Origin of the sequence: Xenorhabdus sp. BG5 (assembly GCF_015163665.1) — a bacterium.
In the GTDB taxonomy this organism is placed as follows: domain Bacteria; phylum Pseudomonadota; class Gammaproteobacteria; order Enterobacterales; family Enterobacteriaceae; genus Xenorhabdus.
On the sequence record NZ_JADEUG010000004.1, the window covers coordinates 57,672 to 115,342 of the forward strand.

Consider the following 57,671-nt stretch of genomic DNA (forward strand, 5'->3'; position numbering starts at 1 on the left):
CATCAATAACAACGACAAGATTATAGGCAAATAAACCGTCTTTGCGATAAATAATGAAATCTTCCTCAGCCATTTTCGTAGGCACAGTGATATAGCCTTGCAATTTATCGTAGAAACCATAAATCGGATGGTGCTGTTTTAGACGAATTGCAGCGTTGTGAGCTGGCAGAGGTACATGTCGGCAGTGGCCATTATAAAAGCCGCCCAGTTGTTGGATGCGTTGGCGGGTGCAGGTGCAGTAATAGCTGTCTCCTTGCTGTTTTAATTGATCGAGGATGGCACGGTAAGCGTCATGACGCTGGGATTGATAGAGAACTTCACCATCCCAGTAAAGCCCATAATGCTCAAGAGCTTGCAATATCCGCTTATCTGCTCCGGGAATTTCCCGTGGGGGATCAATATCATCAATACGCATTAGCCATTTTCCGTGACAGGCACGGGCTTGCAGATAACTCCCTAGTGCAGTGACCAGAGAGCCAAAATGGAGATCGCCGGAAGGAGATGGAGCAAAACGCCCAATATATAACGAGGAATGTCTGGATTGAGTCATAATCGATTCAACATAGGGGCATACGGCGCATTTAGCGCCGTACTTAACCCTATTGGTTAGCCAGCCATTTGTTTTTCACGAATTTCGGCCAACGTCTTGCAGTCAATACATAAATCGGCTGTTGGACGAGCCTCCAAACGACGGATGCCGATTTCAATCCCACAGGCTTCACAATAGCCAAAGTCTTCTTCTTCGACCTTTTTCAGCGTTTTTTCGATCTTTTTGATCAACTTACGCTCACGATCCCGATTACGTAATTCAAGACTGAACTCTTCTTCTTGCGCCGCACGGTCAACTGGATCAGGGAAGTTTGCTGCCTCATCTTGCATATGAGATACAGTACGGTCTACTTCATCCCTGAGTTGATTGCGCCATGCTTCCAGAATCAGCTTGAAATGCTTTAACTGGGCATCGTTCATGTATTCTTCGCCTGGCTTTTCCTGGTAAGGTTCTACCCCAGCGATGGCGAGAATGCTCAAGGACGAGGTTTTACGTTTTTGCCCTTCTTGCATAATGCTTCTCCTTACACACGCACTATCAAACGACCCCCCGACAAGAGGGGGAAAAAAATAGGCCGCTATAAATAGCAGATGACTGCGAGGTTGGCAATTGTTCCTGCCATTAGTTTTGCAATGGTGTGAAGGCAGGCATGTTTACTGCCTAAATATGTTGCAAAACCCCTCTCGTCAGTATGATTTGTTTACAAATTATCCCATTGATACGAAAGGTAATTTGTCACTTATAACCATCCCGTTTTCTGTCATGCTGGCCTTATAACAGATTACTTCGACTCCTGATTGGCATGCTTGTTCCAAAAGAAAAGCATAATCATGGTCAATATGTTTTGCTGCTGCAACCTGACTGATCCCAGAATGTAAAACAGCAAATAACAAAACAGCCCGCTGGCCTTGTTGTGCTATCAATGATAGCTCACGTAAATGTTTTTGCCCTCGAATTGTGACCGCATCAGGAAAATACCCATAATTTTCTTGTAACAATGTGACTGACTTGACTTCAATATAGCAGTTAACCTTTTGTTTTGACTGTAACAATAAATCTATACGACTTTTCTCTTTGCCATAGCTAATTTCACGACCCATGTGCTCATATCCAGATAATTCTGGAATGATATTTTTCTCAATAGCTTGGAAAGCTAAGTCATTGGCTCTATGGGTATTGACACAAATCCAGTGACCATCCTGGGTTTGTGTGAGTTCCCAGCTATTGGGGTACTTGCGTTTGGGATTATCGGATGTGGAATACCACACGGTATCCCCTGGTGTGGCACATCCTGTCATGGCCCCCGTATTGGCACAGTGTATAGTGAGTATTTCACCTTCTGGTGTGAGGACATCCGCAAGAAAGCGTTTATAGCGGCGGATTAAGGTAGCAGGTTTCAGGGGAGGTGAAAATTCCATAAACTTTCCTTCATAACCAGTGGGCGAATGAAATCAAAGGCGCTAATGCTACAATGGCATCCATTGAAAGTTAATCCATTATGGTGATCCTTTGTCATTGCCCATTTGTGACTTATTACCCATTTATGACGTCGTGGGCTCCGTTATTGCGGCACTGCAAACGTCACAGCAAGTGTTATTACATGCGCCAACGGGAGCTGGAAAATCGACTGGATTGCCATTGGCAATTTTACAGCAGACACAGTTGTCGGGGCGCATTATTATGCTGGAACCGCGGCGTATTGCTGCACGGAGTGTGGCTGAGCGTCTTGCCGAACAACTCAATGAGCCTGTTGGTATGACCATCGGCTACCGGATGCGTTCGGAAACCAAAGTCAGTGGTGCAACACGACTTGAGGTTGTGACCGAAGGGATCCTGACGCGTATGCTGCAACAAGATCCTGAATTAAACGGTGTCTCTCTTGTCATCCTTGATGAATTTCATGAACGTAGTTTACAGGCCGATCTCGCATTGGCACTGCTACTGGACGTACAAGAAGGGTTGCGCGATGACCTGCGTATTCTGGTGATGTCGGCAACATTGGATAATCAGCGCCTTTCTGCTTTATTGCCCGATGCCCCTGTGATTGTGTCAGAAGGACGCAGTTATCCGGTAACGAGGTCATATCATCCACTTCCTTCTCATCAACCTTTTGAACAATCAGTTGCATCGGCGGTATTGCGGTTATTGCAGCAAGAAACGGGATCGTTGTTGCTGTTTCTGCCCGGCGCCGGGGAAATTCAGCGGGTAATGTTGCAATTGGAAGATAAGATCAATGGCGATACGCTGTTGTGTCCATTGTATGGGGCATTGTCGTTGGCAGAACAACGCAAAGCAATAACACCAGCACCAGTGGGAATGCGCAAAGTCGTGCTTGCCACCAATATTGCAGAAACCAGTCTGACGATTGAAGGTATTCGGCTAGTGGTAGACAGCGGACTAGAGCGTTCTGGTCGATTTGAACCGAAGAGTGGCCTGACCCGCTTAATTACCCAACGCATCAGCCAGGCATCGATGGTGCAGCGGGCAGGGCGGGCTGGACGATTAGAGGCCGGTGTTTGTTGGCATTTATTTAGTCAGGAGCAGGCAGAAAGAGCCAGAGAACACAACGAGCCGGAGATCTTGCATTCAGATTTAAGCGGCCTACTGCTCTCTTTATTGCAGTGGGGATGTCGTGACAGTTCCCAGCTTCATTGGTTGGACAATCCACCACAACCTGCATTGGCGGTTGCAGAATCCCTGTTGCTGCGTCTTAAGGCATTGGATGACAACCAGCAATTGACTTCCCGTGGTTGGCAAATGGCGGAATTCGGCAGCGAACCGCGTTTGGCGGCGATACTGTGTTCAGCTCAGGAAGGCGATGATAAAGAAGACAAAAGCCGTGCAGCATTGGTAACGGCAGCGAAATTGGTTGCCATTTTGGAAGAGCCGCCGCGCCGTGGACAACCTGACTTGCTCTATTGGATGACAGCGAATCAGCGTCACTGGCAGCAACGCGCTAATCAGCTCGTCAGAAATTTTACAAATCAACTAGTGGATAAAACAAGCCATGCTGGAAACCTCAGATTGGATCTTGTGCCTGAACTCTTGGTACAGGGTTTTCCAGATCGGATCGCTAAAAACCGCGATAATCTTGGCCGTTTTCAGTTAGCCAATGGTTTGGGGGTAGCGCTGGAACGTGAAGAGCCGCTGTCGGGAGAGGCTTGGTTAGTGACTCCCACATTACATCAAGGAAACAGCCATCCTGATGCACAGGTTTTGCTTGCCTGTCCGTTGGCGATTGAACAGACCATAAAGCAATACCCTCATCTGTTTACTGAGCATACAACCGTAGAGTGGGATGATAATAAAGGCTCATTACGGGCGTGGAAGCGTTTGCAATGTGGGCGATTAATTGTCAAAGCCCAGCCATTGGCAAAACCTTCGGCAGTGGAATTACAGGAAGCCTTGTTGAATTGGGTCAGGCAGGAAGGATTGTCGGCATTAAATTGGTCACAGGAGGCGTTGCAGTTGCGTATTCGCCTGCAAAGAGCAACAGAATGGCTACCGGAAGTGAACTGGCCTGGGGTTGATGACGAAGCATTATTGAACTCACTTGAACAGTGGTTGCTGCCTGCCCTGGATGGTGTTGATAATTTAAAAGGCTTGCGCCAGATTGAGCTGTCCTCCTGCCTGATGGAATTGCTTGATTGGCAACAACGGCGAATACTGGATAATGAATTGCCTACTAATTACACTGTGCCAACGGGGAGCAGGATCACCATCCAGTATTTCCATGATAAACCTCCGGTATTGTCAGTGAGGATGCAGGAAATGTACGGGGAGCAGCAAAATCCAGTATTGGCGAAAGGACGAGTTCCGGTTGTCATTGAGTTGCTATCTCCTGCCCATCGTCCATTACAGATCACACAAGATCTTGCTGCGTTTTGGCAGGGAACTTATCGTGAGGTGCAAAAAGAGATGAAAGGGCGTTATCCCAAACACTTATGGCCAGATGATCCTGCTAACACAGCACCGACCAGGCGCGTGAAAAAGCAGATGTAATGGTTTCAGTTAATTAATACACATTTGGAGAATTCGGTATGTCTGATGATGATCGTCAGCCAATCGGACGCAAGGGTAAAAAATCAGGACTTCGTCGTGGGCGAACATCTAACAAACGCAATCGGCGGGATGATTATGATGATGATGAAAATGATAATTTTGACGACAACGATGAGGATAAAGTCATGACTAAAAAAGGGAAGAACGCCCGCGGTGCGAATTCCCGCCCGCCTAAAAAAGGCGGGCACTGGTTTTTGTGGTTGCTGCTAAAAATCTTTATTGTGCTGGCGGTCCTCATTGTTATTTATGGCTTCTATCTGGATAACAAAATTCGCGAGCGTATTGACGGAAAAGTTTGGGATTTACCGTCAGCGGTGTACGGACGGATGGTCAATCTTGAACCCGGCATGAATTACAGCAAGGACGAAATGATCCATCTGCTGGAGGGGATGCAATATCGAAGAGTAACAAAAATCACCCGTGCAGGTGAATTTGTCGTCAGGGGGAATAACATAGAGATGTTACGCCGCCCATTTGATTTCCCTGATGGTAAAGAAGAGCAAATTCAGGCACGGTTGTCCTTTGATAATAATCATCTTACCAGCATTGAAAACATGGAAAACTATCGTCAGTTTGGTTTTTTCCGTCTTGATCCCAAATTGATCACCATGATGCAATCCCCCAATGGTGAACAGCGTCTGTTTGTCCCGCGCTCCGGCTTTCCTGATTTGTTGGTTCAGACTTTGCTGGAAACGGAAGATCGTTACTTTTATGAACATGATGGCGTCAGGCCGCTTTCCATTGCCCGTGCATTTTTAGCTAATTTGATCGCGGGACGTACAATTCAGGGTGGCAGTACCCTGACGCAGCAATTGGTGAAAAATTTGTTTCTCTCCAATGAACGTACTTTGATCCGTAAAGCGAATGAAGCGTACATGGCGTTGCTGTTAGAGGCTCGTTATGGCAAGGATCGTATTCTGGAATTGTACTTGAACGAAGTTTTTTTAGGACAAAGTGGTAATGAGCAGATCCATGGTTTTCCATTGGCAAGTCTGTACTATTTTGGTCGCCCGGTTGATGAACTGAGTTTGGATCAGCAGGCGCTGCTGGTGGGAATGGTCAAAGGGGCTTCGTGGTATAACCCATGGCGTCATCCTAAAACTGCGCTAGAGCGACGCAATGTTGTTTTGAAAATCCTCCAGAACCGAAAAATCATCGATCAGGAGCTGTATGATCTACTCAGTGCTCGTCCGTTAGGGGTAAAACCGAAAAGCGGGGTGATTACGCCACAGCCCGCCTTTATGCAATTGGTTCGTCAGGAATTGCAAGAAAAGCTGGGCGATAAAGTCAAGGATTTGTCAGGGGTGAAGATCTTTACTACCCTCGATCCGGTTTCGCAGGATGCGGCAGAAAAATCCGTTGAAGAAGGTGTTGCTGCCCTGCGAAAAGCCCGCAAGGTTGATGATCTGGAAGGGGCAATGGTTGTTGTTGACCGTTTCAGCGGTGAGGTTAGAGCCATGGTTGGCGGTTCCCAGCCGCAATATGCCGGGTTTAACCGGGCGTTAAACGCCCGTCGTTTGATTGGTTCCCTTGCTAAACCCGCCACGTATCTGACGGCACTGAGCCAGCCGGATAAATATCGTCTGAATACCTGGCTGGCGGATGAACCTCTCTCTATTCCTCAAGCGGGCGGAAAGCCCTGGCAACCGAAGAACTTTAGCCGTACTTTCAGTGGGCGTGTCATGCTCATTGACGCGTTAGCGCGTTCGATGAATGTGCCGACCGTGAATTTAGGGCTGGATGTTGGGTTAGACCGCATTTCCAGCACGTTAGTTGCGCTTGGTATTCCTGCGAAAGAGATCCAACAAATCCCTGCGATGTTATTAGGCGCGATTAACCTAACGCCAATGGAAATGGCACAAGAATTCCAGACGATAGCCAGCGGGGGGAATCGGGCGAAACTTTCTGCGTTACGCTCCATCATTGCTGAAGATGGTACGGTGATTTACCAGAGCTACCCACAGGCAGAGCGTGTTGTGCCGCCACAGGCCGCTTATCTGACGTTATACGGTATGCAGCAGGTAGTGGAGAGAGGTACAGGGCGCTCCCTGACAGGGAAATATGGCAAATATCACCTGGCAGGCAAGACCGGAACAACCAATGATCTGCGTGACAGTTGGTTTACCGGCATTGATGGCAAAGAAGTCGCGATTGTCTGGACTGGACGTGATAATAACGGCCCAACTAACCTAACCGGAGCGACGGGCGCACTGACGATTTATCGTCGTTATCTGGATAATGAAACGCCACTGGAACTGAATAACCGTCCACCGGAAGGTATTGTGGATATGTCAGTCAATGAAGATGGCAGTTTCAACTGCGAAGGAAGCGGTATCAGAGTATTACCGGTTTGGACTGATGATCCACAGAAGCTGTGCCAGCAATCGGTACAACAGCCTATCGAGGAGAATGAAGAAGAAGCCCCTGGCTGGCTACGTGAGATGTTTGGTCAGTGATAATTTATTGGTAAATCATCCACCAAAACCACGGATGAAGCCTGTGACGATTATCTCTGTAAATCATCAATATTCTTCTGAGTGCCCGCTAAACACGTAGCGGGCAATTCTTGTAGTCGTAACGACCAACAATGAATGCAAGCGATAGAGCAGTGTGAGTGCACTAGCAGAGTATGGTCAACTGCGTAAAAAAAGCGAACACGGCATTCGCAGAAATCTGAGCCTGAACATTGAAACCACTATCGAATGGATATTGAAGTAGCAAGGGATAACCGGCCAGAAGAGTAATTTTCTCCAATCACGAATATTTTTTAAAGAAATATATGCATTAAACTTCAAGTTGCCATTTACAACACTGTATGAAGCCTGATTTCTCCCCGCGAAGCGGGGGGAGAAATCACACGCATCTTGAAGTTAAATTGGTATATAAAAAAGTGTTCACCACTGTTCACTCTATAATTTAAATGATATATATCAATATATTATAGGGATAATGAACTTGTAGCGATTCAAAATGATTAGAGCGTCTTTACTCGTTATAATACCGGCCTGATTATAGGCCGAATGGCTATTTAAACGTATTGATAGTGGAGTTTCACAATGACAAGTACCCAACAACGCGCAGAACTACAGCGTCAAATCTGGCAAATCGCCAACGATGTGAGAGGTTCAGTTGATGGCTGGGATTTCAAACAGTATGTACTAGGTACGCTGTTTTATCGCTTTATAAGTGAAAACTTTGCAAACTACATTGAAGGCGGTGATGCGAATATCAACTATGCCGAGCTTTCAGATGAAATCATCACTGACGATATTAAAGATGATGCTATTAAAACTAAAGGTTATTTTATTTACCCAAGTCAGCTGTTTGCTAATATCGCTGCGAATGCCAATAGAAATGATAATTTAAACAAGGACTTAAATAGCATCTTCGTCGCTATTGAAAGCTCAGCCAGCGGCTACCCATCTGAAGCCGAGATTAAAGGGCTTTTTGCCGATTTCGACACTACCAGTAATCGTTTAGGAAATACCGTTAAAGATAAAAACGCCCGTTTAGCTGCTGTATTAAAAGGCGTAGCAGGACTCAAATTTGGCCAGTTTGAAAATAATCAAATCGACCTGTTTGGTGATGCTTACGAGTTTTTAATCTCTAACTACGCGGCTAATGCTGGTAAATCAGGCGGTGAATTTTTCACTCCACAACACGTTTCTAGGCTAATCGCTCAGCTTGCCATGCATGGGCAGACAAGCGTGAATAAAATATATGATCCCGCCGCAGGTTCTGGCTCATTGCTATTACAAGCCAAAAAACACTTCGATGACCACATTATTGAAGAAGGTTTCTTTGGTCAGGAGATTAACCATACCACCTATAACCTTGCGCGTATGAATATGTTTTTACACAATATTAACTACGACAAGTTCAATATCGCACTAGGTAACACCCTGCTAGATCCGCATTTCGGTGATGACAAGCCCTTCGATGCTATCGTTTCTAATCCACCGTATTCGGTAAAATGGATTGGCAGTGATGATCCAACACTGATCAACGATGACCGCTTTGCTCCCGCTGGTGTATTAGCACCGAAGTCCAAAGCCGACTTTGCCTTTGTACTGCACGCATTGAGTTATTTATCCAGCAAAGGCCGCGCGGCAATTGTTTGCTTCCCAGGTATTTTTTACCGTGGTGGAGCTGAGCAAAAGATCCGCCAATATCTGGTAGATAACAACTATGTTGAAACCGTGATCTCATTAGCGCCTAACCTGTTTTTTGGCACGACCATTGCTGTCAACATTCTTGTGCTGTCTAAACACAAAACAGACACCACCACTCAATTTATTGATGCAAGCTCTCTATTTAAAAAAGAAACTAATAACAACATACTCACCGATAATCATATCGAACAAATTATGCAGGTCTTCGACAGTAAAGATGATGTTGAACACTTTGCAAAATCAGTCAGTTTTGAAGCCATCGCTGCTAACGATTACAACCTGTCGGTGAGTAGTTATGTTGAAGTTAAAGATAACCGCGAAGTAATTGATATTACAAAACTCAATGCCGAATTAAAGACCACTGTTAAAAAAATCGATCAACTGCGGGCGGATATTGATGCCATTATTGCTGAGATTGAAGGCACGGAGAATAAGGCATGAGCAATATGAGTTTTATGGAAAAATTGCTTCAAGGGGTTGAGGTGGAATGGATGGCCTTGGGAGAAATTGGTGAGTTAGTTCGTGGTAATGGATTACAAAAAAAAGATTTTACCGAAACCGGTGTGCCTGCAATTCACTATGGACAAATTTATACTTATTACGGTTTGTCTACGACAAAAACTAAATCATTTGTTTCGCCTGAGCTAGCCAAAAAATTAAGGAAGGTTAATACAGGTGATGTTGTAATCACAAACACAAGTGAAAACCTCGAAGACGTTGGTAAGGCTCTGGTTTATCTGGGCGAGCAACAAGCAGTTACAGGTGGACACGCCACAATTTTCAAACCAAGCCCAATTATCTTAGGGAAATATTTTGCTTATTTCACTCAAACAACCGAATTTGCAAATGAAAAAAGGAAATATGCAAAAGGAGCAAAAGTTATTGATGTTTCTGCATCTGACATAGCAAAAATCCAAATCCCTATTCCATATCCTGAAAAACTAGAAAAATCGCTTGCATTCCAAACCGAAATCGTCCGCATTTTGGACAACTTTACTGAGCTTACAGCTGAGCTTACAGCTGAGCTTACCGCACGCAAAAAACAATACAACTACTATCGCAACCAATTGTTAAGTTTTGAAGAAGATGAGGTGGAGTGGAAGACATTGGGGGGGCTTGCGGAGAATTTTGATTCTATGCGTAAACCGATAACCAGTGGTTTAAGAGAGCCAGGTGAAATTCCATACTACGGAGCGTCGGGTGTTGTCGATTATGTCAAAGACTATATTTTTGATGGTGATTATTTACTAGTTTCCGAAGACGGGGCAAATTTGGTTGCAAGAAATACTCCAATAGCATTCAGTATTAGTGGGAAAAGCTGGGTAAACAATCACGCACATGTACTCAAGTTTGAGACATATGCTGAGAGAAGATATGTTGAATATTATCTAAATAATATTGATTTAACAGCGTATATCTCAGGCGCCGCACAGCCTAAACTAAATAAAAAGAATTTAAATAATATTAGCATTCCCAATCCTTCTCTAGAAGAAAAAGAGCGTATAGTTTCCATCCTAGACAAATTCGACGCTTTAACTAGCTCCATTAGTGAAGGTCTACCACGAGAAATTGAACTACGTCAAAAACAATATGAATATTATCGCGATCTGTTATTGAGTTTTCCTAAACCAGAGGTAGAGGCGTAATATGAGTAAAACGCTAACGGAAATAGCACAGCAGCTAAAAGATGCCAACAAGAAAGTGCAGTTGATCTATGCTTTTAATGGCACGGGTAAGACCCGACTTTCGCAGGAATTTAAACAACTCGTTGCTCCTAAAAATGATAATGATGAAGATGGCAACAATGAAGAACTATCATTGACGCGTACTAATTTTTTGTATTACAACGCCTTTACCGAAGACTTGTTTTACTGGGATAACGACTTATCTGAGAATACCGAGCCTAAACTCAAAATCCAGCCGAATTCATTTACAGATTGGGTGCTAAAAGATCAGGGGCAAGACCGAAATATCATTGCTAACTTTCAACGCTATACGGATGACAAATTAACTCCACATTTTAGTGAAAATGGTTCGGAGGTCATGTTTTCTTTCGAACGTGGCAATGAAGCACGAACTGAAAATGTCAAAATATCAAAAGGCGAAGAAAGCAACTTTATCTGGAGCATGTTTTACACACTGATTGAACAAGTAATAAGCGTGTTGAATGTTGCTGAACCCAGTGAGCGAGAAACAGATCAGTTTAATCAATTGCAATACATCTTTATTGATGATCCTGTGAGCTCTTTAGATGAAAACCATTTGATTGAGTTGGCAGTACATCTTGCTCAACTTATTAAATCTAACGAGTCTAGCGTTAAATTCATCATCACGACGCATAACCCTCTTTTCTATAATGTGCTACACAATGAGCTAAATAGTGATGATAAAAGTTATAAAAAGAAATGGTTTGAGAAATACAGGCTGACAAAGCATGAAGATGGCACATATCAGCTGGTAATCCAACCCAATGATTCACCATTTTCATATCATCTTTATCTGAAGTCAGAACTCGAAAAAGCCATTGAAAACGGTCAGTTGAGCAAGTATCACTTCAACTTTTTAAGAAATATATTAGAAAAAACCTCTACTTTTCTTGGCTATAAAAAGTGGGGTGATTTATTGCCAAAAACTGATGATGGCAGGCCCAATCCTTATGAAGCCAGGATTATTAATATCTCTAGTCATTCAAAACATGCAGGTGAAGAGGTTGCTGAGCTTACGGAAGATGACAAGCGTGTTTTGCGCTATTTGGTTAATGAAATTAACACTATGTACCGCTTCCAACAGGCAGAAGACTAGAGTGAATCGAATTTATAGGTGAAGTATGCACGAATACAAAACTGTTGCTGAATCAAATAACTTTATCGTACTGGATAAATACACTAAAGAATTGCAGCTAAATGAAACTTACCAAAGCGAAGGTGATTTAGAACGGGAATTGATCAACGATTTAATCAGCCAAGGCTATGAATATGTTACTGGCTTAAACACGCCCCAAAACATGCTGGCTAATGTGCGGGAGCAATTACAAGTACTGAATAATGTTAATTTTTCAGAAAGTGAGTGGCAACGCTTTGTTGAGCAGTACCTCGATAATCCTAACGATAACAGCATAGATAAAACCCGTAAGATTCATAACGATTATATCTACGACTTTGTTTTTGACGATGGGCATATCGAGAACATCTATCTCGTGGATAAGAAAAACATTGCCCATAATAAAGTACAAGTTATTAAGCAATTCAAGCAAACAGGGGCGCAAGCGAATCGATACGATGTAACAATTTTGGTTAATGGCCTGCCATTGGTACAAATTGAGCTTAAAAAGCGCGGAGTTGCTATCCGTGAAGCCTTTAACCAAGTGCACCGTTATAGTAAAGAAAGCTTTAATACAGAAAACTCACTGTTTAAATACTTACAGCTTTTTGTGATTTCAAACGGTACAGACACGCGCTATTTTGCCAATACTACCAAGCGTGATAAAAACAGTTTTGATTTCACCATGAATTGGGCCAAATCTGATAATACGCTGATTAAAGACCTAAAAGATTTCACGGCCACATTTTTTCAGAAAAATACCTTGTTGAATGTGTTAATCCATTTTTCCGTATTTGATGTTAGCAATACTTTGTTAGTGATGCGCCCCTATCAAATAGCGGCTACTGAACGTATTTTGTGGAAAATTAAAAGTGCGTATCAGGCTAAAAATTGGAGTAATACTGAAAGTGGTGGCTATATTTGGCATACCACGGGGTCGGGAAAGACCTTAACCAGTTTCAAAGCAGCGCGTTTGGCCACTGAGCTGGATTTTATCGATAAGGTATTTTTTGTGGTCGATCGTAAGGATCTGGATTACCAGACTATGAAAGAATATCAACGTTTTTCGCCTGACAGCGTTAATGGTTCGGAAAGTACTGCAGGGTTAAAACGGAATCTTGAAAAAGATGACAATAAAATTATTGTGACGACCATACAAAAACTGAATAACTTAATAAAAAGTGAAAGTGATTTACCTATTTACACTAAACAAGTGGTGTTTATTTTTGATGAAGCACACCGTAGCCAGTTTGGTGAAGCACAAAAAAACTTAAAGAAAAAATTTAAAAAATATTATCAATTTGGTTTTACGGGCACACCAATTTTCCCACAAAACGCTTTAGGTGCAGACACCACCAGTAGTGTATTTGGCCGAGAATTACATTCGTATGTGATTACCGATGCCATTCGTGATGAAAAAGTATTGAAGTTTAAAGTTGATTATAACGATGTAAGACCACAATTTAAGTCGATTGAAACCGAACAAGACGAGAAAAAGTTAACAGCAGCAGAAAACAAGCAAGCTTTTTTACATCCTGTTCGTATCCGTGAAATTTCTCGGTATGTTTTAAATAACTTCAGACAAAAAACGCATCGTCTCCAAGCTGGTGGCAAAGGCTTTAATGCCATGTTTGCGGTCAGCAGTGTGGATGCTGCCAAAGCTTATTATGAAGCGTTCAAGCAGCTACAAAAAGAGACTGAAGAGAATAAAGCAAATAAAAAACCGCTTAATATCGCCACTATCTTTTCTTTCGCTGCTAATGAAGAGCAAGATGCTATTGGTGAGATTATTGATGAAAGTTTTGAACTCACCGCAATGGATAGCAGTGCCAAAGAATTTTTAAGCGCGGCTATTGATGATTATAATGCAGCGTTCAAAATGAATTTTGGTGTAGATAGTAAAAGTTTCCAAAACTACTATAAAGACCTCGCTCAGCGAGTGAAAAATCAAGAAGTAGATTTACTGATTGTTGTTGGCATGTTCTTAACAGGATTTGATGCGCCGACATTGAATACTTTATTTGTCGATAAAAATCTGCGTTACCACGGTCTAATGCAAGCTTTTTCACGCACTAACCGTATTTATGACGCCACGAAGACCTTTGGCAATATCGTCACCTTCCGTGATTTAGAACAGGCTACAGTTGAAGCCATCACTTTGTTTGGTGATAAGAACACCAAAAACGTGGTGCTAGAAAAAAGCTACAAAGAATACATGGAAGGTTTTACTGATTTAGTCACTGGCGAAGCACGTCGTGGTTTTTTGGATGTAGTGATTGAACTACAAAAACGCTTCCCCAACCCTGATGATATTGTTAAGGAGCAAGATAAAAAGGACTTTGTCAAACTATTTGGTGAATATTTGCGTGCGGAGAATGTGCTGCAAAACTATGATGAATTTGCAGGATTAAGGGCTCTACAGCATGTAGATATGAGTAATCCGGAAGTTGTTGAGGCATTTAAAGCTAAATATTACCTGGACGATGAAGATATCGCAGCTATGCAAGCGATTGAGATGCCGACTGAGCGTGCTATTCAAGATTATCGCTCAACCTATAATGATACGCGTGATTGGTTACGCCGTGAAAAATCATCTAATGAGAAAGATAAATCGACTATTGACTGGGATGATGTCGTTTTTGAAATAGATTTGCTCAAATCACAGGAAATTAATCTGGATTATATTCTTGAATTGATTTTTGAAAACAATAAAAAGAATAAAAATAAGGCGGAATTAATTGATGAAGTTCGCCGTTTAATTCGTTCCAGCCTTGGCAATCGAGCAAAAGAAAGTCTAATTGTTGATTTCATTAATCAAACTAATTTGGACGAAATTATCGACAAAGCCAGTATTATTGATGAGTTTTTCAAATTTGCTCAAGCTGAACAAAAGCGTGAAGCAGAGGAGTTAATCAGCTCTGAGAAATTAAATGAAGAGGCGGCTAAGCGCTATATCACAGCATCATTAAAACGAGAATATGCAAGTGAAAACGGTACAGAGCTAAATTCAACGCTACCAAAGTTAAGTCCACTTAACCCAGAATATAGAACGAAAAAGCAGATCGTTTTCCAGAAAATTGCTGCCTTTGTTGAGAAGTTTAAAGGTGTAGGTGGGCAAATATAGATGTAAGCTAATATACCAATCTAACTTCAAGATGCGTGTGATTTCTCCCCGCAAAGCGAGGAGAAATCAGGCTTCATACAGTGTTGTAAATGGCAACTTGAAGTTTAATGCGTATATAACCCGATATATGGATACCCACTTGAATTAAGTCGGTATCCATATATCGGGTTAAATTAAGTTAATCTGTTTTTTCTTTTACGATACACTAAACGCAAAAATTCAATGAAACATCTTGCATCAGGGAACGTAACACCTTGAATATCCTTATCTTATCCTTACTCTTTATTACTGCTGCATTATTGCATGGTATCAGCGGGATTGGTTTTCCAATAGCTAGTACGACAGCGTTAAGCCTATTTATGCCATTAAAAGAGGCGGTGGTATTAGCTTTATGGCCGACTTTATTGGTGAATATTTTAAGCGTTATTTCAGGTGGAAAGATAGGTGAAATATTCTATAAATATGGCTTACTGGCACTTTTCTCATTAACTGGTAGTGTTATTGGCGCGAAACTTTTATTCTTAATTAATCCTGCCTACTTGCAATTATTGTTGAGTGGTGTCATTGCATTTTATATTGTCAGCAGCACTCGTAGCCGTCATTTTCATTTACCGGAAAATCCAGTCATTTTGTCGCTGTTTGGTTTAGCCGCTGGGATTATTGGCGGAGCAACCAATGCGATGTCTCCTATCCTGATTATGTGCCTATTAGCAATGAGCAGCGATCGCCATGAAATTGCACGGGCAGCCAATTTGTGCTTTTTACTTGGTAAGATCAGTCAATTAGTGGTGTTACGCAAGGAAGCGTTCGAATTGTTTTCTTCGGCGTATTTATGGCCGATACTCATATTAACGGCCTTATCTCTGCTTTCTCTCTTTATTGGTACACGCCTAAGATCGCGTATCAGCCAACACCATTTTCGTTGGTTAATGCTGATATTACTTGGCGTGTTGGCGGTAATGTCAGCGATTCAGGCAATACGGGCTTTGGTGTGAAGACGCCACTGATAATAGAGAATAGTGACGTCTGAGGTTTGGAAAAACAGACTATTTTATTGCAGTTTTGCAAAACAACGTGCTGCTGCATCAACAGTGCGTTGAATATCTTCATCTGAATGAGCGATAGACATAAAGCCGGCTTCAAACGCTGAAGGAGCCAGATAGATACCTTCATCCAGCATCAAGTGGAAGAATTGCTTGAAACGTTCCACATCGCACTTCATGACATCCTGATAACAGGTAACGCTTTCCGCATCGGTAAAGAAAATACCGAACATACCGTCAACGTGGTTAACAACCAGAGGGATGCCGGCTGCTGATGCTGCATGTTTTAAACCCGCCGCCAGTTTGTCGGTCAGTTCCCCTAAACGCTGATGAACACCAACCTGGGCCACTTCTTTCAGGCAAGCAAGACCGGCAGCCATTGCGATTGGATTACCAGAAAGGGTGCCCGCCTGATAAACAGGGCCAGTTGGTGCTAATTTTTCCATGATTTCCAGACGGCCACCAAAAGCACCCACAGGCATACCGCCACCGATGATTTTTCCAAGGGATGTCAAATCTGGCTTAACATCGTAATATTCTTGTGCGCCACCCAGTGCGACACGAAAACCTGTCATCACTTCGTCAATAATGAGCAGGGCACCAAATTCATCACACAGCTTACGCAGACCTGGCAGGAATTCTGGTAGCGGTGGAATGCAGTTCATATTGCCCGCGACGGGTTCGACGATAATACAGGCGATTTCTGCTGGATATTTTTCGAAGGCTTCACGGACAGAATTTAGGTCATTGTAAACACAAGTCAGGGTGTGTTTAGCGAAATCAGCGGGCACACCGGGAGAGTTGGGTTGACCAATCGTCAGAGCACCTGAGCCGGCTTTTACCAGCAAGCAATCAGCATGGCCGTGGTAGCAACCTTCGAATTTGATGATTTTGTCACGTTGGGTATAACCACGAGCCAGACGAATGGCACTCATAGTGGCTTCAGTCCCGGAGTTCACCATACGCACCATATCCATAGAAGGCACCAGTTCAGTGACTCGTTTTGCCATTTCCACTTCGGCAGCGGTTGGAGCACCAAAACTCAAACCACGTTCTGCGGCCTCAATGACGGCATTGCGGATAGCCGGGTGGTTATGCCCGAGAACCATCGGCCCCCATGAGCCGACATAATCGATATAGGCATTACCATCAACATCATAAAGGTAAGCCCCATTCGCACGTTGAATAAAGACGGGTGTCCCACCAACACCGTTAAAAGCACGTACAGGTGAATTGACCCCACCGGGGATCACCTGTTTTGCTTGAGAGTAAAGCGTTTCGGACTGGCTCATTAATAAAAGCTCCTGAAAGATAACGGAATATGAGAAAGTCATTTTAAAGTACCCCAATAGGGAAGCCAAATCATCATATGCCCTTCATCGTTCGGTTTATTGCATTCACATGGCAAAACTTGAACGAATCAGTCAGGTATTGGATAATCTCGACAACTGATCAGAAAGCATAAAATAACTTTCCGACAATTTTTACCGGAAAACCGGACTGGAGTAAAAATATGAGCGATGATGCTGCATTGCCTTTGCAGTTTACTGATGCCGCAGCCAATAAAGTCAAAGTACTGGTTGCTGATGAAGATAACCCGAACCTGCGCCTGCGGGTTTACATTACAGGTGGTGGTTGTAGCGGTTTCCAGTATGGGTTCACTTTCGATGACCAAATGAACGAAGGTGATATGACGATTCAGAAGCAAGGAGTTGAATTGGTTGTTGACCCAATGAGTCTGCAATATCTGATAGGCGCTTGTGTGGATTATACCGAAGGGTTGGAAGGTTCCCGTTTTATTGTTGCCAATCCGAATGCAAAAACCACGTGTGGTTGCGGCTCTTCTTTCAGTGTCTAATTGGAAAATTCACTATTGCAATAAATGGCCTCTTATTTAGAAGGCCATTTTGCAAAATACTTTCATTTTTCCGCTATATACCAATCCAACTTCAAGATGCGTGTTATATTTCCCCGCCTCGTCTTGCGGATTGTAACTTGAAGTTTATTGAGTATATGGGGTTATTTTTTAATTAATTATGGGAATAGTGAATATAACGTCCGGTTAGGTAATGTCTATGTCTAAGTTATCATTTTTCAGGGATTTTTCACCAGCAACACTTGTCACAGGGTTTGTTGCGGTGTTAGTGGGTTATGCTAGTTCAGTGGCAATAATTCTCCAGGCGGTGACGGCAATCGGCGTCGAGCCATCACAAATAGGTGCCTGGCTCAGTATGCTCGGCGTGGGAATGGGGATCACGACAATGGGGTTATCCCTCTATTATCGTACTCCCATTTTAACGGCCTGGTCGACACCGGGAATTGCATTACTGGCAACAAATTTGCCGGACACGTCTGTTAACGAAGCCATCGGTATTTTTATCTTCGCTTCGGCATTAATGTTGATATGCGGTATTACCGGACTATTTGCCAAATTAATGACCTACATCCCGCATACCATCGCGGCAGCAATGCTTGCCGGCATATTGCTTCGCTTCGGTTTAGAGGCGTTTGCAATGTTACAAGTCAACGTTTGGCTTTGTGGCGCTATGTTACTTGTTTACTTAATTGCCCGCCGCTATTTTCCGTTATATGCAATAATTTCGACACTGGCAGCTGGATTGATTATTTCTATTTTCAGCGGTGAGTTAACGTTGGCGGGTGAAAGCGTGATGTTTTCCATGCCTGAATTTGTTATGCCACAATTTAACGTAACTACGCTTATTGGCGTGGGTATTCCATTTTTTATCGTTACGATGGCTTCACAAAATGCACCCGGAATCGCTACCCTACAGGCGGCGGGATATCCTCCCCGTGCATCCAGGTTACTTAGCTGGACATCATTGGTGGCAATTATTCTGGCCCCTTTTGGGGGATTTAGTATTTGTATTGCTGCCATTACGGCTGCCATTTGTATGGGAAGCGATGTCCATCCCGATCCAAAGAAACGGTATGTTGCCGCGGTCAGTGCCGGTTTTTTCTATTTGTTGGCTGGCCTTTTTGGTGGGGCAATTTTTTATCTGTTTAGCGCGTTTCCAGCCCCATTAATAAAAATTCTGGCTGGATTGGCACTGCTTGGCACCTTTACAAATAGCCTGAATCAAGCGATCAAGGACGATTACACAAGAGATGCTGCCATTATCTGCTTCCTTGTCACTGCATCAGGCGCCAATTTGCTGGGTATCAGTTCAGCATTTTGGGGATTAATTGGCGGCATCATTGCTCACAGCGTGCTAAAAAAACGCACCAAGATAAAAAAATAGGTGATTCAATTGGGGCGATTTAACTGCTGACAAAGTTGTTCTGTTGCCCAAATAATCCTTGGTCCCGCACGGCTAAACCAGTCATCATTCAGGGCGATAATAGTCACGTTCATGTGTGGTCGCCAAAAATTGGCCACCTGCTGTTTTTGCCCTTCCATTCCGCCGATGACAATGACTTCCGGTTTGCGGGTAAGCACTTGCTCACGGTTAACCTGTGGCCACGGAACGGGGCTATCAGCGAAAATATTTTTACCACCACATACGGAAACAATTTCGCTTTGGATAGTATGGCTGGAGGACGTAAAAATCGGGTGCATACCAAACTGCAAGAACACGGGTTTAGGGTTCAGGCGGGTGTACTTTTGTGTTAATTGGCTGAACTGATCGCGAATATCGGTGGCTGATTTCTTAGCCATATCGGGATGTGGGCTATAAGCAGCCAGTCGTTCCAGCTCTGACGCAATATCTTCTACTTTTTTCACATCTGAATAAAAAATGGGGATACCTAAAGCAGCGAGTTGTTCCAGAGGACGTTGGGGATTACCGCCACGCCATGCCAGAATCAGGTCAGGTTTCAGGGCGATGATCCGTTCAACATTGATGCCTTGCCAATCAGCAACTTGTTCTAATTTTTTAGCCGCTTCGGGATAATCGGAGTAAGCGCTAACTGCGACAAGCTGGTCGCCCAGTCCCGCAGCATATGCCAGCTCTGTCGTTGATGGGGCAAGGCTAATCACACGGGATGCTGCCGCATAAAGTGGAGCACTGAAACCACACCAAAAGCTATACAAAAGGAATAAGAATGCCAGCCAAAGGGATCGATGGGGAATCAATGAATTCATTATTTATGCTCCACTGTAAATGACGATTTACTGTTTGCTGAGTTCGGTCAGCATGGCATTGATCATCCGTGTTGATTCACGCGCCGCGACAACTAAAAACTCTTCAAAACTGATATGGGACTCTTGATCGGCAACGTCAGAAATAGCCCGAACGACAACAAAAGGAATGTGATATTGATGGCAAACATGACCAATGGCCGCCGCTTCCATTTCAACCGCAGCCACTTTCGGGAAGGTGGCACGAATGCGTGCTAATGGCTCTGAACCATTGATAAAGGCATCACCACTGCAAACCAGGCCGCGAACGGCGTTCAGGTTGAGGGACTGAATACATTTTTCTGCCAAGGCGATCAACTTATCGTCAGCGATAAATGCCGCCGGGCATTGCGCCATTTGTCCTGGTTCATAGCCGAAAGCGGTAAGATCGGCGTCATGATAGCGAACTTCTTCGGAAACCACGATATCACCCACTTTCAGGTTAGAATCAAGGCCACCGGCGGAACCCGTGTTAATCACGATATCTGGCTGACAATGCTCAATCAACACGGTAGTTCCAAGTGCGGAGGAAACTTTACCAATACCAGACTTCAACAAGGCGATATCAACGCCGTTCAGTTTGCCGGTATAAATTTCGCATCCACCTCGTGACAATGTTTGCAGACCTTCAATCTGGTCACGCAATAAAGTCACTTCTTGTTCCATTGCCCCTATTACACCTATTTTCATTGTGTCATACTCGCTTGTTATTAATGGATTGATGCCTATATTCACAGGCCGATTTAACCGGCAAGTGTATCATTGAATAACTATTTACCGCAGATTCCAATTCTAAATAATCGTTACATTTGGCATGGGGGGATTAATGTCTAAGATTGATTTCAAGCAGAAGTTGAATTATCAACGTAAGTTCAGTAAATCTTCCATTCATCCCGATGATGAAGAGCAAGTGATTCGCCAATTTGAAAGTGATCGTGGGCGGATCATCAACTCAGCCGCTATTCGGCGGTTGCAACAGAAAACACAGGTATTTCCACTGGAACGTAATGCGGCGGTACGCAGTCGGTTGACGCATTCGCTCGAAGTGCAGCAAATAGGGCGCTATATCTCAAAAACAATTATTGCTGAGCTGTCAAAGCAGGACTTATTGGAAAAATATGGGCTGAGTGATCGCTTGCTTGCTTTTGAAAGTCTGGTTGAGATGGCTTGTCTGATGCACGATATTGGCAATCCCCCGTTTGGGCATTTTGGCGAGGCAGCCATTAAAGATTGGTTCTCCCGCCGATTAGATCCTGACTATTCGTCTTATTCGCCGAAAACGGAGAATCGGCAGGATGCCTGTAAGGTCACGGCATTGCGTCTGACAGGAGAAGAAAAAAAAGATCTATTCCGTCGGCAATTGCGCAGAGATTTATGCCAGTTTGAAGGTAATGCCCAGGCTATCCGTCTGGCACATAATCTGTTGCGTTTAAATCTCACTTATGCCCAGATTGGCTGCATATTGAAATATACCTGTCCGGCCTATCGTCTGGAAGAGACGCCCGCTGAATTCAGTTACCTGATGAAGAAAATAGGTTACTACTGGTCAGAAGAGCGCTTTATCCGTGAATTGAGAAAAGAACTGCAAATGGGGGAGTTTTGTCGCTTTCCGCTGACATACATTATGGAAGCCGCAGATGATATCTCATATTGCATCGCAGATTTGGATGATGCGGTTGAAAAAGGCATTTTTAACGTCGAACAATTGGTGGAATATCTGAAAAACGAGTGGGAAGAAAACGGCGGACACAGGAAAGGGGATTTGTTCGAATCTACGGTAAAACAAGCCTATCAGAAAACCACCAATAACGAAGCCCGTCGTAATATCCACGAACAATTTTTCATGTATTTACGGGTATTTATCACCGGAAAATTGGTGCCTTATACCGCCAAATTGTTTATTGAACATCTGCCTGAAATCTATGCAGGTACATTTAATCACGCCCTGTTGGAAGGAAATGGGGAAGAACATCGTTTATTGAAGACGTTGAAAAATGTCACCCGCAAACGGGTTTTCAATCATCCTGAAGTGGAAGAACTCGAATTGCAGGGATACCAAATTATTACCGGATTGCTGGATGTATATAGCCCTTTGCTGGCATTACCTCGTCAGGATTTTATAGAACTGAACCAAAATAATTTCCACAAAAAATATTTTATTGAAACGCGCTTGCTGCACAAACTTTCGACCAAGCATCGTTTGGCTTATGGTGAAGCCGTGGAGGGAATGGTTGCCACTGATGAGGCTGAAAAAGATGTGATCGAGTTTTATTATCGGGCACGTCTTATTCAGGACTATATCAGCGGCATGACGGATAATTACGCTTACGAAGAATATCGTAAGTTTATGGTCACAAAGTAACGGGTTCGAGTGGCATGGTCGCCTCAAGTATATCAGGAGCGGCTGCCATGACATGATTGATCTCGTCCATGAATTCCAGCAATTCTGGCTCCAGATCAGTGAGGGCAACCCCTTGTTGCAATTGTTTTTCAACCAATTCGCAAATTGCTTTCAGTTTAGGGACGCCGTTATAGCAGCAACTGCCGTGTAATTGGTGGACATGATGCTGAAAGTGTTTGCGAATGACTTTATCATCGGCGGTTAAAGCCTGTTCAATCATTCCCTTCATGTCAGGCAATGATTTTACCAGCATTTCTAGCATCTCCCGCGCCAATGATTCTTTGCCGGCGGTCTTCTGCAACGCCATCCCCCAATCAATGGCTTGTGGTTTTTTCTGCCGGCAGTATTGGTTCAGCAATGTTCTCAGGCACTTTTCATCCAGTGGCTTGGAAAGACAGTCAATAAACGGTGGATTCTTAGCCTCGTGGCAGGCAAAGGCCGTAACAGCCACAATCGGTGTCTCTTTATGTTGGGGGAATTGTTGGATTTGATCAGACGTTTGGATGCCATCCATTTCCGCCATTTGGATATCCATCAGAATCAGATCCAGCGCATGTTGTTTCGCTATTTCCAGCGCCTCTATACCATTACTGCACAGAAAGGTATTTTCAACCAGTTCATGCAGCAGTGTGCCGATCAATTTCAGGTTAGCGGGATTATCGTCCACTGCCATAACGGTCATGGGTAAACGCGATGATGCCGAACCGGTTGGCAGATATTCTGGCAGTGATCCGAATGGATATTCCTCTTTTTCCAGCCAGATATCAAAGTAAAATACCGTCCCTTTAGCGACTTCACTGGTAAAGTCAATGTCTCCTTTCATTTCACTCACCAGTCGTTTAGTGATACTTAATCCCAGTCCGGTTCCCCCGTAATGGCGGGTGATACTGGCATCTGCTTGATTGAAGGCCTGGAACAGAATCGGACGGTATTCGGGTTTGATACCAATACCAGTGTCAGCCACGGTAAAGTCGATCTGGACAAGGTGGTGGTGTTGCTGGCGTAATTTGATATCCAGCGTCACATGGCCTCTATCTGTGAATTTAATGGCATTACCAATCAAGTTAGTCAGTATTTGCTGTAAGCGAATAGGATCGCCAATCATCAAATTGGGTAACTTCTCATCAATATGGTGATGCAAGGGAAGATTTTTCGCGTTGGCGGCCGGCGTTAGCAGTTCAATAACTTCATTGACGGTGTCCCTTAGCAGAAAAGGCACTTGATCCAATACCAGTTTATTGGATTCCAGCCGTGAGAAGTCCAGAATATCATTGATGATTTTCAGCAGGTTATTGGCCGATCTGTCAATGACATACAGATACTCCATCTGCTGTGGCGTAATGGGGGTTTTTAACATCTGGCGGGTAAAACCAATGACCCCATTAAGCGGCGTGCGTAATTCGTGGGACATATTGGCCAGAAATTCAGTTTTGATTCTGACCGCCTCTTGGGCGCGTTTTTTAGCGATAGTCAGTTCAACATTCTGAATTTCTAACTGCTCCATCGTAATTTGCAGGTCAGAAGTGGCTTGATCGATATGAAGCTGCATCTCATCTTTGTATTTCGAGAGCGATTCTGCCACGGTGTTGATACCATTCTGGAGCGCGGATAATTCCCCTGGCATGGCACCTGTCACGCGGCTGTTCAGTTGCCCCTGACGGATACGATCAACGGCTTCAACCATGCAGTTCAGAGGCTGGGTGACTTTGCGTACCAGCACATGGGCAAACAGGGCTGTTCCGCCAAGGCACAAAATCAGCAGAACGATGGAGGTGGCAATCTCCTTGTATTGCTGAAGCTGGGCAGCGCGTAAGTCCAAATCAATTGCGATATAGCCAATCGGCGGCGTATCGCTGGTGGACGTGTTCCAGGGATTAGGCGATGAGTTTTCTGAGATAATTGGCATCTTCAGGATGATACTGTTGCCGTATTCCGTTTTCGACAAGGTTGTAGGCATGGCTTCGTTGGCCGTGAGCCTCAAGCGATTGACATCATACTTGTCATTCGAAATATCGAATAACTTGTTATGCTTATCAAAGATCGCAATTGCCCTGACAATCTCTGAGTTTCGGCGATGTAAGCTGTTTATTAATGAGTCAACTTGCTGGCAATTGTCCAGATTAATGCCAACCTCGCTGGCGATGGATAAGGGTTCAATAATGCTGATCCCACTGCGGACTATCAGGCTCTTCAACTCGTAATAGCGGTATGAGATAAATGATATACTCACAAGCGTTCCGACCAGTAAAACAGGAACCAATATCAGGCTCATCATACGGGTGCGTAGGCTATATTTGGTCATAGGCGTCCATTGTGGGAAAATCAGAACTCAATTTTTCAAAGTCAGTCAGAATCATGGTGCAATTTTACTCCCCAAATCGTCGTTCCGTAAACCGAGGCATTATTTCCGTCACCGCAGATAACCTTGATGCACAAGGGCAAGGCATTGCTCGTCATCAGGGAAAAACGATCTTTATTGCAGGATTATTGCCGGGTGAGCAGGCACAAATCCAACTGACAGAAGAAAAACGCCAATTTGCTAAAGCTAAAGTCGTGAAAAGGCTATCAGACAGCCTGCATCGCGTCGCACCTCACTGCCCACATTTTAAAGTGTGTGGCGGATGCCAACAGCAGCATGTTGCCGCTGAACTGCAAGTTAAAACGAAGGCCAGCGTACTGGAACACCTGATCCAGCGGGAAACAGGAGTTAACATCAGTGTACATCCCGTCATTCACAGCCCAGAATATGGCTATCGGCGTCGGGCCAGACTTGGTCTGCAATATCACGCCAAACAACGCACATTATTGATGGGGTTTCGCCAGAGCCAGACCAACGATTTGGTGAATATTCAACATTGTCCTGTTATGCGCCCTGAATTGGAACAATTATTGCAGCCGTTGCATCAGTGTCTGAATAGCTTGCATGCAGTAAAACGATTAGGGCACGTGGAATTAGTATTGGCTGAGAGTGGGCCATTAGTTGTGTTGCGTCATCTTGATCCACTTAAGCAGGAAGATAAGGAAATACTGCGCATTTTTTCGGTGCAGTACAATGTTGCGATTTATCTGTTGGGTGAAGAAAAATCCCTTGAACCATTGATTGAAGAGCAAACAGCACCGTGGTATCAGGTAAATGGATTGAAATTGGTGTTCAGCCCCCAAGATTTTATTCAGGTGAACGATGTCGTTAACCAACAAATGGTTGCACAGGCGTTGGCGTGGCTGGATTTGCAACCAACAGACAGAGTATTGGATCTGTTTTGTGGCATGGGGAATTTTACCCTGCCCATTGCCACGCAAGTACAGGCAACCGTGGGTGTGGAAGGGGTTGCTGAGCTGGTGGCGAGCGGGCAATATAACGCTCAGCTCAATCAACTTAATAACGTCGATTTTTTTCATGAAAATCTGGAATCGGATATTCACCAACAGCCCTGGGCTGCTCAAGGGTTCAATAAAGTGCTGCTGGACCCCGCCCGCGCTGGTGCTGCGGGCGTTATGGCACATATTGTAAAATTGGCCCCCGAAAAAGTGGTTTACGTTTCCTGTAACCCCACAACACTTGCACGGGATAGCAAGGTCTTGTTGGCGGCGGGTTATCATCTTGTCAGTGTGCGGATGCTGGATATGTTTCCACACACAGGCCATCTAGAATCTATGGCGCTGTTTAGCAGTGAGCCAATGGATATCGAGTAGGGAGAAATTATGGTTGCGGTAAGAAGTGCGCATCTCACACCGGCAGGTGAATTTGCGGTCGATAAGTGGATCGCGAGTTTAAACATTACTAACCCACAATCCAGTGAAAAGTTGGTTGAAACCTGGCGATATTGTCACGAAAAAGTCCAGGGTCACCCCAATGCGGAACTGTTGCTATGGCGCGGTGTGGAAATGGTCGAGATCCTGTCCACATTGAGCATGGATAATGACAGTATGCGTGCTGCGCTACTTTTTCCCATCCTTAATGCCCGGCTACTCGATAGCGAAACCGTGACAGAAACATTTGGCAAGGCCATCACGAATCTGGTGCATGGTGTAATGGAAATGGATGCCATTCGCCAACTGAAAGCCACTCATACCGATGCGACTTGCTCGGTACAGGTCGATAATGTTCGCCGGATGCTGCTGGCGATGGTGGAAGATTTTCGTTGTGTCATTATCAAGCTGGCAGAACGCATTGCCCATTTGCGGGAAGTAAAAGATGCCAGTGAAGATGAGCGGGTGCTGGCTGCCAAAGAGTGTTCCAATATCTATGCGCCTCTTGCCAACAGATTGGGAATTGGGCAGTTAAAATGGGAGCTGGAAGATTTCTGTTTCCGTTACTTACATCCCGATGAATATAAGAAAATTGCCAGGTTACTGCATGAGCGCCGAATTGATCGTGAGCAGTATATCGAGAAATTTGTAACGACTTTGCGTAAATATATGCTGAAAGAGGGCGTTCGCGCTGAAATATACGGGCGTCCGAAGCACATTTACAGCATTTGGCGCAAAATGCAGAAAAAATCCCTCGCCTTTGATGAATTATTTGACGTGCGCGCCGTGCGGATTGTTGTCGAACGTTTGCAGGATTGTTATGCAGCGCTGGGGATAGTGCATACGCACTATCGTCATTTGCCAGATGAATTCGATGATTACGTTGCCAACCCGAAACCGAATGGTTATCAATCGATTCACACCGTCGTTTTGGGGCCGAATGGCAAAACGCTTGAGATCCAGATCCGTACCCGCCAGATGCATGATGATGCGGAACTTGGCGTTGCGGCGCATTGGAAATACAAAGAAGGTACTGCGGTTACTGGTAAATCAGGCAGTTATGAAAGCCGTATTGCCTGGCTGCGGAAATTGATCGCATGGCAGGAGGAAATGGCAGATAGCGGCGAAATGCTGGATGAAGTGCGCAGTCAGGTGTTTGACGATCGCGTTTATGTTTTTACGCCAAAAGGGGATGTGATTGATTTGCCAATCGGCTCCACGCCGTTGGATTTTGCTTATCATATTCACAGTGATGTCGGCCATCGTTGCATTGGGGCAAAAATTGGCGGACGCATCGTACCATTCAGCTATCAGCTTCAGATGGGCGATCAGATTGAAATCATTACCCAGAAACAACCTAATCCAAGCCGTGACTGGTTGAATCCTAACCTTGGCTATGTGACGACCAGCCGTGGGCGGGCAAAAATCCACAACTGGTTCCGTAAACAAGATCGTGACAAGAACATCATTGCCGGCCGCCAGATGCTGGATAATGAGTTGGCACACTTAGGGATCACGGTCAAGGAAGCAGAGAAAGAGCTGATTGCCCGTTATAACGTCCACACATTGGAAGAAGTGCTGGCGGGCATTGGCGTCGGTGATATCCGCATCCACCAGTTAGTGAATTTCCTGCAAAGCAAATTCAATAAAATTACCGCGGAAGAAGAAGATCGCGAAGCGCTTCGCAACCTGGAGAACAAAACCTATACACCACGTAATACCAGCAAAGATAATGGCCATATTGTTGTGGAAGGGGTAGGCAACTTAATGCATCACATTGCCCGTTGCTGCCAGCCTATCCCTGGTGATGAAATTATTGGATTTATTACACGTGGGCGAGGGATCTCCATCCACCGTGCTGATTGTGATCAGTTGGCGGAACTCGAAGCCAGCTCACCGGAAAGGATAGTCGATGCAGTGTGGGGGGAGAGTTATTCCAGCGGCTATTCACTGGTGGTGCGTGTTGTTGCCAATGATCGCAGTGGATTATTGCGCGACATCACGACCATCCTCGCTAATGAGAAAATCAATGTGTTAGGTGTCAGCAGCCGCAGTGATGTTAAACAACAGCTTGCCACCATTGATATGAACATTGAGATTTATAACTTGCAAGTGCTTGGGCGGGTATTGGCGAAACTCAACCAGTTGTCTGATGTGATTGAAGCCAGACGTTTGCACGGTCATTGATTAAAACATGGGCTTAAGATGAAACCGAACGCTATTGAACGACTAAAGGGGATTATGGCGCAGTTGCGCCATCCCCAGGATGGCTGTCCTTGGGATAAAGTGCAAACTTCCTCTACGATTGCCCCTTATACCCTGGAAGAGACCTATGAAGTGCTTGATGCGATTGAGCGCAATGATATCAACGCTCTAAAAGAAGAACTGGGGGATCTGCTGTTTCATATCGTATTTTATGCTCAGATGGCTCAAGAGCAGCAACAGTTTGATTTTAATGATATCTGTGAGGCGGTGTGTGACAAACTGGAGCGTCGCCATCCCCATATCTTCAATCAACAAGCGGGTATCAGCAGCGAAGAGTCAATAGGCAGTTGGGAACAACGCAAGGCCGCAGAACGGGCTGAGAAAGATCAGCATTCGGTACTGGATGATATTCCCGCCAGTTTACCGGCCTTGATGAAGGCGTATAAGATCCAGAAACGCTGTGCTTCGGTCGGTTTTGATTGGGATACGCTTGGCCCCGTGCTGGACAAAGTCTATGAAGAAATTGATGAAGTCATGGATGAAGCGAAGCAGGCGATGGTTGATAAAGATCGTCTGGAAGAAGAATTGGGGGATTTACTGTTTTCGGTGGTTAATTTATCCCGCCATTTGGGGCATAAGCCGGAAATTGCACTACAAAAAGCCTGCCAGAAATTCGAGAATCGCTTCCGTCATGTCGAAAAATTGATCCTCGACAAAGGCTTATCACTGGAAACGGCTATATTAGATGAAATGGAAGCGATGTGGCAGCGAGTGAAAAGTCAGAAGGCATAGAGAGAGTAATCACAAAAAAGGTGGAAATAGCGAAAAGGATGTCGCTTAAACGGCTGAATAATCTGCGTCGGATGAAAAAAATTCACGCTAATAACTTAATGAATTTAAAGAGAAAAAAGGGTATTTGTTTCGCAGTGTTACTGTTTATGTGGCACCTTACCCTATTTAGATGGTTTGTAGCGAAATTAAGGTTAGGGTATACTGCTTTCCCGTCCTGTTATATTCATCATCCTTTTAAACCTAAACTTTCAGGTTCAGCATGAAAACTAATTATATTTTTGTGACCGGCGGGGTCGTATCCTCTCTGGGTAAAGGCATTGCCGCAGCCTCTTTGGCGGCTATACTCGAAGCCCGTGGACTCAATGTCACCATTATGAAACTGGATCCGTATATCAACGTCGATCCAGGCACAATGAGTCCAACCCAACACGGGGAAGTTTTCGTTACCGAAGATGGTGCTGAAACTGATCTTGATTTAGGTCATTACGAACGTTTCATCCGAACCAAAATGACACGCCGCAATAACTTCACGACGGGTCGTGTCTATTCTGAAGTGCTGCGCAAAGAACGTCGTGGCGATTATTTGGGTGCAACCATTCAGGTTATTCCTCACATCACCAATGAAATCAAAGACCGTATCATTCGTGGTGCAGAAGGCCATGATGTTGTGTTGGTGGAAATCGGTGGCACTGTCGGTGATATCGAATCCCTGCCATTCCTTGAAGCTATTCGTCAGATGGCGGTGGAAGTCGGCCGTGAAAACACGCTGTTCATGCACCTGACTCTGGTGCCTTATATGGCCGCCGCAGGCGAAGTGAAAACTAAGCCAACCCAGCATTCCGTGAAAGAACTACTGTCCATTGGCATTCAGCCGGACGTTTTGATCTGCCGTTCAGATCGCATTATTCCTGCCAATGAGCGTGCAAAAATTGCGCTTTTCTGTAACGTGCCAGAGAAAGCGGTTATCTCTTTAAAAGATGTTGATTCCATTTATAAAATTCCAGCCCTCTTGAAATCTCAGGGCTTAGATGATTATATTTGTAAACGATTCAGCATCGAATGCCCGGAAGCGGATCTGTCTGAATGGGAACAGGTCATTTATAAAGAAGCCAACCCATCGGGTGAAGTGACCATTGGGATGGTAGGTAAATACATTGAACTGCCAGATGCGTATAAATCAGTGATTGAAGCGCTGAAACACGGCGGGCTGAAAAATCGCCTGACTGTCAACATCAAGCTGATCGATTCACAGGATGTTGAAACGCGTGGTGTTGATGTATTGAAAGGTCTGGATGCGATTCTGGTACCTGGTGGCTTCGGTGGCCGTGGTATCGAAGGCAAGATCATGACTGCACGGTATGCCCGTGAAAACAATGTCCCATACTTGGGAATTTGTCTGGGTATGCAGGTGGCTCTGATTGAATTTTCTCGCAATGTTGCGGGAATGGCAGAGGCTAACTCCACTGAATTCGATCCTGAATGTAAGTTACCGGTTGTTGCTCTGATCACCGAATGGCGTGATGAGAACGGCAACGTAGAAGTACGTAGCGAAGAGAGCGATCTCGGCGGGACGATGCGCGTTGGTGGCCAATTGTGCCGTCTGACTGAAAACAGTCTGGTACATAAACTTTATGGCCAGAGTGACATCGTTGAACGTCATCGCCATCGTTATGAAGTGAATAATTTACTGTTGAAACGTATTGAAGATGCAGGTTTGCGCATTGCTGGCCGTTCAATCGACAACAAACTGGTGGAAATCATCGAGAACCCAGCGCATCCGTGGTTCGTAGCGTGTCAGTTCCACCCAGAATTCACTTCAACGCCTCGTGATGGTCATCCGCTATTTGCTGGCTTCGTCGAAGCTGCTGGCAAATATCAGAAAGGCCAGTTGAAATAAGATATGGGGCAATGGATTGAGATTAAGCTAATTTGTTTTTAAGGTCATCCCTATTTACGAGAATAGTTTTAATTTCAATTTGTTGTCCGTAATTTAACTTGTACTGAGGAAAACCTAATGTCCAAAATCGTTAAAGTGCTTGGCCGTGAAATCATCGACTCCCGTGGTAACCCAACGGTAGAAGCAGAAGTACACCTGGAAGGGGGCTTTGTTGGTCTGGCTGCTGCGCCATCGGGTGCATCAACCGGTTCTCGTGAAGCGCTGGAACTGCGTGATGGCGATAAGTCTCGTTTCATGGGGAAAGGTGTATTGAAAGCCGTTTCTGCGGTTAATGGCCCAATTGCGCAGGCTCTGGTTGGTCAGGATGCGAAAGATCAGGCTAACATCGACAAGATCATGATCGAGCTGGATGGTACTGAAAACAAATCTAACTTCGGTGCTAACGCGATTTTGGCCGTTTCTCTCGCTAACGCCAAAGCAGCTGCCGCAGCGAAAGGTATGCCTCTATACGAGCACATCGCTGAGCTGAACGGTACTCCGGGTAAATTCTCCATGCCTCTGCCAATGATGAACATCATTAACGGTGGTGAACATGCAGATAACAACGTAGATATTCAAGAGTTCATGATCCAGCCAGTTGGCGCAAGCACACTGAAAGAAGCTGTACGCATAGGTTCCGAAGTATTCCACAATCTGGCAAAAGTGTTGAAAGCCAAAGGCATGAACACTGCGGTGGGTGATGAAGGTGGCTATGCACCAAACCTGGAATCTAACGCAGCAGCGCTGGCAGCCATCAAAGAAGCGGTTGAGAAAGCGGGCTACGTGCTGGGTAAAGACATTACTCTGGCGATGGACTGCGCGGCTTCTGAATTCTATAACGAAGAGACTGGCAATTATGAACTGAAAGGCGAAGGCAAGACTTTCACCTCTCAGGAATTCACCCACTATCTGGAAGGATTGACCAAAGAGTACCCCATTGTTTCCATCGAAGATGGCTTGAATGAATCTGATTGGGACGGCTTTGCTTACCAGACTAAAGTGTTGGGTGACAAAATCCAGTTGGTGGGTGACGATTTGTTCGTAACTAACACCAAGATCCTGAAAGAAGGTATCGAAAAAGGCATCGCAAACTCTATCTTGATCAAGTTCAACCAGATCGGTTCTTTGACTGAAACTTTGGCTGCAATCAAGATGGCAAAAGATGCAGGTTACACCGCAGTCATCTCTCACCGTTCTGGTGAAACTGAGGATGCGACTATTGCGGATCTGGCTGTGGGTACTGCTGCGGGTCAAATCAAAACGGGTTCGATGAGCCGTTCTGACCGTGTTGCTAAATACAACCAGCTGATCCGTATCGAAGAAGCCCTGGGTAATCGTGCTCCTTTCAACGGACTGAAAGAAGTGAAAGGCCAGGCATAATTGTCGGCTTTTACCTCTAAAAAATAAATATTATTTATGTTTTGGCGAAAGAGCTTACTCTCTTTCGCCTTCTTATCGAAAGAAAATTTTATTTTTCATGCTGGTTACTTAGCTTATTGCAGAATAAAAATGTGATATAACAACAGAAATTTAGTCCTTTTTTTGAACAATAATTCAGTAGTCAGACAAATCCCGCGTAGCAGATCCCAAAATTATACAACTCGTATTTTATTCTTTGTTAATACTCCTTATTATTTCACATGTAATCTAATTCTTTAACATTTGTGGCAATGATTCATCAATTATTCTTTTTACATTATAGAGTTATGTTTCATTGTCTTATGGAGTCTTCATGGACGCTTCTGAATCTTTAACCCCAGCGATTGGGCCTACACCCTCAAATAAAAGAGGTTTAATTATTCTCGCGCTGGACATCATTTTGCTTGTGACATTGCTTAATTTTTTGCCCTATGGGGAAAAAGCAAATGCAGGCTTGGCATTAATGGTATTTGTTGGCGTGTTATGGTTAACGGAAGCCATTCATGTCACCATTACTGCGCTGTGTATTCCTATTCTGGCGGTCGGCATGGGATTGATGAATACCGGTGATGCACTGAAATCTTTTGCCAACCCAATAATCTTTTTGTTTTTCGGTGGCTTTGCATTAGCAACGGCGCTACATATCCAGGGCTTGGACAGATTAATAGCCAACCGTCTGCTGATGATTGCTCGTGGGCGTTTGTCTGTGGCGGTGTTGCTGATATTTGGCATTACTGCTCTGCTTTCTATGTGGATAAGCAACACGGCAACGGCTGCTATGATGTTACCACTGATCCTCGGTGTTCTGGCGAATCTGGATGTACGTACTGAACGCAATACCTTTGTTTTTGTGCTGCTTGGTGTTGCATATAGCGCCAGCATCGGTGGCTTGGGGACGTTGGTAGGTAGCCCACCCAATGCTATCGCAGCCGCGCAATTAGGTATGGATTTCTTTACATGGATGAAATACGGCGTGCCAATGGTTATTGTTCTCATGCCAGTGATGGTGGGAGTGATGTACCTCATGTTGCGCCCAAATTTGAATCATAAATTTGATCTGGAATTGGAGCACCTGGAGTGGAATGGTAAGCGTGTTATTACCATGGGTATTTTCCTGCTAACTGTGGTGTGCTGGATTTTTAGTTCATTTATTAGTGATGCACTCGGTGGTGTCAAAGATCTGGATACGATTATTGCAGTGAGCGCCGCTACCCTGATTGGTATCACTGGTGTATCAACATGGTCACAGATTCAAAATAACACTGAATGGGGCGTATTGATGCTGTTCGGTGGCGGCCTGGCATTAAGTGCTGTTTTGAAAAATTCTGGTGCCAGTGAAGTTATGGCAAATGGTATGGCGGCGACTTTCGGTACCAGCCCTTGGTTTGTGATCATCGTTGCGATTGCTACGTTTATTATCTTCTTGACAGAATTTACCAGTAATACTGCGAGCGCAGCGCTACTTGTACCTATTTTTGCCACAGTTGCAGAAGCGCTCGGAATGCCGATTGTGGTTTTGACCATGATAATTGGCATTGGGGCATCCTGTGCATTTATGCTACCTGTAGCAACACCCCCTAACGCGATTGTTTATGGCACCGGCTATATCAAACAAGTTGAAATGGTCAGAGTAGGCATAGTGCTGAATTTGGTATGTATTGCCATTATTTCTGCGATTGCCTGGTTTTTCTGGCTGTAATTCCTTCTGGCTCTTGATGCTCAGAATCGCCACCCTTGCAGGTGGCGATTGTGTTACTCTTCTTTGGTACTGATATAGATATTTTTCACTTCTGTATAAGCATCTAACATCATCTTGTGGGTTTCACGCCCAAGTCCTGATTTCTTATAGCCACCGAAAGGCGTGTGGGCGGGCAATTCATGATAGGTATTGATCCACATACGGCCTGTTTTTATCGCTTTGGCGATGCGCAGGGCACGGTTAATATCCTGCGTCCATACGGCACCTGCCAGACCATAATCGGAATCATTGGCCATTTCGATAACGTCTTCTTCGTTACTGAATGGAATGACGCATAGTACAGGCCCGAAAATTTCTTCCTGTGCCACCCGCATCTTATTGGTGACATTGGTCAGGATTGTCGGCTGGATAAAAAATCCATCATCATATCCTGCGCCGGTTATGCGTTTTCCGCCAGTCAAAACGGTTGCACCTTCCTGTTTTGCAAGGTCGATGTAACCTAAAATAGTGTTCATCTGTTCTTCACTGACCTGGCTGCCCATTTCTGTTTCTGCCAGCATCGGGTCGCCCACTTTGATTGATTCAAACACGGTTTTCAGTGAATTCAGGAAGTCATCATGAATATCTTTATGCAGGAACAGACGGGCACCGGATTCACAGGCTTGCCCTTGGTTCAGCAAAATTGCATTGGCTGCATATTTGATTGCCTTTTTCATGTTGGCATCAGGGAAGACAATGTTGGCTGATTTACCCCCCAATTCCAGCGTTGCCGGAATGAGCCTTTTCGCCGCTGCGGCGGCAACGTTGTAACCGACTTCTGTTGATCCGGTAAAGGCGACCTTGTCAATGCCGTTATGGTCAAGGATTGCCTGGCCTACAACTGAGCCGCGCCCCGTAACAATATTGACAACGCCCGCGGGTAAAACTTGGTTCATGATACGCCCCAATTCGAGCAGAGTTATTGGGGTCAGGCTGGCGGGATTGATAACAATAGTATTACCAGCCGCAAGAGCGGGAGCGAGTTTCCAGGCCGCCATCAATAGCGGGAAATTCCACGGAATAATCTGCCCGACTACGCCGATGGGTTCTCTGATGACTAAGCTCAGTGTGTCATTATCGATGACATCAGTCGTATCAGAATGAGCACGGATAACGCCAGCAAAGTAGCGGAAATGATCTACAGAAAAAGGAATATCGAAATGACGACATAGAGCCTGCGTTTTGCCACCATCCAATGTTTCAAGGACAATAAAGCGCTCGGCTTCGGCTTCCAGCAAGTCGGCAATTTTCAGTAATAAAGATTGCCTTTCAACCGCGGATGTTTTGCTCCATGCTGGCAGGGCTTTTTTGGCAGCCTTGACGGCAAGTTCAACATCTTCGGCATTTCCTGCTGCATATTCTGTCAACAATTCACCTGTTGTAGGGCTGTAGCTTTGCATCGTATTTTTTGAAACGCTATCAACCCACTCACCATTAATCAACATCTTATAAGATTCACAAGGCAACAATTCTTTTTCGATATCATGTAATTTTTTCATTATATTCTCCGAATACTTTGGTTTTTGGTATGTTAGGACATATATTCCTAAGTTATTATTAGACTAATTCTTAATTTTTATCAAAATTGAATTGAAATATAAAAGATCTCCATCAATAAATATAAATATTAATGGTTAAGATAATGATGTGGGAAATTGCTTCGTTGCATATGATTTCTTTTTCTAGTGGGATAACTGTCCTGAAATCAATAACGATGTGTTATATGTTTTTATGAGCAATTTTCTATGATTTTTTATTTTGGTGGGATATTTATTGTGGGTTGTTTTTTATTTATTGTGTTTTTTAAAAAATATATCCCCCATTTATAGCAGGGGGATGTAAGTTTTATTATTTACCGCAGGTAATATACTTTATTTATTTGGTGTTTTTTCTATTGAATTTTGCATGTTACCGTTTAATATTTGGTGCATCTTTTCTTTATCTAAAGCATTTTCCCAGCGAGCGACAACAATGCTGGCACAAGCATTACCAACTAAATTTGTCAATGCGCGGCACTCAGACATAAATCTGTCAATGCCTAAAATAAGCGCCATGCCAGCTACGGGTACGCTGGGTACAACAGATAAGGTCGCAGCCAGCGTAATAAAACCGGCCCCTGTTACACCTGCCGCCCCTTTTGAACTTATCATAGCAACTAATAATAAAGAAATTTGCTCATATAAACTGAGTTCAATGTTGGTTGCCTGGGCAATAAACAAGGCAGCCATTGTCATGTAAATATTAGTACCATCGAGGTTAAATGAGTAACCTGTTGGAATAACTAATCCAACCACCGATTTCTCACAACCCAGGTTTTCCATTTTCTTCATTAGGCCAGGTAATGCCGCCTCAGAAGATGAAGTTCCTAAAACTAACAATAGCTCATCTTTAATATATTTTATTAATTGAATGATAGAGAACCCATTATATTTAGCAACCGCTCCCAGTATAATAAGAACAAAAAGTAATGATGTAATGTAAAAAGTCACAATTAACATCATTAAATTCCCGATCGATGAAATACCATATTTACCTATGGTAAAGGCCATTGCTCCAAATGCACCAATCGGCGCTAATTTCATTAAAATTCCTACCATTTTAAAGATAGGTTCGGAAAGGTGTTGTAAAAATTCTAAAACAGGTTTCCCGCTTTTCCCTGTAGCGGCTAAAGCGATACCAAAAATAACTGAAATAAACAGAACCTGGAGGATATTGCCATTCACAAGCGGGCTGACAACAGTATCAGGTATGATATTCATAAGGAAGCCAACAATGGATGATTCATGGGCTTTCTCCACATAATCGCTCACCCTGCTGCTGTCTAACGAAGCAGGAGAGATATTTAATCCATCGCCGGGGCGAACAATATTGGCTATAATTAACCCAATAACTAAAGCAAGCGTTGAAAATGTTAAAAAATATAACATTGATTTTGCAGCAACATTCCCAACCTTTTTTATGTTATTCATTCCAGCTATCCCTGTGACTACCGTCAAAAAGATAACAGGTGCAATGATCATTTTCACAATTTTAATGAATGCATCACCTAATGGTTTTAACGATGTTCCAATATCAGGATAAAAATGACCAAGAGCGATACCCAGTAAAATGGCAAATATAACTTGAATATAGAGTATCTGGTATAAAGGTTTCTTCTTTAGAATGGTAGACATAGGATTCCTGTTTTTATCCATAATGTTAATATTGATTTTGGTGATTTATTTATTTTTTATTAATTAATTTAACGTTTCTCTTTGATTAGAAAGTAGTAACGTCTTCCATAATAATGAGAATTTATCTCATTATTATGGAAGGTATTATTGGGATAATAAGGCTGATGTTAAAATTACTCTGAATTTTTGTTGTGAACAAGTATCAAGACTTAAAACCAAGAATTGTTTATTAAATAAATAAAAAAGCATTATATAAGAGATGAGTATAAAAATGTATTTTTTTATAAGATTATAGTAGTAAGAAGTTCCCACTCGAAGACGAGTGGGTTTGATTCAGAAAAGGTGTTATTTTGCGGTTATCCAGAAAAGACCGCTGCCATCTAATGCTGTAAGGGTTTGGTGAACATAAATATTGTCTGCGTGGGGATCAATATCTTTGAAAAGATCGGGATGTAACCATTTTGCCAGGGCTTCTACAGCAATAATATTGAATGGAGTATCATAGTATTGATGATAAATCGCCATAACACGTTTTTCACGATACGATTCTAAAATCTTTAGCTTGGGACGAGAGAGCAATTTTTGAAAACGTTTCTCCGATGCTGCCAGTTCTCCGGTATAACCTAATGGGACAGACTGGCTGTTTGAATGAACAGTGTCCCAATTTGCTACGGTCATCAGATAATAATCAGGATTGGTAGCCAATAGTTGTTCTTCATTAATTTTGCCTCCCATACCAGAAAACCATTTACTCCCCATATTATTGCCACCCGCGGCAGTAACAAACTCTCCGAAGCTATTAGTGGCAAAGGTATTGCAACAATCTTCAGTACCTAACATACCTGCATGGCGTTCAATAAAGACGTCAGGAATTTGCTTAGGAGATAATGCCGCAATACGTTTATTAATTATGGACAAGCGATTCTCATAAAACTGAATGAATTTATTGGCATTTTCTTCCTGTTTAAAAACCTTCCCTAATAATCTCATGCTGGGAACCGTATTGGATAGAGGATGTTGGCGAAAGTCGATGAAAATGACAGGAACACCTATTTTTTCCAATAAGTTAATTGTATTACTGCTATCCAGTTTGGATTTCAATCCAATATCGAAAATAACCAGATCGGGTTTATACATCATGGCCTTTTCAACATTGAAATCACTGGTATAGGGATTGGGGAAGACTGGAATTTTCTTTAGTTGAGGGAATTTCTTTTCATAGGCTGTTGCAAGATCAGGCGCTTTTTTCTCCAAAGCATTATCCCACGCGGCAATGCCTTTCAATGGTTCAGAGGGATGCAGAATATTCAGGGCAATAACCATTCGGCTATCTGCCAGCATAGCACGTTTAACAGGGGCGTTGACTGTGACTTCACGTCCCATAATATCTTTGACGGTAATTTTTTCTGCTTGAGCATATATGGGGAGTAATATGAATAACGCGAGCAGAAAACTTTTTATGGGGTTATGAATGTTAAACATTATTTCTCCTTTTATTGGGAGTTATATAAGGAATATCAATATATAGGTAGGGTTAAGTGACTTATCATCAATTCCTGTTCTCTGATGTTTTTTAAATCCTATGTGTTCCGAATATACTTTTTCACAACGTGGGAACGTTGATGTTTCTGTCATTATTTCAGTTCAAAACAGATGATAATGGTTATTATTCAAATCAATCAACTACTTTTACACTTTTACTGACATGAAAACGTTTAACTGTGAATTTTTACTTTAATAACAAATTATTATGACAAAACCACCTTTTGACAATATGGGGGGAAATGACAAAGAAGAATGAATAATAAACTTATTGCAGTATTTTAGTAACGCAGCAAATGAATGCGATAATACGCTGATTATTAAAAATCACACTCATCAATAACATGGAGTAAACAATAATCAAGTTATCAATATTTCTGATTTCATAATAAAAATTTTCTTTAAGATGATTTATATGTTCTCATTCTTGCTATTATTACTTTATCGGTAATAAGCGGGGCTGATCATGAAAAAATTGTTAACTATTTGTTTGTTGGGATTTGCATTGGCTGGATGTGATAATCAACTCAAAATTGATGGAACAAATGAAATCGCTGTAAAAACATCCATTGAGAAAATCAGAGATACTTTACCAGAAGATAAAAGATTACAATTTGATGACTCATTAAATGTTGTCATGATCAATAGCATCGACTTTGATGATCTGTTTAAGGATAACAAGAATGGAAATATCAAACATACAGATATACAAAAGTTGGAACAGAAATTTTTTCAATCCCTTCATGGGAAAACAGCCGATCAACTTATTGAAGAAGCAGAGAAAATTAAAGCGGCCAACATGAACAAAAAATGAGTATATATCTTATTAAGTTGACTCCAATAGAGTGAGTTTTTCACCACATTGGCGGCAAACATAGCCATTTTTTCCTCTGAGGACTTTATTGTGTTGCCTTATCGTGAGTTCATGTTGCTGACAACGACAATAATAAGTGAATGTTTTACTGCGCACAGAATGTACGGAAAACTGATGTGTCCGGTTGGCAGGTACTTCAAATATCGTTTCCATGATAAAACGCCACTCTTTTCCGTGTGGGGCAACGTGTCCAAATTGATGATAAGCCAACAGATGAGCCAGTTCATGCGGGATAACTTCATCAATGAATACCTGCTGATTTTCGATTAACAAAACAGGATTCAAGCGGATTTCCCAATCTTGCAGTCTGGCACTGCCCGCAATTGTTCCCCGTTGCTGATAGGTTATATGGGGTTCGGGAAACCTTTGCTGTAGAAAATGATTCGCCTGAGTTAATCTCTGTCGCAGGGTACGCATCACTGCTTGTTGTAGGGAAAAAGGAACGCTAATGGATTTCATTACGGCTGAATATTGTACTTTTGATCATAAAAAACCCGCAGTATTTGCGGGCTTCATAGGTTAGCAAAGCATTTATTTCAATCCTGCCGCAGAACGCAGAATGTCAGCTTTATCTGTTGCTTCCCACGGGAATTGTTCACGACCGAAATGACCGTAAGCCGCGGTATCACGATAAATGGGTTGTAACAGATTCAGCATTTTAATCAGGCCGTAAGGACGCAGATCAAAAAATTCACGGACTAGTTGAATCAATGTGGAAGTGGAGACTTTCTCTGTACCAAATGTTTCCACCATGATAGAGGTTGGCTCTGCAACACCGATGGCATAAGAAACCTGGATTTCACAGCGATCCGCCAGGCCTGCCGCAACGATGTTTTTGGCAACGTAACGCGCTGCATAGGCTGCCGAACGGTCAACTTTGGAGGGGTCCTTACCAGAAAATGCGCCACCACCGTGACGGGCCATACCGCCATAGGTATCAACAATGATCTTACGGCCAGTCAGACCACAGTCACCCATTGGCCCACCGATCACAAAGCGACCTGTTGGGTTGATGAAATATTTGGTCATCGGAGTCAGCCATTCGGTAGGCAATACCGGTTTGATGATCTCATCCATCACTGCTTCATGCAGTGCTTTTTGCTCGATATCTTCGCTGTGCTGGGTTGAAAGGACAACAGCATCAATCCCAACAATCTTGCCGTTCTCATACTGGAAAGTGACCTGACTTTTTGCATCAGGGCGTAACCACGGCAGGGTGCCGTTTTTACGAACTTCGGCCTGACGCTCAACCAAACGGTGTGCATAAGTGATAGGGGCTGGCATGAGAACATCAGTTTCGTTGGTCGCATAACCAAACATCAAGCCCTGATCTCCTGCTCCTTGCTCCAGAGGATCTGTACGATCAACACCTTGGTTGATATCAGGGGATTGTTTACCAATGGCACTGATAACTGCACATGAATTGGCATCAAACCCCATATCTGAGCTGGTATAGCCGATTTCACGTACTGTACTGCGAGTAATTTCTTCTATATCAACCCAAGCGCTGGTAGTGATTTCACCACCAACCATGACCATGCCTGTTTTAACGTAAGTTTCGCAGGCCACGCGAGCTTTAGGATCCTGTTTTAAAATTGCATCAAGGACGGCATCGGAAATCTGATCGGCAATTTTGTCTGGATGTCCTTCTGAGACGGACTCAGAAGTAAAAAGATGTGTAGTCATTATATTTTATTACCTTAAATATAATCTTGGTTTAAGGGCGGATGGGATGTATTACCGTCTAGACGGCTATTTTAAGTTACTCTTGCTAAGGTTACCAGTTTTTTTAATTTTAATTACCTTTCAGTGTGTGACATTTTAGTTTTCTTATCTAAAAAGTATGGGGGTTGTTCAGTCCCTGTTAGATAAATTTCGTTTTGCAATTTTGCTGGATTACAGGTATAAACTTGCGCGCGTAACACAAGTCATTTTTTGCATTTGGGGTTACAGGCGTTTGCAGGAGATGTACGCGTATCCTGCTTCTCAATTGAGAAATGGCTTGCGGTAGGTAAGTCATGTGGGGGTGAATGGGGTTATGAACCATTATCTGCTGAGTGTTAACGGCCAACAGCCACATTATGCCATTGATGTATCCATATCTTGTTCCTTCCTTTTAAATATGCAGTCATTTCGATGTTACCCGCAGCTAAGTCGCAGATAAATTGGGTTGACATCATTATATAGTCACGCAGTAACTCGTTGTTTAGTACTCTCTAAACGTTCCTATAATCTAAGAGCATGCTGGTTCCCTGACATTTTTTAATGCGCAAGATACGCACTATAAAATAGCGTCTTGGGTTATTGACTTTAACAGGCGAAGGCAAACCTCGACTCCATGAAGGAGACTGCCATGAATGATAATATCGCTCGCAAAATGCGACAAACCTATAACATCGCATACTGGGGCGGCGGCTATTACTATGTCAATGATCTGGGTAATGTCAGTGTTTGCCCAAACCCTGACTTACCGGGAGCTCAAATTGAACTCGCCGCTCTGGTGAAGAAAGTTCAGGAAGAAAAAGAACAATTGCGTTTGCCGGCATTGTTTTGTTTTCCCCAGATTTTGCAACATCGCTTGCGTTCGATAAATGCAGCGTTTAAACGTGCACGTGAATCTTATGGGTATAAAGGAGATTACTTCCTTGTTTATCCGATTAAGGTCAATCAACATCGCCGCGTCATTGAGACATTGGCAAATGCTGATGAACCTATTGGATTAGAGGCAGGCTCCAAAGCGGAATTAATGGCAGTGCTGGCTCATGCAGGCATGACAGGTACTGTGATTGTTTGTAATGGTTATAAGGATCGTGAATACGTCCGTCTGGCATTGATCGGTGAAAAGCTGGGACACAAGGTGTATCTGGTTATCGAGAAGATGTCTGAAATTGAGATGGTACTGGAAGAAGCCAAGCGCCTGAATGTTATCCCACGTTTGGGGGTTCGGGCCCGTTTGGCATCCCAGGGATCTGGCAAATGGCAGGCCAGTGGCGGTGAAAAATCTAAGTTTGGATTGGCTGCCGCGCAGGTATTGCAATTGGTTGAAAGGTTGCGTTCAGCAGGGCGGTTGGATAGCTTGCAATTGCTGCATTTCCACTTGGGTTCCCAATTGGCGAATATCCGTGATGTGGCAACGGGAGTGCGTGAATCTGCCCGTTTTTATGTCGAGCTGTCCAAACTAGGCGTCAAGATCCAGTGCTTTGATGTTGGTGGTGGTTTAGGTGTCGATTATGAAGGAACACGCTCCCAGTCAGAATGCTCAGTTAACTACGGTTTAAATGAATACGCGAATAACGTTATTTGGGGCATTGGTGATGCGTGTGAAGAACACGGTCTGCCTCATCCTACAGTGATTACGGAATCTGGCCGTGCATTGACTGCTCATCATACCGTTTTGGTCTCCAATGTGATTGGAGTGGAGCGCAATGAATTTACTCAAACAACGCCACCGGCAGAAAGTGCGACGCGTCCCCTGACTAGTTTGTGGGAAACCTGGGAGGAGATGCAATCTGACAGTAGCCGTCGTTCCCTGCGTGAATGGCTGCATGATAGCCAGTTTGATCTGCACGACGTTCATACGCAGTATGCTCACGGCATGTTGGATCTGTCAGAACGTGCATGGGCGGAAGAACTGTATTTGAATATCTGTCGCCACATTCAGCAAGATCTTGACCCAAGCAACCGTGCCCATCGTCCGATTATTGATGAATTACAGGAACGCATGGCAGATAAATTCTACGTGAATTTCTCGCTGTTCCAGTCAATGCCAGATGCGTGGGGGATTGATCAACTTTTTCCTGTTTTGCCGATTGAAGGTCTGGATAATCCGCTGGATCGTCGTGCTGTTTTGTTGGATATCACCTGCGATTCTGACGGTACAATTGATCACTATATTGATGGTGATGGTGTGGCGACAACAATGCCAATGCCAGCTTATGATCCAGAAAACCCGCCACTGATTGGTTTCTTTATGGTTGGGGCTTACCAGGAAATTTTGGGTAACATGCATAACTTGTTTGGTGATACAGCGGCCATTGATGTTTATGTTGCAGAAAATGGCGCAGTGACTTATAAGCAGAGCGAGGAAGGGGATTCTGTCGCCAATATGCTTCAATATGTCAAACTGGAACCACAGGTATTATTGACCCATTTCCGTGATCAAGTGAAATCGACTGATCTGGATGACAATTTGCAGGAACAATTCTTGCAAGAGTTTGAAAGTGGTCTGTATGGCTACACCTATTTGGAAGATGAGTAATCTTGATTAACCCTTAATCTGTATTAATAGTCATTCTTGGTCATGTGCTTTGTATAATGACTTGATTTTGAATGACTATTTCCCTGTTGTTTATCCTGATGCCACCATAACGGTTTTTACAATAATAATATATTTTTTTACCTAATCTCTGTATAGATTAGGTAGTAACGGTCTGGTCCGTAGGGATAAAGCACAGTAACTTTCCTCTAAGGTCATAAATCTAATAATTGTTGTCATTAGTCATGTTCTTCTTCAAATTATTTTTATCTTTTACAGTACGGTAAGTTGTAGCAAGCAGAAAACATGTCTAATACTATATGACTATATATGCTCATTTAGATTGGTCTATGAACTTGGATGTTTGTATGTGAGTGTGTACGCATTCGTTTCTTTAGTTTAGTTTTGAATTGATTGCTAACATTTTTTTACTTTAATTTAAAATAATCGTGTATTTGGAAGATTAATCTTCTAGTGTAAATAAGCCTCTGTGTTACTTGTTACTGCCAGCATTGGAGACGAGTAATAAGCCAGCATGGGACTTTTGAGGATATATCATGAGTATTAGCTCCTTAGGAAACCAAATTGATAACTCTTTGGTTTCAAATGCCTTCGGCTTCCTGCGTTTCCCATTGAATTTTCAGCCCTATTCCAGTGATGCGGAATGGGTAATTACGGGTGTTCCTTTTGATATGGCAACATCGGGACGTGCGGGTAGCCGCCACGGGCCAGCCGCTATACGTCAGGTATCGACTAATCTGGCGTGGGAAAGCTGTCGTTGGCCGTGGAACTTTAGCTTACGTAAGCGCCTGAATGTGGTGGATTGCGGGGACCTGGTATTTAATTTTGGTGATGCCCAGGATATGAGTGATAAGTTGCAGGCACATGCTGAAAAGGTGTTGGCATCGGGTAAGCGTATGCTGTCGTTTGGTGGTGATCACTTTGTTACTTTGCCACTATTACGAGCCCATGCAAAACACTTTGGCAAAATGGCGCTGATCCATTTTGATGCCCATACAGATACTTATGCAAATGGCAGTCAATTTGATCATGGTACGATGTTTTACCATGCGCCAAATGAAGGGCTGATAGATCCTCACCACTCAGTACAAATAGGTATTCGTACTGAACACGATACGAATAATGGTTTCACTGTATTAGATGCAGGTCAGGTTAATGATCGCGGTGTTGATGATATTGTTGAGCAGATTAAAACGGTGGTTGGTGACTTGCCGATTTATCTGACGTTCGATATTGATTGCCTTGATCCGGCATTTGCACCAGGTACAGGAACGCCGGTGATTGGTGGATTGACGTCAGATCGCGCATTGAAAATAGTGCGCGCCTTACAACCATTGAATATCGTTGGAATGGATGTGGTAGAAGTGGCGCCAGCTTATGACCAATCTGAAATTACGGCATTGGCGGCCGCAACGATTGGACTGGAGTTACTGTATTTGCAGGCATCAAAGAAAGATCTTTAATGCCTACATCTTATATACCAATCTAACTTCAAGATGTGTGTGATTTAGTGTTGTAAATTGCAACTTGAAGTTTAATGCATATAAGTTGTTTTTAAAGGCTCATCTAAAAGTGAGCCTTTAATTTGAGCGTATCTCTAGAAATGTAGTTTTTATCAGTCTGAACCCATAAAGGTTTCAACAGGAACGTTAAAGAATTTGGCAAAGCCTTTTACTTGCCCAATGTTCATAGAACGTTTTCCATGCAGTATTTCTGATATCACACTCTGGTTTGCAATGTCACGCAGATCAAGCTGCCTTATACCTCTTTCTTTCATCAAGTAACTTAATGCTTCACGTGGAGTAACATTGGGGACTTGGCGATTTTTAGCTTCGTACTCATAGACACGATCGGTAATAAAATCAGCGAACTTTGCTGCGGCATGTCCGGTATCTTCAGCATATGAGTATAATTCATCAATCAGTGCCATGCGGGCATTCAGATCTTCATCGTTTTCTACAGGTTCAATACACGCTGAGAACAAAAGTGTCAGCGGGCTCATTTGCCCAGATATTGACTGCATCATTTGGGGTAAAATTTCGATGAGTCCATCAATCCTTTTATAAGTAACGAGTGATGTTTTTCTCATGCTTCACCTTTTTGCTCGTTTTGATTTAGTCTGCTTACGCCACCATTTATCATATTCGGTATGGGTGCAAACATCTTTAATGTAAAAAGTGCCTGATTTGGGCTTAAGCCATAGCTCACGAATTTGAGCATAAGATTCAAACCGTAAAGACACTTTATCAAAAACATCCAACCAGAGCTTTACCCCAACTTTCCATTGAGCATGTTTTTGCATTGCTTCGATGATGGCTTTTGCCGTGATAACTCGCATATCACTTCCTTATGATATCGCAATTTGCGATATTTACAATGTTTGAAAAAATTTAGGGGTCTCTTTTTTTCAACTAAAGGATATCACTGCACAATATACGTCAACACTTGCTGCTGCGGCATTAAGGCAAAATTTCCGTAGAATTGCGAACCAGCTCGATACTCATCAGATAATGTTTGCAGTAGTTTGATGCTTATAGTGTCATTTCTGTAATCAATTGACGTAATTTCAGCGGCATGGAAATCAAAGAAGCGTTTCACGTGGGGATAAAGTGCCTTAAACAGACTCTCCTTGAGGGAGAACGCAAGAGTGAATACCTGTGCAAAAGGTAATGGACATTCTGTCAGTAATTTCACTTCATTGTCATTAATGATGCTAGATGAAACGCTTTTGATGGTATCTGGTTTAATCTCCTGCTCGATATCTACACCTATCATTCGGTAGTTATTGCAAGAAGCCGCAAAAACAATAGCACAGCTGGCTGAATGAGAAATCGAACCACAAATATTGTCAGGCCAGATTGGGGAGCGATCTTGAGCATTGGTGACCTGAAAATCAGGGTAATCTAAACGGGTTAAAACTTGTTGAATGCAACAACGGGCAGCCAGATATTCCGCACGTCGTTTATTAACGGCATTTTGTAATTGGCTTGGGTAGGTAATGTCACATTCGTCAAATAGTGCATCCCGATAGCAAGACGGATCAAAATAAGTTTTTATGACTTGAAGATCGGGATGTTCTGACAGTGTACCTGCTTGTATGTCTGTAAAAAAAGGATCATTGATGGCAGTAGTGTGAGCAGAGGTAAGGATAGAAGTAAAAGTTATTTTTTTCATCATGGTTTTTTATTATCGGCTGCGATTATTAGAGAGCGGATCAATTAAAAATGTTTATGGTCTGATTTTGCCATATCTCAATTTTAGTTCACTAACGTACTAACTCTTTTTATACTCCTCGTTGTTACCATTTTTGAAAAGAGGTTGTTGTGGAAATATTAGTAACAGGCGGGATGGGATACATCGGTAGCCATACTTGTGTTCAAATGATTGAAGCTGGAATGACGCCGATCATTATCGATAATCTGTGCAATGCCAATCGTGAAGTTTTGGCTCGCATTCAGGCATTGACGGGTGTGCAGCCCCTGTTTTATGAAGGGGATATTCGTGATGAATCATTCCTTGATGCTATTTTCTCCCGCCACCAAATTCAGTCAGTTATTCATTTTGCAGGTTTGAAAGCGGTTGGCGAGTCAGTCGCCAAACCTATCGAATATTATGACAATAATGTCAATGGAACGCTGGTACTGGTGCGTAGCATGCGTAAAGCGGGGATAAAAAGCATTATCTTTAGCTCATCCGCGACGGTATATGGTGATCCGGAAATTGTGCCTATTACTGAGCAGTCTGCGGTAGGCAATACCACTAACCCTTATGGCACCAGTAAGTATATGGTTGAACGCTGCCTGTCTGATTTCCATCATGCGGAAAATGACTGGTCTGTGGTGTTATTACGCTATTTCAATCCAGTGGGTGCTCATCCTTTGGGCACGATGGGGGAAGATCCTCAAGGAATTCCCAACAATTTGATGCCTTATATTGCTCAGGTTGCAGTAGGCCGTCGGGAGAAACTGTCTGTATATGGCAATGATTATCCAACAGCCGATGGCACTGGCGTTCGCGATTATATCCATGTGATGGATTTGGCTGACGGGCATATCGCGGCCCTCAATGCCGTTGGTAAAAAAGCGGGACTGCATATCTACAATTTGGGTACTGGAAAAGGCACCAGTGTACTGGAAATGGTAGAGGCTTTCAGTAATGCTTGCGGTAAACCAGTTCCTTATGAAATTTGTCCACGTCGTCCGGGAGATATTGCCGAATGTTGGTCAAGCCCGGAGAAAGCCGAGCGAGAACTGGGCTGGAAAGCAAATCGAACTATCGTGGAAATGACTGCGGATGCCTGGCGTTGGCAGTCTCAAAATCCCAATGGTTATAAAGCGAAGTAAGAAACAGCAAAAAACGTTTGGCTTTCTGTAAGGGGTGTGTGGTGAAAGCAAGGGGTATCCAATATGCCAAAGATACGATTCAATCCTGTTGATTGTCCACATAGACGATACAATCCTTTGACGGGTAAATGGATTATTGTTTCACCACACCGAACAGCGCGACCGTGGAGTGGCATTGATGAAAAACCACTCCACGTTGCCTTGCCAAGTTACGATGAACGCTGTTTTTTATGCCCGAATAATACCCGCGCTTCAGGTAATATCAATCCAGATTATCAGGACGTTTATATATTCCAGAATGATTATTCTGCCTTGCTACCGGAACGCTCTGATATTAATAATCCTACCGATAACCCATTATTTAAAATTGAGCCAGTGAGTGGTGTTTGTCGGGTACTCTGTTTTTCTCCCGATCACAGCAAGACATTGCCGGAGCTGCCATTGGAGCAAATCCGTCATGTGATTGATGCATGGAATGCGCAGATTGAAGCATTGAGCCAGCGTTATATTTGGATTCAGGTTTTTGAGAATAAAGGAGAAATGATGGGGTGTTCCCAGCCTCATCCTCATGGGCAGATTTGGGCCAGTGATTTCCTGCCTGATGAGCTGGCTCGTAAAGATGAACGGTTGTGGCAATATTATTGTCAGCAAGGAACTAACTTATTGATGGATTATATTGAGGCTGAGCGCAAAGACGGTGCACGCACGGTCGTGGAAACCGAATATTGGCTTGCGGTTGTACCTTATTGGGCGGTATGGCCGTTTGAAACTATGCTATTACCGAAAAATCATATCCGTCGCATGGATGAACTGACGGAAGCACAACGTGATGACCTGGCGGTGGCGATTAAAAAATTGACCAGTCGCTATGATAATCTGTTTCAATGCGCTTTTCCTTATTCAATGGGCTGGCATTTTGCGCCTTTCTTCGAGCATCAATGCGATGCCAATCTTAAATCACAAAAACACAATATTGATCACTGGCAATTACATGCACTGTTTTATCCACCATTATTACGGTCATCCAGCGTCCGTAAATTTATGGTGGGTTATGAAATGTTGGCGGAAGTTCAGCGTGATTTGACGCCAGAACAGGCCGCTCAGCGGTTACGGGATGTCAGCGACATTCATTTTAAGGTACGCTGATTTCCGCCAAGAAACGTTTCTGGGGGAAAAGAGATGAAAACGTTAATCCAAAACGTCACTGAATCTTTTAATGCGTGCTTTAACTATTCTCCAACGCACTTTTTTCAGGCACCGGGGCGAGTGAATCTTATCGGTGAGCATACGGATTACAACGGTGGTTTTGTCTTGCCTTGCGCAATTAATTTCCAGACAGTGGTTGCCGCTGCTAAGCGTGGGGATATGCGTGTCAGGGTGATAGCGGTTGATTATCATAATCAGTGTGATGAATTTGATCTTTACCAAGCTATTCTCTTTCAGCCAGAAAAAATGTGGGCGAATTACATCCGTGGTGTGATGAGCGCTCTGGTGGCGAGTGGTTATGCATTTGGTGGTATGGATCTTGCTATTACTGGCAATATTCCACAAGGTGCGGGTTTAAGTTCATCTGCGGCGTTGGAAGTTGTGGTTGGGCAAGCCATTAAGTCGCTTTATCAGCTCGATATTAGCCCCAAAATGGTTGCATTGAGTGGGCAGCAAGCAGAAAACCAATTTGTTGGTTGTCATTCTGGCATCATGGATCAGTTAATCTCTGCTTGTGGGGAAGAGAATCACGCCTTACTGATCGATTGCCTCACGTTGGCAACGCAATCTGTCCGTATGCCTGATGAAGTGGTTGTGATAATCATCAATTCCAATAAACCGCGTGGGTTGGTGGATAGCGAATACAATATGCGCAGACAGCAATGTGAAGAAGCCGCCCGTTTATTGGGAGTGAAAACATTGCGTGATATCACGCTTGAGGAGTTCAATACTAAACAAGCGTTGCTCGATACATTGCTCGTCAAACGGGCCCGCCATGTGATCAGTGAAAATTTGCGAACTAAATTGGCGGCTGATGCTTTGAGTGCGGGTGATTTATTTCTCCTTGGTCAGCTTATGGCTGCATCTCATATTTCCATGCGTGATGATTTTGAAATTACTGTCCGTGAAATAGATGTGCTGGTGGCAATTGTTAAAGATGTGATTGGTGATCACGGCGGTGTCCGTATGACGGGAGGCGGTTTTGGCGGTTGTGTGGTGGCGTTGGTTCCCCCTGATTTGGTGAAAAATGTGGAAAAGGCGATTGAGCAACAATACGAAACTAAAACAGGTTTAAAAGCGGATACTTATCTTTGTCAGGCCACAAAAGGTGCCAGCCAATTGGAATAAGCACAAGACGGCGCGTCGAAAACATTTTTTCTAAATGATATGCTCATCCAAAACCTAACCTTAACAATGAAAGGAGTATGATCATGAGTTCCGATGTACAGCTAGCAGCACTCCAGCAACAGTGGACAGAAGTTGACGACTACCTTAAACAAACCCTGTTGCCTAATTCCCCACACCTTGAAAAAACACTTGAGTATATGGCTGCTCAAGGCTTACCAGCCATTAATGTTTCTGCGCTGCAAGGGCAGTTTTTGATGATGATGGTACAAATTAGTGGCGCAAGACGTATTCTCGAAATTGGCACATTGGGAGGATATAGCGCCCAATACATGGCAAAAGGATTGCCTGATGATGGGATATTGTTCACGTTGGAAAAAGATCCCCGTGTAGCAGAAGTGGCTCAACACAACATCGAAAGCGCACAGCTTGCTGGCAAAATCAAAATTATTGTGGGCGAGGCCAGTGAAACCTTACAGACGCTAAGTTCGGAAGCGCCCTTTGATTTGATTTTTATTGATGCCGATAAACAAAGTAGCCCGTTGTACCTGGATTGGGCTGTCAAGTTGGGGCGTCCGGGAAGCATTATCATCATAGACAATATGATCCGCGAAGGCGCAATTATCCATGAGCAGCGGAGTGAACCTGTCGAAGGTGTGCGTCAGGCACTGGATAGAATGTCCAACTATCCTGAACTGACGGTAACGGCTTTACAGACTGTAGGGGAAAAAGGTTGGGATGGGTTTGCATTATTACGGATCAATACGGATAGAGAAATTTCCCAATAGTTTTTTATCACCCCCGTTGAGTTGCTGATTAATTGGCAGAGATTGGTGTTCGGGCTGACTGACAAGCTTTGCGCTCACTGGATTCGCGCGCTTGAATAATTTTTGCGGTTTCATCTATGGCGGGAAGAGGAAAGCCCATATCGTCATAGGCACCAAAACCAATTAAACGATAACTGCTTAACGGGGTATTTATTGGGATGCGAAACTCTTTTTTTTCCCCCGATGCCAATGGTTCAAATGGGTATACTGTCAGTGTACCTGGCTCACATTTTGCGTTAAGGGGTAAAATAGCCAGATAACCTCCCGCCACAGCTTGGTCGCCTTTATTTTGTAGTGTGCCGCCTACAAAGAATGTACCGTTGGCTCCCAGCCCCATGTGGAATAACAAGTGAGCTTCCCCTTTTGCCCATAATGCAGGGGTAAACAAGCTACTTGCCATTAATACTGCACCGTATGTATAACCACGCCATTTCATCTTTATGCTCCTGTTTGTTGATAGTTCCTAACTATAAATTAATACAAGAATCGATATCACCGTATTTTGTTACTCTTTTAAACACGTCCAAATCTAATCTGGCAATGTAGTTGATTAAATAGTGGCTACATAACGGTCCATCTGAAATATCTAAATTGGTTTGAGGTTTAAACTCGTTGATATAGTCCAATGAGGCATATCCCAAGATTTTTGGAGGCAGATGAGGTATGACGTCATCGATATAGTTGAACACCGCAAAATTGCTAAAGTTTTGGGTAACGAATTTGGAGAATTCTCTGTTTCCTGGTCTTGGGCAGGCAAATAAACAGGCTGAGTGATTGAGGGCCATAGGGCCAATTTCATACATCAGATAGGACGCAATTGCTGCCCCCAGGCTGTGACCGGCTATAGTGAATTGACTGTTTACTCCTATAAATTGGACAATCGCTTCAGCTAATTTGAGATTGCTGTAATCACGGTAAGACTCAGGCTCAATGGTAATCAGCTTCATTGAGTCATAGACACTAAAAAACCCCTGGCTGACTTCTATCTTGGGGAAACGGGTCCACGGTGATGTAAAATCAATCAGTCCATCATGGACATCTTCCAGTAAAATGGTGGGATCGGTTCCACGTATAGCAATAATATATTCCCCTGGTGAATTGTTTTTTTCTGCCACTTTCTTTGCTACATAGCCATAACAGACATGATCGGGCAATTCGCCTTTTCTGGGCGTTACTGAGAAAGACAGATCATTTGCTGAGATATACGCTATAACTTTCCATCCATCTTCTTCAATTCGTGGGTCGGCTGGGGGAGTTGGATTATTGTAGTACTTTTCATTCATTTTCGCTGCATATAACACAAATGCCGCAAAATTGGCGGCCTCTTTGTATGTATACATTGGTGCCTCTTTTGTTTGTTCTTTATTGTTGAGGAGATTAGTTATGAGATGTTTGTCTTATCTCATTCAAGTATATGCCATTTTTCTGGATTTTCTGGGTTAAGGAATATGCGCATTAAACTTCAAGTTGCAATTTATAACACTAAATCACACGCATCTTGAAGTTAGATTGGTATATAGAGATTGATTGATGTCTTGTTTAGATTGCAATGAAATTATTATTGTGAGGAGCGTATTTCTATAAAGTTCCTGTCATTAGGATTTATTTATTATTAAATGATAAAAAATAATGATTTGTAGAGATATTTTAATTTATCAATATCGAATTAATTAATTCCCTTTTGTTATATGTAGTTTTCATTTGTTCTTTCAAATTGATTACCATGCAGCGTTATTCTTTCCTTATCTGAAAGTTTTGTTTGCAAATTTTACCGATTATCAAGAGGCAAATATGGCAGCACCACGTTCGGTTCTTGAACTTATAGGGAATACACCGCTATTGGAATTGACTCACCTGGATACAGGCCCATGCCAGCTATTCATTAAGTTAGAGAATCAGAATCCTGGCGGTTCAATTAAAGATCGTGTTGCACTTTCAATGATTGAGCAGGCGGAAGAACAGGGGTTGTTGAAGCCAGGAGGCACCATCATTGAAGCCACGGCAGGTAATACGGGGATTGGGTTGGCGTTGGTTGCCGCCATGAAGGGCTATAAACTGATTTTAGTTGTACCTGATAAGATGAGCCGTGAAAAAATTTATCACCTGCGGGCGCTGGGAACCGATGTTCGCCTGACACGCTCTGATGTCGGAAAAGGGCATCCAGACTATTATCAGGACTATGCCCAGCGCCTGTCGAAAGAAATCAGCGGAGCTTATTATATTGATCAATTCAATAATCCTGCGAACTCAGCCGCGCATCTTGCTACCACGGGACCGGAGATTTGGCAGCAGATGGAGCAGAATGTCGATGCTGTGGTAGTCGGTGTCGGTTCTGGCGGGACTCTGGGGGGCTTGAGCCAGTATTTTAAGGAAGTTTCCCCTCACACGGAATTTATCCTCGCAGATCCTAAAGGTTCTATTCTTGCCGATTATGTTGAGCATGGTCACTATGACGAAGCTGGCAGTTGGTTTGTGGAAGGTATCGGAGAAGATTTTGTCCCTCCGCTTGGGGATTTTTCTCAGGTTCACCATGCTTATCGCATTACTGATGCAGAAGCGTTTGCCTGCGCCCGCGATTTACTATTGACAGAAGGGATCTTGGCTGGCTCTTCTTCAGGGACATTGTTAGCGGCGGCGTTACGTTATTGTCGTGCCCAGACAACGCCGAAACGCGTAGTGACGTTAGCTTGTGACAGCGGTAACAAATATTTGTCGAAGATGTTTAATGATTACTGGTTATTGGAGCAAGGGCTGCGTTCACAACCTCAAGAAAATAATTTGAGCGATTATATTACCTATCGTTATCAGGATGGTGCGACGGTTTCAGTTTCCCCGCAAGATACCTTGCAGATTGCTTATAGCCGTATGCGTCTGTATGACATTTCACAGTTACCTGTTATCGAGAACGATCAAGTCGTCGGACTTATTGATGAGTGGGATCTCATGCATACCATTCAGGCCAATTCACATCATTTTTCGTTGCCTGTTATTGAAGCGATGACTACTCAGGTTCATACGCTTAATAAAAAAGCGTCATTGGCGCAGTTAATTGCCACCTTTGATGCTGGTCATGTGGCCCTGATTGTTGATGATAACAATCATTTCCTGGGGCTTGTTACTCGTACCGATGTATTGAACGCATGGCGTCAACAACTCAATTGATCTCTTTTCAGGAATAAATTAATGGCTAAGTTTGCTAAGATTAAATTTGATACACAAAGCGTTCATGCAGGTTATATACCTGATCACACGGGGGCTGTCATGCCCGCAATCTATGCCACATCAACTTATGCTCAGCCTGCACCGGGTCAGCATACGGGATATGAATATTCCCGTAGTGGGAACCCGACACGTGATGCCTTAGAGCGTGCGATTGCTGAATTGGAAAATGGTACACGTGGTTATGCTTTCGGTTCTGGTCTGGCAGCCAGTTCGACCATTCTGGAGCTACTTGATAAAGACAGCCACATTATTGCGGTAGATGACCTCTATGGTGGGACTTACCGATTGTTGGAAAAAGTGCGCCGTCGGACGGCGGGTCTGAGAGTGACTTATATTGAGGCAGGGGATACTGCGGCATTGGAAGCGGCAATTCAGCCCGACACTAAAATGATTTGGGTGGAAACGCCCACTAACCCACTCTTGAAATTGGCTGATTTAGCGGCGATTGCACAGATTGCCAGGCGGCATAATATTATCAGCGTGGCAGATAACACTTTTGCTTCCCCTTATATTCAGCGTCCGCTTGATTTGGGTTTTGATATTGTTGTGCATTCTGCAACTAAGTACCTGAATGGTCATTCTGATGTTGTCGCTGGCCTTGCGGTGGTGGGAAATAACGCAGAATTGGCCGAGCAAGTCGCCTTTTTGCAAAATTCCATCGGCGGCATTCTTGATCCGTTCAGTAGTTTCCTTGTCCTGCGTGGTATTCGGACATTGGCACTGCGTATGGAGCGCCATATTGACAGCGCAGGGAAAATTGCATATTGGCTTGAGCAGCAGCCACAAGTTGAGAAAGTGTATTATCCTGGCCTTGCTTCTCATCCTCAGCATGAATTGGCAAAGCGTCAGATGCGAGGTTTTGGTGGCATGATTTCCATCGTACTGAAAGGGGATGAAGATTATGTGCGTCGAGTCATTAAGGCGCTGCAACTGTTTACATTGGCGGAAAGTTTAGGCGGTGTGGAGAGTTTGATTGGTCAGCCATTTTCTATGACCCATGCTTCCATTCCGTTGGAGAAACGTCTGGCTGCCGGAATTACCCCGCAATTGATCCGGATTTCTGTCGGTATTGAAAATGCAGATGATTTGATAACGGATTTGTCTCAGGCATTTGAAAATGCGAGTTTGTAACAAGAAAATAAAACAAGAAAGCTAGTTTAATCAAAAAAATTAAGATAACCAGAGAATAATGATGCCAGGCGATATTTTTCGTTTGGCATTTTTATTAAAGTATTTTTGGGTTTATTTTATCATTCCACAATGGGAATCGACTCAATAGATTTCAAGGTACAGTACAGTTAATAAGGTGGCAATTTGGGAAATAAAAAGGTATATACCAATCTGATTTCAATATGCGGAAGGGATTAGGGATGAAAAAATTCCTTTAGTGAAAATATCCCTTGAGTCTCAATGAGGTCTGCATGTCAATAGGGGGAAATTCTAAGTTTGATTTTAAACTGAAAGACAAATAGCGTATTCAGGGGGGGCTGTCAATTAAGGATTACCAGAAAAAATGGCGAGCCAATAATGGTGCTGTAAAATTTTTTTTCAAATAAAAACCTCTGGGCAACGTCATAATTGGCTGGCCATATTCACCTATCGCTTCGGTCAATGCTCGGCTATTGGCGGCCTTGGGGCGTAATTGCAGCACTTCACCATGACGGGCAGTAATGCTTTCGACTTTTCCTAATACAATAAGATCCATCAGTTCTTCCCAATCGTGTCGCAGCAACTCTTCTTCAATCACATTCGGGCTCCAAAGCAATGGAGTACCTACACGGCGTTCAGATAATGGAATACTTCTTTCTCCCTCAACGGGTATCCACAGGACGCGGGATAATTTACGCCTGACGTAGCAGTTTTCCCAGGTAATGCCGCTATTACCTGTTAAAGGCGCAACACAGACAAAGGTTGTTTCTAATGGATAACCTTTGCTATCCACAGGGATAGTTTTCAACTCGACACCGATATGTTCAAAATCTTGTTCAGGCTTACTGCCCGCATTTGCCCCTAAATAGTATTCAAGTAGCATACCAACCCAACCTTTATCACGTTTTAAATTGGGGGGAATAGAGAGCCTGGCCAATGCAGCAAGTTCACCCATAGATAAGCCAGCCAGAGAATGGGCTCGATTGAAGAGTTGTTGTTCGTTTTCAGGCGGTGTTGGGGGCGTAAAGTACATGTTATTGAGTATATTTTTTTCTGGTTAAAAAGTGTTCATGTTAATTTTGGGAAATCATTATTAATTTATCGTTAACAAGATCATTTTGATAATAGCATGATCTACAAGATCTTTTCATTGTTGTTTGCTGCATTAAAAATAGACTCATTATGATTGTTCACCTATTCCCAGTGATAATAAACAGGATCTTACACCATGTTATCCACAGTTTTATGGGATAAGTGATAAAAAGTGAGATCACTGGTTTGATTTACAGCGCTAATGAATGATGTTTTCTACAAAAATAGGCGATTTTTGTTTAACTAAAAGGCATATCCTGTGGATAAATTCACCGATGACTAATATTTGCTCAGCACGAGGAAGGCCAAAAATTTTCATCAGTGATATGTAACGTTAAAAGGGGTATAAAATGTATTAACATAATGAAAAACAATGAGTATTTATTTGCGCTTATAGAGAATGTAAAAATATGTAATAAAAGTATACCCGTCTTACCCCGCTCTTTTTCACATACATATCCACAGAAAAAGTGAATAAAATAGTTCTGACCAGATAATAAATGTTTATAACTTTAGCTTTTCCTGTGAATTAACCCTCTGGAGGCGTAATTCGCGCAGATTTAAAATCAAACCAGCCAAAAGTATTCATTTTTACTTCTGCTATGCTGCGTTTACCTCTGATTTTTTTGAGTGATGGTATTTTTACCAGCCAGTAAGCTATCTTACTGGCCTTTTTCAATGCCTATATTTCT

At 43.4% G+C, this 57,671-nt stretch carries 43 protein-coding genes and 1 pseudogene (1 of these 44 only partly in view); 25 read left to right on the forward strand and 19 right to left on the reverse strand.

The window, feature by feature from the left end; genetic code table 11:
- The 3 genes from gluQRS to sfsA all read right to left on the reverse strand — a co-directional run.
- Nucleotides 1-550, reverse strand: partial view of a tRNA glutamyl-Q(34) synthetase GluQRS gene (gene gluQRS, locus IQ209_RS03880; protein WP_193849160.1) — the 5' portion only. The gene continues 329 nt to the left of window position 1, outside the view; the window shows 550 of its 879 coding nt (coding positions 1-550); it begins with the start codon at nt 548-550; its stop codon lies beyond the left edge, outside the window.
- A 56-nt stretch (nt 551-606) separates the two neighbouring features.
- Nucleotides 607-1,062 carry an RNA polymerase-binding protein DksA gene (gene dksA, locus IQ209_RS03885; RefSeq protein ID WP_074019168.1) on the reverse strand — a complete coding sequence of 152 codons (456 nt, stop codon included), beginning with the start codon at nt 1,060-1,062 and terminating at the stop codon, nt 607-609.
- 195 nt (nt 1,063-1,257) lie between these two features.
- A complete protein-coding gene (gene sfsA / locus IQ209_RS03890) occupies nt 1,258-1,968 on the reverse strand; it encodes a DNA/RNA nuclease SfsA (RefSeq protein ID WP_193849162.1) in 711 nt (236 codons plus the stop codon).
- Nucleotides 1,969-2,059: 91 nt separating this feature from the next.
- Between sfsA and hrpB the strand changes: the two genes are divergently transcribed.
- From hrpB to IQ209_RS03925, 7 genes are all read left to right on the forward strand, one after another.
- The gene (gene hrpB / locus IQ209_RS03895) at nt 2,060-4,552 is read left to right on the forward strand and encodes an ATP-dependent helicase HrpB (RefSeq protein ID WP_193849164.1); all 2,493 of its coding nucleotides are present in this window, start codon (nt 2,060-2,062) and stop codon (nt 4,550-4,552) included.
- A gap of 38 nt (nt 4,553-4,590) precedes the next feature.
- Nucleotides 4,591-7,068, forward strand: coding sequence for a bifunctional glycosyl transferase/transpeptidase (mrcB, locus tag IQ209_RS03900; protein ID WP_193849166.1), 2,478 nt, complete (start codon nt 4,591-4,593; stop codon nt 7,066-7,068).
- A gap of 600 nt (nt 7,069-7,668) precedes the next feature.
- Nucleotides 7,669-9,225, forward strand: a complete 1,557-nt coding sequence (locus IQ209_RS03905) for a type I restriction-modification system subunit M (protein ID WP_193849168.1) — start codon at nt 7,669-7,671, stop codon at nt 9,223-9,225.
- Entirely contained in the window at nt 9,222-10,430 is a 1,209-nt protein-coding gene (locus tag IQ209_RS03910; protein WP_193849170.1) for a restriction endonuclease subunit S, read from the forward strand. The genes IQ209_RS03905 and IQ209_RS03910 overlap by 4 nt, the downstream gene beginning before the upstream one ends.
- A gap of 1 nt (nt 10,431) precedes the next feature.
- Nucleotides 10,432-11,586 (forward strand): AAA family ATPase, encoded by a 1,155-nt coding sequence (locus tag IQ209_RS03915; RefSeq protein WP_193849172.1) that lies wholly within the window; start codon nt 10,432-10,434, stop codon nt 11,584-11,586.
- A 25-nt stretch (nt 11,587-11,611) separates the two neighbouring features.
- A complete protein-coding gene (locus tag IQ209_RS03920; protein ID WP_193849174.1) occupies nt 11,612-14,728 on the forward strand; it encodes an HsdR family type I site-specific deoxyribonuclease in 3,117 nt (1,038 codons plus the stop codon).
- Between the two features lie 254 nt (nt 14,729-14,982).
- Nucleotides 14,983-15,723 (forward strand): sulfite exporter TauE/SafE family protein, encoded by a 741-nt coding sequence (locus IQ209_RS03925; protein ID WP_193849176.1) that lies wholly within the window; start codon nt 14,983-14,985, stop codon nt 15,721-15,723.
- Between the two features lie 56 nt (nt 15,724-15,779).
- Here IQ209_RS03925 and hemL read toward each other — a convergent pair whose 3' ends face one another.
- A complete protein-coding gene (gene hemL / locus IQ209_RS03930) occupies nt 15,780-17,063 on the reverse strand; it encodes a glutamate-1-semialdehyde 2,1-aminomutase (protein ID WP_193849178.1) in 1,284 nt (427 codons plus the stop codon).
- Nucleotides 17,064-17,284: 221 nt separating this feature from the next.
- Between hemL and erpA the strand changes: the two genes are divergently transcribed.
- Nucleotides 17,285-17,629 (forward strand): iron-sulfur cluster insertion protein ErpA, encoded by a 345-nt coding sequence (gene erpA / locus IQ209_RS03935; RefSeq protein ID WP_193849180.1) that lies wholly within the window; start codon nt 17,285-17,287, stop codon nt 17,627-17,629.
- Nucleotides 17,630-17,846: 217 nt separating this feature from the next.
- Nucleotides 17,847-19,031, forward strand: a complete 1,185-nt coding sequence (locus IQ209_RS03940) for a benzoate/H(+) symporter BenE family transporter (RefSeq protein ID WP_193849182.1) — start codon at nt 17,847-17,849, stop codon at nt 19,029-19,031.
- A 5-nt stretch (nt 19,032-19,036) separates the two neighbouring features.
- Here IQ209_RS03940 and btuF read toward each other — a convergent pair whose 3' ends face one another.
- Nucleotides 19,037-19,873, reverse strand: a complete 837-nt coding sequence (btuF, locus tag IQ209_RS03945) for a vitamin B12 ABC transporter substrate-binding protein BtuF (RefSeq protein ID WP_193849185.1) — start codon at nt 19,871-19,873, stop codon at nt 19,037-19,039.
- 27 nt (nt 19,874-19,900) lie between these two features.
- Entirely contained in the window at nt 19,901-20,599 is a 699-nt protein-coding gene (gene mtnN, locus IQ209_RS03950; protein ID WP_193849187.1) for a 5'-methylthioadenosine/S-adenosylhomocysteine nucleosidase, read from the reverse strand.
- A gap of 136 nt (nt 20,600-20,735) precedes the next feature.
- Between mtnN and dgt the strand changes: the two genes are divergently transcribed.
- Nucleotides 20,736-22,271 (forward strand): dGTPase, encoded by a 1,536-nt coding sequence (gene dgt, locus IQ209_RS03955; protein WP_193849189.1) that lies wholly within the window; start codon nt 20,736-20,738, stop codon nt 22,269-22,271.
- Here the strand turns inward: dgt and IQ209_RS03960 are convergent.
- Nucleotides 22,261-24,612 carry an ATP-binding protein gene (locus tag IQ209_RS03960; protein WP_193849191.1) on the reverse strand — a complete coding sequence of 784 codons (2,352 nt, stop codon included), beginning with the start codon at nt 24,610-24,612 and terminating at the stop codon, nt 22,261-22,263. The genes dgt and IQ209_RS03960 overlap by 11 nt on opposite strands.
- A gap of 53 nt (nt 24,613-24,665) precedes the next feature.
- Between IQ209_RS03960 and rlmD the strand changes: the two genes are divergently transcribed.
- The 6 genes from rlmD to IQ209_RS03990 all read left to right on the forward strand — a co-directional run bounded on the left by rlmD (nt 24,666) and on the right by IQ209_RS03990 (nt 34,111).
- Nucleotides 24,666-26,003 (forward strand): 23S rRNA (uracil(1939)-C(5))-methyltransferase RlmD, encoded by a 1,338-nt coding sequence (gene rlmD / locus IQ209_RS03965; RefSeq protein ID WP_193849294.1) that lies wholly within the window; start codon nt 24,666-24,668, stop codon nt 26,001-26,003.
- A 9-nt stretch (nt 26,004-26,012) separates the two neighbouring features.
- Nucleotides 26,013-28,247, forward strand: coding sequence for a GTP diphosphokinase (relA, locus tag IQ209_RS03970; RefSeq protein ID WP_193849193.1), 2,235 nt, complete (start codon nt 26,013-26,015; stop codon nt 28,245-28,247).
- An 18-nt stretch (nt 28,248-28,265) separates the two neighbouring features.
- Nucleotides 28,266-29,057, forward strand: coding sequence for a nucleoside triphosphate pyrophosphohydrolase (mazG, locus tag IQ209_RS03975; protein ID WP_193849195.1), 792 nt, complete (start codon nt 28,266-28,268; stop codon nt 29,055-29,057).
- Nucleotides 29,058-29,316: 259 nt separating this feature from the next.
- Nucleotides 29,317-30,954, forward strand: coding sequence for a glutamine hydrolyzing CTP synthase (gene pyrG, locus IQ209_RS03980; RefSeq protein ID WP_193849197.1), 1,638 nt, complete (start codon nt 29,317-29,319; stop codon nt 30,952-30,954).
- Between the two features lie 117 nt (nt 30,955-31,071).
- Entirely contained in the window at nt 31,072-32,373 is a 1,302-nt protein-coding gene (gene eno / locus IQ209_RS03985; RefSeq protein ID WP_193849199.1) for a phosphopyruvate hydratase, read from the forward strand.
- A 352-nt stretch (nt 32,374-32,725) separates the two neighbouring features.
- Nucleotides 32,726-34,111: a DASS family sodium-coupled anion symporter gene (locus IQ209_RS03990; RefSeq protein ID WP_193849201.1), complete on the forward strand. Its 1,386-nt coding sequence runs from the start codon at nt 32,726-32,728 to the stop codon at nt 34,109-34,111.
- Nucleotides 34,112-34,164: 53 nt separating this feature from the next.
- Here IQ209_RS03990 and IQ209_RS03995 read toward each other — a convergent pair whose 3' ends face one another.
- The 3 genes from IQ209_RS03995 to IQ209_RS04005 all read right to left on the reverse strand — a co-directional run bounded on the left by IQ209_RS03995 (nt 34,165) and on the right by IQ209_RS04005 (nt 38,805).
- Nucleotides 34,165-35,649 (reverse strand): aldehyde dehydrogenase family protein, encoded by a 1,485-nt coding sequence (locus tag IQ209_RS03995; RefSeq protein ID WP_193849203.1) that lies wholly within the window; start codon nt 35,647-35,649, stop codon nt 34,165-34,167.
- Between the two features lie 372 nt (nt 35,650-36,021).
- On the reverse strand, nt 36,022-37,323 hold the full coding sequence (locus tag IQ209_RS04000; protein ID WP_193849204.1) for a dicarboxylate/amino acid:cation symporter: 1,302 nt from the start codon (nt 37,321-37,323) through the stop codon (nt 36,022-36,024).
- A gap of 345 nt (nt 37,324-37,668) precedes the next feature.
- Nucleotides 37,669-38,805: an ABC transporter substrate-binding protein gene (locus IQ209_RS04005; protein ID WP_193849206.1), complete on the reverse strand. Its 1,137-nt coding sequence runs from the start codon at nt 38,803-38,805 to the stop codon at nt 37,669-37,671.
- Between the two features lie 526 nt (nt 38,806-39,331).
- Here IQ209_RS04005 and IQ209_RS04010 point away from each other — a divergent pair.
- The gene (locus IQ209_RS04010; protein ID WP_193849208.1) at nt 39,332-39,679 is read left to right on the forward strand and encodes a DUF6694 family lipoprotein; all 348 of its coding nucleotides are present in this window, start codon (nt 39,332-39,334) and stop codon (nt 39,677-39,679) included.
- 12 nt (nt 39,680-39,691) lie between these two features.
- Here the strand turns inward: IQ209_RS04010 and IQ209_RS04015 are convergent, their stop codons facing one another.
- Nucleotides 39,692-40,198, reverse strand: a complete 507-nt coding sequence (locus IQ209_RS04015; RefSeq protein ID WP_193849210.1) for a SprT family zinc-dependent metalloprotease — start codon at nt 40,196-40,198, stop codon at nt 39,692-39,694.
- Nucleotides 40,199-40,270: 72 nt separating this feature from the next.
- Entirely contained in the window at nt 40,271-41,425 is a 1,155-nt protein-coding gene (gene metK / locus IQ209_RS04020; RefSeq protein ID WP_193849212.1) for a methionine adenosyltransferase, read from the reverse strand.
- 667 nt (nt 41,426-42,092) lie between these two features.
- Here metK and speA point away from each other — a divergent pair.
- Both speA and speB read left to right on the forward strand, forming a co-directional pair.
- Nucleotides 42,093-43,997, forward strand: a complete 1,905-nt coding sequence (gene speA, locus IQ209_RS04025; protein ID WP_193849214.1) for a biosynthetic arginine decarboxylase — start codon at nt 42,093-42,095, stop codon at nt 43,995-43,997.
- Nucleotides 43,998-44,551: 554 nt separating this feature from the next.
- Nucleotides 44,552-45,478 (forward strand): agmatinase, encoded by a 927-nt coding sequence (speB, locus tag IQ209_RS04030; RefSeq protein WP_193849216.1) that lies wholly within the window; start codon nt 44,552-44,554, stop codon nt 45,476-45,478.
- A gap of 152 nt (nt 45,479-45,630) precedes the next feature.
- On the opposite strand, the gene IQ209_RS04035 is transcribed toward speB, so the two are convergent.
- The 3 genes from IQ209_RS04035 to IQ209_RS04045 form a co-directional block, all read right to left on the reverse strand.
- Nucleotides 45,631-46,104, reverse strand: coding sequence for a type II toxin-antitoxin system HigA family antitoxin (locus tag IQ209_RS04035; protein ID WP_228005706.1), 474 nt, complete (start codon nt 46,102-46,104; stop codon nt 45,631-45,633).
- A 3-nt stretch (nt 46,105-46,107) separates the two neighbouring features.
- The gene (locus IQ209_RS04040; RefSeq protein WP_228005707.1) at nt 46,108-46,353 is read right to left on the reverse strand and encodes a hypothetical protein; all 246 of its coding nucleotides are present in this window, start codon (nt 46,351-46,353) and stop codon (nt 46,108-46,110) included.
- Nucleotides 46,354-46,436: 83 nt separating this feature from the next.
- A complete protein-coding gene (locus IQ209_RS04045) occupies nt 46,437-47,192 on the reverse strand; it encodes a 4'-phosphopantetheinyl transferase (protein ID WP_228005708.1) in 756 nt (251 codons plus the stop codon).
- A 146-nt stretch (nt 47,193-47,338) separates the two neighbouring features.
- Here IQ209_RS04045 and galE point away from each other — a divergent pair, with 146 nt between their 5' ends.
- The 4 genes from galE to IQ209_RS04065 all read left to right on the forward strand — a co-directional run bounded on the left by galE (nt 47,339) and on the right by IQ209_RS04065 (nt 51,477).
- Entirely contained in the window at nt 47,339-48,358 is a 1,020-nt protein-coding gene (gene galE / locus IQ209_RS04050; RefSeq protein WP_193849220.1) for a UDP-glucose 4-epimerase GalE, read from the forward strand.
- A gap of 63 nt (nt 48,359-48,421) precedes the next feature.
- Nucleotides 48,422-49,504 carry a UDP-glucose--hexose-1-phosphate uridylyltransferase gene (locus tag IQ209_RS04055; protein WP_193849222.1) on the forward strand — a complete coding sequence of 361 codons (1,083 nt, stop codon included), beginning with the start codon at nt 48,422-48,424 and terminating at the stop codon, nt 49,502-49,504.
- Between the two features lie 33 nt (nt 49,505-49,537).
- Nucleotides 49,538-50,692, forward strand: coding sequence for a galactokinase (gene galK, locus IQ209_RS04060; RefSeq protein ID WP_193849224.1), 1,155 nt, complete (start codon nt 49,538-49,540; stop codon nt 50,690-50,692).
- A gap of 83 nt (nt 50,693-50,775) precedes the next feature.
- Nucleotides 50,776-51,477 (forward strand): O-methyltransferase, encoded by a 702-nt coding sequence (locus IQ209_RS04065; protein ID WP_193849226.1) that lies wholly within the window; start codon nt 50,776-50,778, stop codon nt 51,475-51,477.
- Nucleotides 51,478-51,505: 28 nt separating this feature from the next.
- Here IQ209_RS04065 and IQ209_RS04070 read toward each other — a convergent pair whose 3' ends face one another.
- Both IQ209_RS04070 and IQ209_RS04075 read right to left on the reverse strand, forming a co-directional pair.
- A complete protein-coding gene (locus IQ209_RS04070; RefSeq protein WP_193849228.1) occupies nt 51,506-51,952 on the reverse strand; it encodes a membrane-associated Zn-dependent protease 1 in 447 nt (148 codons plus the stop codon).
- A gap of 31 nt (nt 51,953-51,983) precedes the next feature.
- The gene (locus IQ209_RS04075; RefSeq protein WP_193849230.1) at nt 51,984-52,856 is read right to left on the reverse strand and encodes a lipase family protein; all 873 of its coding nucleotides are present in this window, start codon (nt 52,854-52,856) and stop codon (nt 51,984-51,986) included.
- 451 nt (nt 52,857-53,307) lie between these two features.
- Here IQ209_RS04075 and IQ209_RS04080 point away from each other — a divergent pair, with 451 nt between their 5' ends.
- Nucleotides 53,308-54,678, forward strand: a complete 1,371-nt coding sequence (locus tag IQ209_RS04080; protein ID WP_193849232.1) for a cystathionine beta-synthase — start codon at nt 53,308-53,310, stop codon at nt 54,676-54,678.
- 21 nt (nt 54,679-54,699) lie between these two features.
- The gene (locus IQ209_RS04085) at nt 54,700-55,869 is read left to right on the forward strand and encodes a PLP-dependent aspartate aminotransferase family protein (protein WP_193849234.1); all 1,170 of its coding nucleotides are present in this window, start codon (nt 54,700-54,702) and stop codon (nt 55,867-55,869) included.
- A 370-nt stretch (nt 55,870-56,239) separates the two neighbouring features.
- On the opposite strand, the gene mutH is transcribed toward IQ209_RS04085, so the two are convergent.
- Complete coding sequence (mutH, locus tag IQ209_RS04090; protein ID WP_193849236.1) at nt 56,240-56,920, reverse strand: DNA mismatch repair endonuclease MutH; 681 nt, start codon at nt 56,918-56,920, stop codon at nt 56,240-56,242.
- Nucleotides 56,921-57,508: 588 nt separating this feature from the next.
- Nucleotides 57,509-57,604: pseudogene (locus IQ209_RS18700) on the reverse strand (hypothetical protein); the annotation flags it as partial.
- Nucleotides 57,605-57,671 lie beyond the last annotated feature (67 nt).

Coding starts and splice junctions, on each gene's coding strand:
- IQ209_RS03905 (WP_193849168.1), top strand. CDS start 7,669: ATGACAAGTACCCAACAACGCGCAGAACTACAGCGTCAAATCTGGCAA.
- IQ209_RS04000 (WP_193849204.1), bottom strand. CDS start 37,323: ATGTCTACCATTCTAAAGAAGAAACCTTTATACCAGATACTCTATATT.
- pyrG (WP_193849197.1), top strand. CDS start 29,317: ATGAAAACTAATTATATTTTTGTGACCGGCGGGGTCGTATCCTCTCTG.
- IQ209_RS03960 (WP_193849191.1), bottom strand. CDS start 24,612: ATGACCAAATATAGCCTACGCACCCGTATGATGAGCCTGATATTGGTT.
- eno (WP_193849199.1), top strand. CDS start 31,072: ATGTCCAAAATCGTTAAAGTGCTTGGCCGTGAAATCATCGACTCCCGT.
- IQ209_RS03915 (WP_193849172.1), top strand. CDS start 10,432: ATGAGTAAAACGCTAACGGAAATAGCACAGCAGCTAAAAGATGCCAAC.
- speB (WP_193849216.1), top strand. CDS start 44,552: ATGAGTATTAGCTCCTTAGGAAACCAAATTGATAACTCTTTGGTTTCA.
- IQ209_RS04040 (WP_228005707.1), bottom strand. CDS start 46,353: ATGCGAGTTATCACGGCAAAAGCCATCATCGAAGCAATGCAAAAACAT.
- dgt (WP_193849189.1), top strand. CDS start 20,736: ATGTCTAAGATTGATTTCAAGCAGAAGTTGAATTATCAACGTAAGTTC.
- IQ209_RS04045 (WP_228005708.1), bottom strand. CDS start 47,192: ATGATGAAAAAAATAACTTTTACTTCTATCCTTACCTCTGCTCACACT.
- IQ209_RS03995 (WP_193849203.1), bottom strand. CDS start 35,649: ATGAAAAAATTACATGATATCGAAAAAGAATTGTTGCCTTGTGAATCT.
- IQ209_RS04065 (WP_193849226.1), top strand. CDS start 50,776: ATGAGTTCCGATGTACAGCTAGCAGCACTCCAGCAACAGTGGACAGAA.
- IQ209_RS03910 (WP_193849170.1), top strand. CDS start 9,222: ATGAGCAATATGAGTTTTATGGAAAAATTGCTTCAAGGGGTTGAGGTG.
- IQ209_RS03940 (WP_193849182.1), top strand. CDS start 17,847: ATGTCTAAGTTATCATTTTTCAGGGATTTTTCACCAGCAACACTTGTC.
- IQ209_RS04085 (WP_193849234.1), top strand. CDS start 54,700: ATGGCTAAGTTTGCTAAGATTAAATTTGATACACAAAGCGTTCATGCA.
- IQ209_RS04070 (WP_193849228.1), bottom strand. CDS start 51,952: ATGAAATGGCGTGGTTATACATACGGTGCAGTATTAATGGCAAGTAGC.
- galK (WP_193849224.1), top strand. CDS start 49,538: ATGAAAACGTTAATCCAAAACGTCACTGAATCTTTTAATGCGTGCTTT.
- IQ209_RS03920 (WP_193849174.1), top strand. CDS start 11,612: ATGCACGAATACAAAACTGTTGCTGAATCAAATAACTTTATCGTACTG.
- mazG (WP_193849195.1), top strand. CDS start 28,266: ATGAAACCGAACGCTATTGAACGACTAAAGGGGATTATGGCGCAGTTG.
- speA (WP_193849214.1), top strand. CDS start 42,093: ATGAATGATAATATCGCTCGCAAAATGCGACAAACCTATAACATCGCA.
- btuF (WP_193849185.1), bottom strand. CDS start 19,873: ATGAATTCATTGATTCCCCATCGATCCCTTTGGCTGGCATTCTTATTC.
- relA (WP_193849193.1), top strand. CDS start 26,013: ATGGTTGCGGTAAGAAGTGCGCATCTCACACCGGCAGGTGAATTTGCG.
- rlmD (WP_193849294.1), top strand. CDS start 24,666: ATGGTGCAATTTTACTCCCCAAATCGTCGTTCCGTAAACCGAGGCATT.
- IQ209_RS03990 (WP_193849201.1), top strand. CDS start 32,726: ATGGACGCTTCTGAATCTTTAACCCCAGCGATTGGGCCTACACCCTCA.
- metK (WP_193849212.1), bottom strand. CDS start 41,425: ATGACTACACATCTTTTTACTTCTGAGTCCGTCTCAGAAGGACATCCA.
- mutH (WP_193849236.1), bottom strand. CDS start 56,920: ATGTACTTTACGCCCCCAACACCGCCTGAAAACGAACAACAACTCTTC.
- IQ209_RS04055 (WP_193849222.1), top strand. CDS start 48,422: ATGCCAAAGATACGATTCAATCCTGTTGATTGTCCACATAGACGATAC.
- mtnN (WP_193849187.1), bottom strand. CDS start 20,599: ATGAAAATAGGTGTAATAGGGGCAATGGAACAAGAAGTGACTTTATTG.
- IQ209_RS04035 (WP_228005706.1), bottom strand. CDS start 46,104: ATGAGAAAAACATCACTCGTTACTTATAAAAGGATTGATGGACTCATC.
- sfsA (WP_193849162.1), bottom strand. CDS start 1,968: ATGGAATTTTCACCTCCCCTGAAACCTGCTACCTTAATCCGCCGCTAT.
- IQ209_RS04005 (WP_193849206.1), bottom strand. CDS start 38,805: ATGTTTAACATTCATAACCCCATAAAAAGTTTTCTGCTCGCGTTATTC.
- hemL (WP_193849178.1), bottom strand. CDS start 17,063: ATGAGCCAGTCCGAAACGCTTTACTCTCAAGCAAAACAGGTGATCCCC.
- IQ209_RS04075 (WP_193849230.1), bottom strand. CDS start 52,856: ATGTATACATACAAAGAGGCCGCCAATTTTGCGGCATTTGTGTTATAT.
- IQ209_RS04080 (WP_193849232.1), top strand. CDS start 53,308: ATGGCAGCACCACGTTCGGTTCTTGAACTTATAGGGAATACACCGCTA.
- erpA (WP_193849180.1), top strand. CDS start 17,285: ATGAGCGATGATGCTGCATTGCCTTTGCAGTTTACTGATGCCGCAGCC.
- IQ209_RS04010 (WP_193849208.1), top strand. CDS start 39,332: ATGAAAAAATTGTTAACTATTTGTTTGTTGGGATTTGCATTGGCTGGA.
- dksA (WP_074019168.1), bottom strand. CDS start 1,062: ATGCAAGAAGGGCAAAAACGTAAAACCTCGTCCTTGAGCATTCTCGCC.
- mrcB (WP_193849166.1), top strand. CDS start 4,591: ATGTCTGATGATGATCGTCAGCCAATCGGACGCAAGGGTAAAAAATCA.
- IQ209_RS04015 (WP_193849210.1), bottom strand. CDS start 40,198: ATGAAATCCATTAGCGTTCCTTTTTCCCTACAACAAGCAGTGATGCGT.